The sequence below is a fragment of the Bradyrhizobium sp. Pha-3 genome (assembly GCF_042258325.1).
Taxonomy (GTDB): domain Bacteria; phylum Pseudomonadota; class Alphaproteobacteria; order Rhizobiales; family Xanthobacteraceae; genus Bradyrhizobium; species Bradyrhizobium elkanii.
Map to the genome: position 1 here is coordinate 1,978,547 of NZ_CP170151.1, position 57,671 is coordinate 2,036,217.

A 57,671-nucleotide genomic window follows, 5' to 3' on the forward strand; every position below is an offset into this window, starting at 1 on the left:
ACCGGCTGCAGACCGGCGAGCCTTACTTGTTGTTTATTGACACCGTGAACCGGTCGCTCCCCAAGCACCAGCGCGAGCTCGGCCTCAAGGTCTCTACCTCCAACCTGTGCAGCGAAATTACCCTGCCGACCGGCATCGATCATCGCGGCGAGGAGCGCACCGCGGTGTGCTGCCTGTCGTCGCTCAACCTCGAGACCTGGGATCAGTGGAATGAGAAGCCAGGCTTCATCGAGGACGTCATGCGCTTCCTCGACAACGTGCTGACCCACTTCATCACGGTGGCGCCGGACGGCATGAAGCGTGCCCGCTACGCCGCCTTGCGTGAGCGCTCCGTCGGCCTCGGCGTCATGGGCTTCCATTCGTTCCTGCAGGCCAAGGGCATTCCGATGGAAAGTGTCGTGGCCAAGTCGTTCAATCTGAACATGTTCCGGAAAATCCGTCGCGATGCCGACGCGGCATCCGTGACGCTCGCGCGCGAGCGTGGGCCGTGCCCGGATGCACTGGAACGCGGTGTGATGGCGCGCTTCAGCCATAAGATCGCGATCGCGCCAACCGCCTCGATCAGCATCATCTGCGGCGGGACTAGCGCTTGCGTCGAGCCGATCCCGGCCAACATCTACACCCATAAGACCTTGTCCGGTGCCATCTCGGTGCGTAATCCGCATCTCGCCAAGCTGCTGGCCGCCAAGGGCGCAGATACTTCGGCGACCTGGCAGTCGATCATCGCGCACGAGGGTTCAGTCGCCCATCTCGACACCCTGTCGGAACACGAAAAAGCGGTCTTTCGCACCGCCTTCGAAATCGACCAGCGCTGGATCGTCGAGCTTGCCGCCGACCGCGCCGCGTTCATTTGCCAGAGCCAGTCGATTAACCTCTATCTGCCGGCCGACGTCGATAAGTGGGACCTTCACATGCTGCATTGGACGGCATGGAAGCGCGGGGTGAAGAGCCTCTACTACTGCCGTTCAAAATCGATCTCGCGCGCGGCGTTCGCCGGCAACATCGCTGACGGCGACAACGCGGCGCCGCCGCAGCCGCAGCGGCACACTGACTATGAGGAGTGCCTCGCATGTCAGTGATCGATCTCTCATCCGTCGATCCGCGCACACTGATCGGCAAACGGTGCGTCGGCCTCCTCGACTCGACCGGCAGCTATGACGTCGATCGCTACGCCTGGGCTTACGAGTTCTGGAAGCGCCAGCAGCAGACCCATTGGATGGGCGAGGAGGTGCCGCTTGGTGCCGACCTCAAGGATTGGGCATCGGACCGCGTTACCGACAGTGAGCGCGCGCTGCTCACTCAGATCTTCCGTTTCTTCACCCAATCGGACATCGAAGTCGGCGATAACTATCTTAAGCGCTACATCCCGATCTTCCAGCCGCTCACCGTCCAGATGATGATGGCGGCCTTCACTAATATGGAGACGGTCCACATCGACGCCTATGCGCTGCTGCTCAAAACGCTCGGCATGCCCAAGACCGAGTTCGAGGCATTTCGCGGCTATTCCGAGATGCGTGCCAAGGCGGACTACATGCACGAGTTCGGCGTCGACACAGTAGCCGATGTCGCCAGGACCTTGGCGATGTTCGGCGCCTTCACCGAAGGCATGGCGTTGTTCGCGAGCTTCGCGATGCTGCTCAATTTCCCCCGCCACAACAAGATGAACGGCATGGGACAGATCGTAAGCTGGTCGGTTCGCGACGAGAGCCTGCATTGTGAGGGCATTATCAAGCTGTTTCACGAATGGAACCGAGAAACCGGCGCGGTGACGCGCTCCGTCCGTGACGATATCGTCGACGTCGCCAAAACCATGGTGAAGCTGGAGGAGAATTTCGTCGACCTCGCCTTCGGCCTCGGCAAGATCGAGGGCATGAGGCCTGAGCAGATCCACACTTACGTCCGCTATGTCGCCGACTGGCGACTGACCCAGTTGCGGATTGCCCCGGTCTTCGGCTTCTTCGAAGCCAAGGAGGGCGGGTTCACCCAGCTCAAGGCGCATCCGCTGCCTTGGCTCGTCGAGATTCTCAATGGCGTCGAGCACGCTAATTTCTTCGAGCAGCGCGCCACCGAGTACTCCAAGGCGGCGAGCCGCGGCAGCTGGGACGGCGAAGACGGGGTGTGGGCAGCTTTCGGCCGGACGTAGCCAGACGGAACGGCGCTTTGGAGCGCCCCCGCATTTTCGGACGTTTGCGAAAGTCGGCTCTGCCGCTGCTTGCGGGGCCGCAGCGGACCTTGATCTATGCCGCTCGAAATCATGGTCGCGGGCCTTTGGGATGGACGTGCCAAAGTGGAGGTGTTGAGCACACCTAAGGTGTCCGCCAGTATCGGAGTTCATCAAAAACGCTCCGGCTGGGATGAGCAGAGGCAGCGCGGTATCGGGCAACCGATCGAAGAAAACTGCGCCCGTTGATGTGCCGATGCGCAAATGAACTCAATCCCGGTTTCACGAGGCGCGCGACGTAACCGATGTCCACGCGGTTTGCGCTAAGGCCGCCTGCAATGCGGCTTAAGAAGAATTGGTTGCACGCTAGCCGTCCTTTTGGGAAGGGCGGACGGAAACTGTTTTACGCACCTTAGCCAAAGGGACGCGGAAAAACCTGACTTGAATGCTGCGGGCCGGCGGCTGTGTACGTGACAATCACGCGTGATGGTCAAGGTGGCCGACTCCGCGGCGTCGGTTCATATAAAGTGCAGGGCGGAGAAGGCAAAAGTGAGAAGAGGGCGCACTGGTGATCGTTTGTCTCTCGCCGTGCATCTATCTTGACGTGACCAGGTCTCTGCACTGATCGATTGGGCCTTAAAGTGGGAGCTTGGCAATTTTTCGCCGGCCGGGGGCCGTCACCGACTGCCGTTGCCGTCCGCAATTTCAATCTGTCGGCGCCAGAGACATGGCCCTGCCGAGGCGCGAGCCATGGTTGCTAGTGGGGAGGCCGATCTTCCCCAGAGTCCGCAGGCCGATCTTCAGCCGGCTTCGGGCCAAGGGATCGAGTCCAGCGATGGCGTGAGACGAATGAAGCCCTCTGCTCTGCGTTCGGCTGTGTGGGCACCCCGAGAAGAGTGAAAACCTTTGTGGCGGTCCTTGCTCGGTCTCACTCCGCTGCACTCCAGCATATCGATCTGAGCGCCTGTGGCTGTTTGGCCAATGAAAACCCAGTAATCCTTGGCGAGACGTCCGTCCAACATATGGAACTCGGACAGTTCTGGTGGTGCGGCTTCGGAAGGACCTGGCTGAGACGGTCCGGCTGCAAGGGGCGAGCGTGGGGTCCGGCCTGCAATGGCCCTGCAAGCGATAGCCCGGCATGCGACGGCTAGGCATGCCACGGTCCAGCGAAGGGCCGGCATCCTCATCCTGGCATATCAGATCCTGATCGACACCAGGATGAGCCTCGACCGCCTGCTGGAGAGATACTGCAGGGGACGCGCCGCGTCAGGACAGCATCGTGCGCAAGTCTGCGCCAAGCAGAGATGAATTGAAAATGCGAAGCAGCTTGTGGCGAAGGTCAATGCCTTCTCCATTGGCTCATTGCGAATCCTCTTGACGCTCGTCAGCTTCTCGAAAGCTAACTCTCTTAGCATGAGAGAGCGGATGTCTAGAGGGCGATGCCGCCTATCCATCTTAATGGAGATGCACATCGAACACCCGATGCTCTGCCGGCGGCTCGGAGGGTGCACTCCACACGAGCCTTCGAAACAGTTCTCTGGAGGTCGCAATGCAAATTGCCGCGCGGCGAACAGGATGGAAGTGGAGCGTCGACCATGATGAGAGGGCTACGCCGGGCTCGTGACGCAGGGAGGGCGTAGCCCGACCGGAGTTACGAGCCCGGCGTCGGCGCGATCCACAGCGGACCGCGCCGACTGGTGATCGCGGCCGGCTGGTTATGCAAGTGGTTCTTCCGCCAAGAGGAATCACTCGCGTGCCAGGCCGACACATTACCGATCACCAAATGAGGCTCTACATGAAGTACCGTCAGACCGATAGCCCGCCCGTGGCCGCCGCCAAGGCGTCGTTCAGCACCTCGACCGCTTACCGGATCGAGCAGGATCGACGCCTTCCGTCGCAGAAGAAGGCTCCTCGCGGCCGTCGCCGGCCAGATCCCTTGGCCCGCGTATTTGAGACAGAGATCGTGCCGATGCTGAAGGCCGCCCCCGGTGTGCGGCCGGTCACGATCTTCGAGGAGTTGCTCCGACGCCATCCTGAGCTCGGCGCCGGCATCCGTCGCACGCTGGAGCGCCGGATCCGGGCCTGGCGGGCGATCCACGGCGAGGAGCAGGAGGTCATCTTCCGGCAGACCCACGAACCCGGTCAGCGCGGCCTGTCCGACTTCACCGACATGGGCGAATTGGGTGTCACGATCGCGGGCGTGCCGCTCGACCATCGTCTCTATCACTTCCGGCTGGCCTATTCCGGGTTTGAGCACGCCCATGTCGTGCTCGGCGGTGAGAGCTTCATCGCTCTGGCCGAAGGCCTGCAGAATGCCTTGTGGTCACTCGGTGGAGCGCCACGGGAGCATCGCACCGACAGCCTGTCGGCCGCCTTTTGCAATCTCGACCGCGACGCCAAAGACGATCTGACGCGGCGATACGAAGACCTCTGTGCCCATTACGGCATGCGCCCCTCCCGCAACAATCGTGGCATCGCCCACGAGAACGGGGCGATCGAGAGTTCGCATGGCCATCTCAAGCGGGCGGTCGGCGACGCGCTGTTGCTGCGTGGCACCGCCGACTTCGACGATCTCGCTGCCTATCGTGGCTTCATCGATGAGATCGTCAGCCGCCGCAATGCCCGCAACGCCAAGCGGATCGACAGCGAACGTACCGCACTTCAGGATCTGCCGGACCGCCGCACGTCGGACTATGAAGAGGTGATCGTCCACGTGACATCGTCCGGCGGCTTCACCTTGCGCAAGGTGTTCTACACGGTGCCGTCGCGCTTGATCGGCCATCGGCTGCGGGTGCGCCTGTATGACGATCACCTCGACGTGTTTGTCGGCGGCACGCATCTCCTCACCTTGCCGCGCGGGCGGCCGCATCCCAATGGCAAGCACGATCAGGTCGTCGATTATCGGCACGTGATCCATTCCTTGCGGCGCAAGCCGATGGCGCTCCTCAACCTGGTCTACCGCGACCAGCTGTTCCCCCGGGAAGCTTACCGCCGAGCCTTCGACGTCTTGCGCAAACGCTTACCGGACAAGAAGGCCTGCCGGATCATGGTCGATCTCCTCGCACTCGCCCATGAGCGCGGTTGCGAGGCCGAACTCGCCGATCAGCTCACGGCCGACCTGAACGACGGCCGGCTGCCCGACCTCAACCGGCTACGTACTCACTTCGCCCCGGATCCCGCCCAGATGCCGAACGTCGTGGTGCGCCTCGCACCGCTCGCCACCTATGAATGCCTCATCGGTACTGCCGAGATCGGAGGTGCCGCATGAGCACAACCAACGTAGTCGACACCGCGCGCCTCAATCTGTTGCTCAACGAGCTGCGGCTGCCCGCCATCAAGGTGCTGTGGCCGCAATTTGCCGAGCAGTCCGATAAGGAAGGCTGGCCGGCGGCGCGCTTCCTCGCCACCATTGCAGAGCACGAGATCGCTGAACGCAGCCGTCGCCGCATCGAGCGCCATCTCGTCGAGGCGCGGCTGCCCACCGGAAAGACCTTTGACAGCTTCGACTTCGAAGCCGTACCGATGATCTCCAAGGCGCAAATGACCGCGCTCGCCGCCGGCGACGGCTGGTTGAACAAGGGCGCCAATCTGCTGCTGTTTGGTCCGCCCGGTGGCGGCAAGAGTCACTTGGCAGCAGCAATCGGCTTGGCTCTCATCGAGAACGGATGGCGCGTCCTCTTCACCCGCACCACCGATCTCGTGCAGAAGCTCCAGGTGGCGCGCCGCGAACTCAACCTCGAGGGTGCCATCAACCGCCTCGATCGCTTCGATCTCGTTATCCTTGACGATCTTGCCTATGTCACCAAGGACCAGGCCGAGACCAGTGTGCTGTTCGAGCTCATCAGCGCACGCTACGAGCGACGCTCTTTGCTGATCACCGCCAATCAGCCCTTTGGAGAATGGAACAAGGTCTTTCCGGACCCAGCTATGACCCTCGCGGCGATCGATCGCCTTGTTCACCACGCCACCATCGTCGAGATGAACGTCGAGAGCTATCGCAGGCGGACTGCCCTCGAGCGAAAGCGTGGTCCAGGGCGGCCACCGGAGCACGCGACACAAAAAACGCTCGCTTGATTGACGCTCCGCGACAATCAAAGCAAACAAAACTCTTGCGCGCGACAATCATCGCGGCGATCATCATCGCGCCGCGACACTGACTCGCCATCCTGATCGCCGCGCTCTTCCGCATTGCCTCGCCTTAATTGTTACCGGATCCTAAGCCGTTGCCTCACGTAAATTGCTCCCCTGGACCGGGAACGAGCGAGGGGCGGAGATGGGGTGGCTAAGCATGGCAACGCGGAAGGAACTGACGGCGGCGGCAGGCGTGCGCTATCGGCGGTCGGATCGCGCGAAGAAGGCGCGGATATTGGACGAGTTCGTCGACATCACCGGATTCCATCGGAAGCATGCGATGCGTCTACTTCGAAACCAGGAAGGCGTACATCCGGGCCGACGGGCGCGACGTCGGATATATAATGAAGCAGAACACACCGCACTCGTGCTGCTTTGGGAGGCGTCAGACCGCATCTGCGGGAAGCGACTGAAAGCATTAATGCCCGCGCTGATTGAGGCGATGGAACGGTACGGGCACCTCGACCTTGCCCCTGAGATTCGCACCAAACTTTTGGCGATGAGCGCTGCGACGATCGACCGCGCCTTGGTGCGGGTTCGAGAAAAATTGGGTCGCAAGCGCCGGCGGCACGCGGGGCATTCCCTGCGTCGCAGTATTCCAATACGGACTTCGGCAGATTGGAATGATCCGGCGCCGGGATTCGTCGAGGCCGACCTTGTAGCGCATAGCGGTCCATCTGCGCGCGGCAGCTTCATCCAGACCCTCGTGCTCACCGACATTGCTACCGGCTGGACAGAGTGCGCACCTCTGATCGTGCGCGAACAGACGCTGGTGAGCACGGTGCTGACGGAATTGCGCAAGCAATTGCCTTTTGCGCTGCTCGGCTTCGACACGGACAATGACACCGTGTTCATGAATGAGACGTTGAAGGCCTACTGCGAGGCGGCCAACATTGTCTTCACGCGTTGCCGTCCCTACCGGAAGAATGACCAGGCGTTCGTCGAGCAAAAGAACGGCGCCGTCGTGCGCAGGATGGTCGGCTATCGTAGGTTCGAAGGCCTGGAGGCGGCCAAGCTACTGGCGGAACTCTATCGGTCAGCGCGGCTGTTCGTAAACTTCTTCCAACCTTCGTTCAAACTGTTAGCCAAGCAGCGCGACGGTGCTCGTGTACGTAAGACATACAGCGCGCCGGCAACACCCCACCAGCGCCTGTCAGCGGACGCCCGCACGCCTGATGCGGTCCGCCACCATCTCCAGGAAATCTATACCGCTCTCGATCCGGTCACGTTGTTGCGCGACATCCGCGACGTGCAGGAGCGCCTCGCGGCGCTCGCGGATATCCAACCATCCGCCCATCCTGCTGCGGCATCACAATCGATTGATCGCTTCCTGGCAAGCCTGCGAACGGCCTGGAAGGACGGCGCCACGCGCCCGACGGATCGGCCAATCGTGAAGGCTAAAAGGGGCCGGCGTCGTCCCGATCCGCTTATCCGGGCAACGTCAGATTTGAGAAAATGGTTTGAAGCCGAGCCTTGGCGGACCGGCAGCGAACTGCTCTCGCGCCTGCAGGTGGAATATCCTGGAGACTATCCGAACAAGCTTCTTCGAACCCTTCAACGTCGGTTGAAATCCTGGCGCAGCGAGCAAGCGAATGCGCTGCTGTTTGCTTCAGAAAAAATGCCGCCAGGGCATGAGGTCACAACACCCCAATGACGTGCGAGGTGCCAGCGGAGGAGGCCGGGCGCTCCGAAACCCCGGCCATCTCCGCACCCGGCCTCCTCCTCAACTCAGGCCAGGAGCAAAATAAATGAGGCAACTGATCGCGCCCGGGAGCATCGATATGTGAGGCAATACGTCTTCCGACCCAGATCGTCGCGCTATAGCAAATGGCCTTCGTCGAACTATGGCTCGAGCCAAACTTTCAAAGGAGGAGCAGGATGGATTTCAACTCAATCAGCCCAACGAACACAAGCCCGCAGCCCGATTCACCATCAGCGCCCGCGGGTCCAGCGGGCTTTGAGCACCAGCTGCGCGAGGTCGAAGATAGTGCTCTGCCACCTGCTGCGGGATCTCCCGTGCAGCAGGGCAAAGCCTACTCGCCATATCTGGACGCCCGGCATCCCTATTCGCAATATTTGGAGTCGGGGCATCCCTATTCATCACTGTTGGATCGGGAGGATGATCTATATGCGCCGGCTGCGCCCTCCCCCGGGCCATTGGTGGCCGCCAGAGAAAGCTCTCCACAGCCAGGCTCGCAGCAGCCGATCGCTCAAGCCATCGCGGAACTCCCAGAGTTTGATCCTGATCTAATTTGGCAGAATGTGGAAGCCGGGTCATCGCAGGCTGGACCGTCTCAGGCCGGACCTTCGCAAGCCGGGCCATCCTCGTCCGCCGGGGCTGCGCTGTCGGAGCTCACAAATTTCATTCCCGAGGACGAGCGTTTCATAGCCGACCACTGGGTCTTCTGTCCCCATACGGCCTCGGATGCCCAGATCAACATACTAAGGAGGGCCGGCCTCTTGCCTAGCAATAACTCCCGGACCACAAGTTTCACCATGCTGGGTATGCCCCACACAGCCGAATTTCGACAAGAGGGGTTCGTTCGTATCAAACCGTCGATGGACGCGGGCCTCTGATCTGGACAATTACACGGCGAGCGCCCACTGGGTAAGCATTCCATAGCAGCCCGCGGAGCGCGGACATAGTCCGCCGCCAGCAGACCTTCGCGACGTCGCCAACGGCAGGAGCACCTGGCAACGTCCTTTCTGGCAGGCTGTCGACTATCTTGGCCATCTTGGCCTCCCGCCAAGATGAATATACTAAATCATTAGTTACGCGTCCTTTCAGAAAATTGGTCAGGCATTGGCGGCTCAGCGAAATACCAAGAGTCCACACGGCCTGGCATGCGCGCCACTGAGCCGCTGCTGAAAGCCGATCGCGTCCGTAGGCGGTTCTGGTGAGTCGGGCTCTCGGCTCGTATTCATGCCTGCGGCTCCGACGCAGTTGGTTCGGAAGCTCGTGTCGACCTTTAAGCCCTCGAGCCCCCGTCAAAACTGGCGCTTACCAACTTCCGCTCGCGCCTAGCGTGGCTGGTTGCCCACGTCCGTTGCGGTCGGGAGCAGGCGCCGCCGTCCAGACATCCGCACGCTCATGCTGGGCGCATTAGCGTTCGAAAAGCTGACGATCGGACGGATTTGAGCCAATACAGATCGGATCGACTTCGGCTGAAGGTGTTTTCGCATCGGTTAGTCACTTCTGGCCCGTGCCAGCCTCCCGCACGGTGCCGTCCTGATGCGGCGCGTCGGGCGAATAATGCCCTTCCGGGCGTCCGTCCCGAATAACCACGCTCGAGGAGCCGCGAAACAACATCAAAACCGAATCCCGCGGCGGCCCTTCGGCGGCGGCAGGATTGCGCCGCGCCTGCGCCTCCGCCACAAGGCCCTTCAACGTCTGGTCCACCAGCGCGATGAAGCGTGGCGGGCCCGAAGCCAGGACGAGGCCATCGCCGGGGGCCGGTTTCACGATATAGCGTTCATCGGAGATGTTGAGCGCATCGAGCGCGGTCTTGAACGCATCGAAGCTGATCGGGCTCAACACCATCAGTCGGCTTTGCGCCTCGTGGGCCGCGGATATGTAAAGAACGAGGCCGTCGTAATACCATTGAAGATTGTAAAGGTTGGTCAAACGCTCGAGGAATTCGCGCGGTGGCAGGTCCGGCATTCGTCCGCGAATCCGGCCCTTCACTTCAGTGCTGACATTGACCCTGATATTGAGATTGTTGCCAAACTCCTGCAGCGCGGCAGAAAGGTCCTGGTCCAAAACCGTGTAGCTATAAGGGGCCGACGGCAGCGAGAGGGGGGCGCCAAGCGCGCTGACCATTCCAAGACAGATGAAACCTCCGGCGTAAAGAATTCTCTTCAATACCATCGTGGATCGGACAAACATTCCTGAAGGCCTTCTGAGAATTAAACTTGGAATTTCGGTCCAGCCTGGACGCCAAACGTGATCTTTAGATGACGCAAGGCGGCGCATCCTCGTCAGGTTTTCGTCAGCTCACCGTACTACGATCTTGATCCGTTCAGTGTCAGACAACGCCTGGTTTCATCAACGAGCGCAATGACTCCTTATATGATGTTAGGCGCAACGCCGATCTCACCCAATTCAGCCGACTGTCTTGCCAATGCCTGCTCGCCGGCAGCCGCCGGCGAGCAGGCGCACTTTGAGCAGTCTCTTGCGCAAGCGGCCTCCGACCAGAGTGCCACCTCATCGGTCGCAGATAGAGCCGCAGTCGTTCCGCCGGTATCGGAAGTGCAGCGCACGAACACGCTAGCGAATCCGCCGGGCGATCGCATCCTTCAAGCGCTTTCTACCATGTACCACAGTCATGTCGGTGCTCCGGCGGTCGGTAGTGTGTCGTCTGCGCCGAGCGTCATCCAGCCCGGACCTGCCGCGCAGCCGCTATTGCAGCCGCTCGACATCGGCGCGCATGAGACAGTTAAACCGGTAGCGGCAGATTTCGATTCGATGGTGGTGAATCTGCGGGATGTCTACCGGGACGTCGTTCAGGTGTCCCTTGTCTCTAAGAGCACCAGCGCCGTGAGTTCGTCGCTGAACAAGCTGCTTTCGGCGGGCTGAATGAAGCTGATGCCTGGTGTGATGTGCAGTGCGGGTAGCGGCAGCCGTCAATCGTGGCGACGGCTTCGCGTTTGCCTTGCTCTGCCCCTTCTTGTTCCGTTGCTCGGCTGCAAAGCTGATCTCTACAGTAAGATTCAGGAGCGTGAAGCCAATGAGATGCTAGCGCTTCTTCTTGGCAAGGGTGTCGATGCAGCTCGTGTTGTCGCCAAGGATGGGACCAGCACGATCCAGGTCGAGGAAAGGCAGCTCGCCTATTCGATTGACTTGCTGAATGTTGAGGGGCTGCCGCGCCAATCTTTCAAGAATCTTGGCGAGGTGTTCAAGGGATCGGGCCTCGTTGCTTCCCCGATCGAGGAGCGGGCCCGTTACGTTTATGCCCTCAGCGAAGAATTGTCGCGCACCATTAGCGATATCGACGGCGTCCTTTCCGCCCGGGTCCACGTGGTCCTTCCTAAAAACGATCTGTTGCGGCAAGATGCGACCCCCTCCTCAGCGTCGGTTTTCATCCGGCATGGCTCCAACGCAAAGCTCTCGGCGCTGTTGCCTCAGATCAAGATGCTCGTAGCCAACAGCATCGAAGGGCTGTCCTACGACAAGGTGGCTGTGGTCTTCGTGCCGGTTGAGCGAACTCCGCTTGAGCAGCCAGCGTCGCCGGCAGCCGCTTCAGCTCAACCCGCAAAATCTACTTCAACGCCGTGGCTTGCGCTTGGAGTTGGAGGCACCGGCGCCGTATTCGTCATTGCATCTTATGTGTTGCTCGGTGCGCGTCTTCGTCAGTTCGGGCAATCATCGCGCAAACTGACCATGTTCAGCAGGCGTTCGAATGTGCCCGCCGTTCAGGCTGCTGGTAAAAAGATCATGTCTGATGCGACATAGCCAGGACGCTCATGTCGGTATCAATGTCTCCCGTCGAACCCAATCGTTCGTTCACGCTGGCTTCCGATCGATTGCGTGAGCTTGTTGCCTCGATCCATCCGAGCCGTTCTGCTGCCTGTCTTGATCCGCTGCTGTCGCCGGCCACGTTGCTCCGACTACAGCAGAGTTTTAGGCTGCAGCCAAGACTGGCCGCACTGCTGGTCGGCCACGAAGTCGATGTGGGCGGAGCTGGCTGGAGCGAGGATCCTTTGCTCGGGCATGATCCGCGGCGGGCTGCCATGTTCGCCGGCAGTATCTGGCATGCACGCTCCGTCCTGAAGCTGGTTTCAAAGCACGATCTGTCAATTTTGGTCGAAATGATCGGTGCTGAAGCGCATGCTTTCGCCATCCGGCATTTATCCAGTGCGGTCGCAACAACGCCTATTGCCGATCCGGAGCGCCTGTCGCGACAGATCGAACACGATGGGCATGCCTGTCTTGGCGCCTGGCTCGACAAGGCTCCAGCGCTCGACCGTATCCGCGTGCTTCTACGCCTGCCCGTTGGGACCGCCGCGGACAATCCGGCGGCTGAGCACGGTTGTGCCGCAGGCCCGCTGCTCTCCTTGGTTATGACCCATTTGCGGGCGGAGGCTACCACGATATGACAGTCGACGTCCCAGCATTGCCTGTGACCCCGCAGTTCCGCCCGCTTGGACCTCTGATCCCGGCAGCCGAGCTCAAGATCTGGCATGACGCCCTAGACGCTCGGGCTGCTGCCGGACGGCACCTGCAGCGTGTTCGCAGCTGGGGACGCAAAGCTTATGAGCGGGAACGGGGGCGCGGCCATGCCGAGGGCGTCAAGGCGGGCGCAGAGGAAATGACGCAACTGATTGCGCAGGCTGCGTGTGAACTCGCGCAGCGAAAAGCCGTTCTGGAGCAGCAGTTGCCCGAACTGGTCATTGAGATCGTGCGCGATTTGCTTGGCTCCTTTGATCCGGGAGAGATGCTGGTACGCAGTATTCGTCACGCGATCGAGCAAAAGTACAAGAACACGGAAGTTTGCCTTCACGTATCGCCCTTAAAGGCCGATCTGCTTGCCAGCGAATTCGCAGCCTACAACGGACAGGATGGCCGGCCCAAGGTCAGGATCGAGCTGGATCCGGCGCTCGCGGCGGACCAATGCGTTTTGTGGAGCGAGTTTGGCAATGTCGACCTCGGACTCGCCGCGCAGCTCCGCGCGCTTCGTTTGGGGTTTGGCTTGCCTTCGCACGAAGGTGAGCCATGACCACGCAACGACCGACGCATAATGCTGCGGCTGAAGAAGGGGCAGTCCACGCCGCACTGTCATCCTTGAGATCTTCCGCTAAGCATATCGACACGCGTGCCGTCCGCGGTCGGGTCACGCGGGCGATCGGTACACTGCTCCATGCCGTCCTGCCGGAGGCCAGGGTTGGGGAACTATGCCTCTTGCAGGATCCCCGCAGCGGATGGTCGCTCGAGGCCGAGGTGATCGGTTTGTTGCCGGACGGGGTGTTACTTACGCCGATCGGTGACATGGTCGGCTTGTCCAACCGTGCGGAAGTCGTCACGACCGGGCGAATGCAGGAAGTGCCGGTCGGCCCCGATTTGCTCGGCCGCGTGATCGACAGTTTCGGTCGTCCGCTCGATGGTAAGGGCCCCATAAAGGCTGGCGAAGCGCGTCCGCTGCGTGGTAAGGCGCCTAACCCGATGAAACGGCGCGGTATCGAACAGTCTTTTCCGCTCGGCGTTCGTGTCCTGGATGGGCTCCTGACATGTGGAGAAGGCCAGCGGATCGGAATCTATGGAGACGCCGGTTGCGGCAAGTCGACACTGATGTCGCAGATCGTCAAGGGTGCAGCCGCCGACGTCACGATTGTCGCGTTGATCGGTGAACGCGGCCGAGAGGTGCGTGAATTCATCGAGCGCCATCTTGGCGAAGCGCTCCGCCGCTCGGTTGTCGTTGTGGAGACCTCCGACCGTTCGGCCATGGAGCGGGCGCAGTGCGCCCATATGGCGACGGCGCTGGCCGAATATTTTCGTGATCAGGGGCTGCGCGTCGTTCTGATGATGGATTCCTTGACACGCTTTAGCCGCGCGATGCGCGAAATGGGCCTTGCCGCAGGAGAGCCTCCGACCCGGCGCGGATTTCCGCCCTCCGTCTTTGCGCTGCTGCCGGGCTTGTTGGAGCGGGCCGGCATGGGCGAGCATGGCTCCATCACGGCCTTCTATACCGTGCTTGTCGAAGGTGACGGCATGGGCGACCCAATCGCCGAAGAATCACGCGGCATTCTTGACGGGCACATCATTCTCTCGCGCGCGTTAGCCTCGCGAGAGCATTTTCCGGCAATCGATGTGCTGTCGAGCCGAAGCCGCGTCATGGATGCCATCGTTTCTGTTCAGCATCGCAAGGCCGCTTCCTTGTTCCGTGATCTGCTCTCGCGCTACGCTGAGGCCGAGTTCTTGATCAAGGTCGGCGAATACAAGCAAGGCTCCGATCCGCTGACCGACCGGGCGATCGCCTCGATCGAGGAGTTGCGCACGTTCCTGCGTCAGGGCCAGGACGAAGCATGCAATTTTGAGGAGACGGTGGCATGGATGTCGCGTCTGACCGCATGAACTGTGTTCATGCCTCGAAATTGCGGCTGGTGAAGGACATGCGGGAGCGGAGTGCCCTTCGTGAGCTGTCTAACATGGAAGCCAAGCGCCGCATCGCAGATGAAGCTGTCGCACAGGCTTGCGAGCAGCTTGCAAATGCCGAAAGACACCGCGCAAGTATTGAAGCCGAGCTCTATCGGCAGATGTTATCGGACGATGCGATATCCGTCAGCGAACTCGAGCGCCGCCATCATCTTATCATCGGCCGACTCACAGAGGACATCGCGGCAGCCCAGCAGGTTCTTGACGAGGCGCGCTCCGCTCAAGATCAGGCCGAGACTGCAGTCCTTGAGGCGCGGACGCTTTGGGCCAAACGTTCGGCGGCGTGCCACAAATGGCAAGAGATCGAGCGTGACGTTGAGCGAAGCACCAATGCTCGTGTTGAAGCCGCGACGGAAATCGAAGCCGATGATGAGGTGTTGCTTCGCTACCGCAGAGGCGCGTCCGTCCAAAGGGGAGACGAGCCGAGCTGATGGCCGATACCCCTACCTTAGCGCCAGCGTGCCGTGAGGGGCAGGCGCCGCCTGCGACCCAGAGGCCGGATGGATCGGTGCCATTCAGCCCGCGGCTGACCCTCTCGCATGTTGTGGTCTCGTGGCTCAACGAGATCGCGGTTTTCCGCGGACCTCTGCAAAGCCGTCTCGGCGACAAGCTGCTATCGCTGCGTATAAACCGGCTTGTCTGGCAGGTCGAGCCGACTGAGACATCGATGCTTGATTGCGTCTTTGACGCCGGCGGCGAAATGCTCGTCTTGTCCTTGCCCGTCCCGCTTGCCGAAGCGCTGATTGCGACCGTACAGAACGGCCTGAGCTTACCTTCCGAGCCGACGCGTTCGCTGGTGCTTGAACTGGCGCTAGAGCCGTTGCTCGCTCCATTGGAGCGACTGATGCAGCGGCATTTGCAGCTTCTCCGCACCGATGAAGCGGCGAAATCAGGTCCATACCTGGAATTCGACGTCGCCTATGGTCAGCTCACGAGCAAGGCTCGCCTGGTTTTATTCTCGTCTCTTGACGCTCTGGTTCCGCCAGCGTTCAGCGTCCTGGGCGAACTGCTTGGCCGATTGCCGCGACAGACGCCCAAGCTTCGTTCTGAACTGCCTGTCATTGTCGCAGGCCAGGTTGGCTCGCTCCGCATCACGATCGGCCTTGTTCGTCAGGCACAGCAAGGCGATGCGCTGCTGCCGGACGCTATTCCGCTTGCTCGAGGGCAGGTCATCCTGACTGCGGGCGCATTGTGGGCCCCTGCGGAGATTGCCGGCGACAGGCTGGTCCTGCGGGGGCCATTCCGCTCGCAATCCCACCCCCTGAAAAATGGACACATGACGACACATCCCCAAGCGCAACAGCTCCCCTCCGAGGCCGATATCGACAGTCTCGAGATCACGCTCGTATTCGAATGCGGCCGCTGGCCGATGTCGATTGGAACCTTGCGAAGCATCAACGAAGGCCATGTGTTCGAACTCGGCCGGTCGCTTGAGGGCCCCATCGATATCCTTGCCAACGGGCAGCGTATCGGCCGCGGCGATATCGTGCGGGTCGGCGAGGAACTTGCCGTCAGGTTACGCGGCAGGTTGGCGGTCAATGACTGAGATTCAACCCAGCATCCTGGCGCTTCTTGCGATCACGGTCGGCCTCGGCCTGCTCGCCTTCGCAGTCGTTACAACGACCGCTTTCATAAAGGTCTCCGTTGTGCTCTTCCTGGTGCGCAACGCGCTCGGAACCCAATCGATACCGCCCAACATCGTCCTGTACGGGGCGGCACTGATCCTGACGGTCTTCATCAGTGCGCCGGTGTTTGAGCAGACCTATAACCGCCTGACGGATCCGCAACTCCGCTACCAAACGTTCGATGACTGGGTGACGGCCGCCAAGGAGGGGCAGGAGCCGCTGCGCGCCCATCTGAAGAAGTTCACCAATGAAGAGCAGCGCCGGTTTTTCCTGTCATCGACCGAACATGTCTGGTCGGAGGAGATGCGCGGCAGTGCCACGGCTGATGATTTTGTGATTCTTGTGCCGTCGTTCCTGATCTCGGAGCTCAAGCGCGGCTTCGAAATCGGTTTTCTTCTCTATCTTCCCTTTATCACCATCGACCTGATCGTCACGACGATTTTGATGGCCATGGGGATGTCGATGGTGTCGCCGACGGTGATATCTGTTCCCTTCAAGCTCTTTCTGTTCGTCACCATCGACGGCTGGTCACGTCTCATGCACGGGCTGGTATTAAGCTATACGACGCCCGGAGGTTGATAATGAACGAAGCCAGCATCCTCATGCACCTGAGCCAATCGCTCGTGCTTTTCATGATCTGGGTTCTGCCGCCGCTCCTCGCAGCTCTCATTTCGGGATTGATCATTGGCCTCATCCAGGCGGCAACCCAGCTCCAGGATCAAACCTTGCCCCTGACGGTGAAGCTTCTGGTCGTCGTCGCCGTGCTCGCCGGCTTTTCTCCTGTGCTCAGTGTTCCGCTCATCGAACAAGCCGAGCGCATTTTCAGCGAGTTTCCTGCACTCACCGCAAGATACTAGCGGGACCTGGATGGCTGGCCTGTCACCCACCGATGCGCACGCTCTCGTCCAGGGAGGAATCGAACTTGTCGCGGCAACCGGCCTAAGCGCGGCCCGCGCCTTGGGCATCATGCTTGTGCTTCCTGTTTTTACGCGGCCGCGTATCAGCGGCCTGATTCGGGGCAGCCTGACGATTGCGATCGGATTACCGTGCCTGGCGCAGATCAGGCTGGGCCTGGAGGCGCTAGACCCGAACACGCGTCTGGTCAGCGTCACCATGCTCGGTTTGAAGGAGGTCTTCGTCGGCCTTCTGCTCGGCATCCTGCTCAGCATTCCCCTATGGAGTATCCAGGCAGTCGGCGACATCATCGATACCCAGAGAGGAATCTCGAGCCAGGTCGCGGCGGAAGATCCTGCGACGCACAGCCAGGCGTCAGGAACCGGGCTTTTTCTCGGTGTCACTGCGGTCACGATCTTCGTTCTGGTCGGCGGCCTCCAGACCATGGTGAGCAGTCTTTATGGCAGCTATCTGATCTGGCCCGTGTATCAGTTCCTGCCTGCGGTCACGGCACAAGGGGCAATGGAATGCCTCACCCTTCTCGATCATATCATGCTGACGACGCTATTGGTCGCCGGGCCCGTGCTGGCCCTGCTGCTGTTGATCGACGTGTCGGTCATGATGCTCGGCCGCTTTGCATCGCAGCTCAAGCTGAACGATCTTTCGCCTACGATCAAGAATGTCGCCTTCGGCATCATCATGGTCAGCTACACCGTCTATCTCCTCGAATACGCGGGAGCCGAAATCCTGACGTCGAACAACGTGCTCGAGCATTTCAAGAAGCTCTTGAAATGAGCAGCACGAGCGAGGAGAAAAAGCTTCCTCCGACACCCAAGAAGCTGCGCGATGCACGCAAAAAGGGGCAGAGCGCGCGCAGTTCGGATTTGGTGAGCGGGGTCAGCGCCTGCGCTGGTTTTTCCTGCCTGTGGTGGAGAGCGGGAGCGATCGAAGACAAGTGGCATGAAACGGTCCGGCTGATCGACAAACTGCAGGACCAGCCTTTCACGAGCGCTGTTCCGCAGGCGCTCAGCGGATTATTGGAACTTTCGATTGCAACGGTCGGGCCTTTGCTCGCGGCTGCCGTGGCAGCTGCCCTTCTGGCCAATGTTCTGGCCAATGGCGGCTTCATGTTTGCTTTGGAGCCACTCAAACCGAAACTTGAGAAACTGGATCCCATCAAGGGCTTGACGCGGATCGCATCGAAACGATCGGCCATCGAGCTTGGCAAGACGCTGGTTAAGGTGGTGCTCCTCGGGACGTGCTTTTTCCTCACCGTGACCGCAAGCTGGAAAGCACTGGTGTACTTGCCGGTCTGCGGCATGGGCTGTCTCGGAATTGTCTTCACCGAAGTCAAGCTGCTGGCCGGGATTGCCGCCGGGGCGTTTCTCGTTGGCGGATTGATTGATCTTCTGATCCAGCGCTGGTTGTTCCTGCAGGAGATGCGCATGACCGAAACCGAGGCCAAGCGCGAGAACAAGGAACAACAAGGCAATCCGCAGGTGAAGCGTGAACACCGGCGTCTGCGCCAGGAGTCCGCGAACGAGGCTCCGCTTGGCGTTCATCGCGCCAACCTGATCCTAAGGGGGTCCACAACCCTGGTTGGGTTGAGGTATGTTCGCGGCGAAACCGGTGTGCCTGTCCTGGTCTGCCGTGGCGAGGGCGAAACTGCTTCCAAACTGCTTGGCGAGGCGCGCGCGCTGGTCCTCAAGATTGTGGATGACGACGTCCTGGCGCGACAGCTGCTCGGCACAGCAAAGCTCGGCAACCCGGTTCCTTCGCAATATTTCGAGGCGGTCGCAAAAGCGCTTCACGCTGGCGGGCTGGTCTAGAGTGCTTGCGGGCGAAGCGGGTCCCGATTCGCGTGAAGAAACGCGCCAGACCGAAAATTTAGAGCCCCGTTCCGCAATCAATCGGGACGGAAAAAACGCTGGATCATCTTGACGGTGGCGCTAGGTGGCAGCCCCTCATCGAGGGGGCTGTACGTCACTCGTCGCCGCCGCGGGGGCTTCCGTTGCCCTGTTGCTCGCTCCATCTTCCCCTTTGCTCTTGTTGGGCGGGGCAAAGCTGCCGTGGCTGGCAACAGGAATGGCGGCGCGATCGCCACTACTTATTATGACAGATCGATTGTCCAGCAAGTCGAGCGGATCGTTGACCATGACTGCCAGATTGTTTCTGGTCGAGCAGCCAAGGGTCGGATCGAATGAATTATCGTTTACTGCAGGCCCGACGATGGAAAGCGATGGACAGATAGGAGGATGGGCTTCAAAGGTGATGGCCTCGATCCGCACCCCGAACCGGGCGGGCAGATCGAGCGGGGAGGCAGCAAGGCGGATGTTATAGGGGGCAATGCCCATGGCACGGGCCTCGTGAGCCACTTGTGCAATGAGCCGGGGAGAGCCGGTGACATCGACATGGAGTGCATCCCGCCGGCCGCCACTGGCACTCGCAATGAAGCTCCGCAGCCGATGCCTTTCGGAGCCACGAAGGCTCTGCAGGAACAAGACGCTGCTCTTCTGCTCCACCTGGATCGCTTGCTCAGCCGGCTCGGAACGGACCGAAGCGCTATTTGCGCATCCACCTAATGTTGCCGCCATAACGATCAAATGGCACAGACGTCGCAAGGTCATTTGACGATCCTCATTCGATGATAAAGCCGGCGCTGCCGGTCAATCCTGGTGCGCTGGTGCGGGGCGCATCGCGGTCTTTTGGCGGTCGCGCCAGCGTATTCGTCAAAATGCGGCCCGCGTCCGACGGCGGTGCGATGCGATCGTTCGGCGCACTCATCCGGCTCGGGTTCGATCCGGGCCGCACGATGTAAGGCGTGACAATAATGACAAGCTCGGTTTCGCGCTTTTGAAACGATGAGGAGCGAAACAGCGCGCCGAGGATCGGCACGTCGCCGAGCCAGGGAAATTCGCCGATGTCGTTGTTGAAGTTGCGCCTGATCAGGCCGCCGATTGCAAAGCTCTGACCGCTGGCGAGCTCGACCACGGTGCTGGCCCGCCGCGTCGAGAGGGCAGGGACTTCCATGCCATTGATCTTGACTTGGCCCTCGCTCGACAGCTCGCTGACTTCGGGCTTCACACGGACATTGATCTGATTATTGTTGAGAACCGTCGGAACGAATTCGAGGCTCACGCCGAACTGGCGGAATTGGACCGAAACCTGCCGATTATCCTGCATCACAGGAATGGGGAATTCGCCGCCGGCCAGGAAGCTTGCGGACTCGCCGGACATCGCCGTCAGATTCGGCTCAGCCAGGATCGAGGCGAGGTGTTCGCTGGCGAGCGCGTCGAGAACAGCGCTGAGATTGGTATTGCCGGCGCTGAACCCGATACCGATCGTGCCGCCGCCGCCGGCGGCGCCAGACCCGCCATCTTTGCCGCTGATCAGAAAAGCGCCGTTCGGGCTGGATGCGGTGAAATGGATATTGAGATCCTTGACGGCGCTGCGGGAGACTTCTGCGACCCGTACGCTGAGATTCACCTGCAACGACCCGGCGACCTGGATCTTGTTGACGACCAGTGACCCGGCCCCAAGAAACTGCTCGGTAACTTTCTTGGCGGTCTCGACGACTTCGGCATTGGGCGCCGTACCGCTTAGGATAGCGCCGCGTGGGGTATAGCTCACGTGGATCGGATAGTCGCCAACCTCGGCTCGAAGCGTTGCTCGCAGGTCCTCGATCGGCTGTGTAACGACCACGCGCAGCTCGGCGAGAGCCTCGCCGTTTTCGTTCAGGGCAAAGAGGCTGGTCCGTCCGGATTTCTTGCCAAACACGAAGATCGTCGTGTTCGACGGTGCCTGATAATCCGCAATCGTCGGGTCAGCAACAAAGATGCTGGTCGCCGCAGCGGTCAGATGAACTGTCTTGCCCTGTGAAGAAGTCAGGTTCAGCGTGCCGGAGGTGCCGCCCGGCGCCGCGCGTGGCGGTTCTCCTTTGCCATCCCGCTTGATCTCGGCTGCCGCAGCAGATGAAAACAGCATAGCAAATCCGCACAGGACGTAGCAGAGGCGAGATAAACCGGCAGAGCGCGACGCGCTGGCGACCATCGACGGCTCATCGGTGCCGGCAGCATTGTAAATGACCTTCAAGGGATTGTTGCTTTCGAGTTCGATTTAATCAGGCAGCCGAGGCTGCCTCAATGAGTTCAAGGGTGTAACCGACGCCGCGCGCGGTCTTGATCCTGAGCGTCGCACCCGACTGGCTCAAATGCGTGCGCAGGCGATAGATCCCGACTTCCAGCGCATTGGTCGAGACCTCATCGTCGAACGCGTACAGGCTGTCCTCCAGTGATGCGCGCGGCACGGTGCGGCCGGCACGGTTGAGCAAATGTTCAAGAATGCACACTTCGCGGCGGGCAATCTTCAGTATCCGACCACCGACCGCGACTTGCCTCGCAATGGGGTCGAAGTGCAGATTGCCGAATGTCACGAGCGGCGCCGTCATTTGCGTCGACCGCCGCAGAATGGCCCGCATGCGTGCGATGAGTTCCTCGGTCGATACGGGTTTGGGGAGGAAATCGTCCGCGCCCGCATTGAAGATCGCAATCCGCCGGCCGAGATCGTTGAGACTGCTCATCATAATGGCCGGCATCGAGCGTCCCTCGCGCCGCAGCTGCTTCAGCCAATCCAAGCCGTCTCCATCGGGCAGAACCAATTCGAGCAAAAGAATGTGATAGTTGGCGCAATCCAGCGCGGCCGCCGCCTCATCCAGCGTGCGTGTCACGTCAACTGCGAACCCGCAATAGGGGAGCGCTTCCTTCACAGCACGGGCAAAGTCCGCATGATGATCAACCAGGAGAATTCGCATTTCATCGCCTCTCGTCCATACACGCCAAGACCTTAAGCGCGTCACGGTTGACCAAGAGGTTCGACGAAACTGACAGACGTCCGCCTTGGCGTGAGCGCCAAAGTGCGGCAGCGACGAAGCGGAGCGTGGTGGCGGGCGATCAATCCCGGTGACATACTTATCATGAGATTGAAAAATGCGATGACCCGACGGTGACTGCATACGTCGCCGGCGATGCCGAGCGGGCCCTTTATGCCGGGAAGAGATGCAAAATCATTCACGAGGCCGCAAGCGGTTGCAGCAGATTGGCGGATCTGAGCATTGATCGCAGAGATGTCTGCACGCACTGAGTAGCCGTCTTCGATCGTGATGGCGTTAGAGCGCGCAATCGAAGCCAATACCCAGGAGCGAGCCGATGGATTTGTGGCTGAACAGCCTGGCGAAACCGACATTGTTGGAACTCCCCACCACTTCCACCTTGCCCCGGCCCCGCGGTCAATCTTGCTATGCTGTCGAGCCTGTGGCGTCGCCAAGTCCCGATGAGGCAAGGTGTTCCGCGTGAATGACAATTTCAGGCCACGCATCTGGACGATGCCTCCGGCGCAGCGATGTACGACGAACAGATCGATGTGCCTTCCGACTACTGAGAAAACCGCTCCCTAGCCGGTGATAGACATGCAGGGCGCCAACGATCCCGATGTTTTGCCGCGTCCAATGCTGCGCCCCATCGACAAGTCGTGAATGAGGGGCAGATAGGGGCGCTGCTTGTCGGGGTTAGGACGCCTCTGATCGAGGTCATTGCGCCAGCTGCATCTCATCTTGGATGAGCGGCGGCGGAATGATCGAAGCTCGAGTTTTTGGTTGCGTGGTGCACGGACAGTGCGAGGTAAACAGAGCCTGCTTTCGGCCCGAATGCTAGATCCTGATCCGGCTGCAACAGGGGTCGCACTGATTCCTTCGCGCTGCACGTAAGCGGTGTTGAGAACACGCCGTCGACAGGAGTGATCGATCCGTGTGACCGAGCGAAGTGGTGTGGCGTTGAGTTTGAGAGACGTTCGCAATTCTTGCTACCTGTCGGGAAGTGTTCGCGCGAGCGCGGTTGTGTGTCGCGAGGTTGTCGGAAATCCTACAATCTGACGTTGGGTGAGATTCAAGTGTCTTTAACAATTGGTTACAACGTACCCTCAAACTTGTGCGCGTCTTGAGGCGACAGCGAGGCAGTCTGGACACGGTCACAGCTTTGAGGATCTCTGTCGGTCTTACTTTCTCCAACGTCGTGAGCATCTCGTCTCTCCAAATTCTATGACGCGCAGTCTGACCTGCAACGATGGCATGAGGCAGCCATACTTGCTGCGCGTTAAGGGCGAAGCCGTTGCGCGCGTAAGCGTGCGATTGCCGGATCGCCTCACACGTGGCGATTGGCAGGCTGACTTTGGCTGGCCGCAAGAAGCGTTGATCTGGCGCGTGATCTTCTGGATGCAGACGCGCGATTGCCGAAGTGGAATTGACCGGCAAGGGATTGGACAGAGAATCGATTGTCACACCACATTCCTGAATGCTGCCTCCAAAGATCGCAACCGACTATGGGGGCTTCATGCAGGATCGGCAAAATCAATTGTTTTGATGGAACGCATTCAAAAGGCGGATAGGCGTAGAGCGGCTGCGCGGCTTGCCGTGTTTGATGCGGCGTTTACTGCGCTTGACGGTCTTCAAAACGCGCGTCCCGTATTTCGCCGAAGGCGTTCTCCGGCTCACGACACGGGTTCGGTCTCGGGCACGAACGCGGCGACCGGATCGATGTCAGGCAATAGCCGAAGCCCGCCCGAATGAGTGACGTCAAAGATCAATTTGGAAGGGCAGGTCGAAATGGGCACCACGCGTCGGACCTCAAGTCATCTAGCTGCTGCTCAAAGCTTGCTTGATGCTAGGACCTGTGTGCCGGCGCGTCGGTGTGTGCGCTCAGCTCGTCTGGCTGCCGGTCCACGCGGTGAGGCTGCTTCAGGACGCCGTGAGCCTCAAAGGGAGTATCTGCGGGATTCCGTGGATCAACATTCATTCTTCTTCCATCTCCCCTCGAGTGCCGGCCGTTGGCATGGAGTTTTGCAGGTGCAGCTTTCGAGAAGCTGACGGACCAGGAAGGAAGCCAGTATCCGTTTGAGGGGTGCCGGATGAATTCAGTTCAGTGAGGTGAGCGGTCAGCCAGACAGAAGCCACGCAAAGCGATATATTTGAAGTCGACACTGCTTTGTGCCATCTGGCGTTCCTGTTTTCGACGAGGGCGAGATCGGGTGTCTTGACTGAGCTTGTTCGCCCAGCCACCCATTGTCGGCCATCCCCGCGGGCAGAGAGTCCTACCAGGTCTCAACGTGGACAAGCTGGCAGATGCGGTTGGTCGAAGTCTTCTTTCGGAAATCGCCCGCTTAGGCGCATTTGGGGCCGCTCGGTCATATCGGCCTCCGTTGGATTGGCGCGACCGGTTGCCGTTTGTAGTTCTAGGCGGCTGGCGGTCGATCGAATCGTTCCAGCGATGTCGTACGAGCTCAGGCCACTTTAGTAAACCTGACCTACGAGGTTGTGACGTCGGAATGGCCGTCACAACCACTTGTGCTTGGTCGCGACAGGTTGTTTTTGTCGCAGGGCGCGGCGTGCTTGATGTCTGGAATCCGCCAAACGGCTTGCGAGGACGACGTCTTGCAGCGTGCGATCTTTGGTACTTATCGAGGGAGATGAGCATATGAAGTGTACTGGCAAAGGGCTGACGATCCTGTTGTCCCTGCTTTCGGCCGCAAGCATGAGCACGATGGCGAGAGCCGACGAGCCTTCGCCAAAATACACGGAGGTGCTCAATGCCCTGCAGACCGGAAAGAACGTGAAGCTCATCCTGGACATGAGCCGCTGTGCCAACGCGGAGGGTAGCAAGCCTGCGTCGGCGACGCAGGCCGGTCTGGTCATCAATGCCTTCAGGGTGACGCCCCAGAACGGCATCAGCTTCGCCAATGCGCACCAAACGGTGGACAGCGCGGGACATGCCGTCACCGAGTACATCCGCCATAGCCTCAGCCGCGAAGGCAAGCTCACGGTGCGGGCCTCGAAGCTTGTCGTCGGGACCACCGAACTTGTGCACCAGGGCGAATTCATCTGCGACCTGCCTGATGGCGCGAAGTTCATCTGGTAAGAAGAGCACGGCGCAGGACCCCACTTCGAAGCTGTTTCCTTAACCGCGTGGATGCTTCACCGAGCATGGCACGATAATATAGATCGTGAAGACGGCCGGATTGTCTCTGACCGTCTTTCGTCTGGGCGTCCGAGTTGCACGAAGGTGCGCCAGTTCGCTCAAAGGCGCCATATGAGGGCTGACGATCCTCATCGGATCTTTGTGATCGGAGGATCGCCAGTGCCGGCTATGCTGGTATGATCAGGAGCCAAGGGCCCTCATCAAACCAAAAACCGGGTCGCCAAAGTACGTTCGCATCCTTGTCCGCGACCCTAGTGAGACATTCTTTCCAATCCGAATGGTCCACCGGCCGGTGATGATTCACGTTTGATCGTCGGCCAAGCCATGGTCTTGTAGCGCGTTCGCATCTTGTATCCCGATGGTTCTCGGGTCTGCTCGGCTGAAAGTGCCGTCGCTGCCGAATGCGACGACAACGTGATAGATACATCGCCGACGAGCCCCTTGTTTAGCCAAATAGCGGCCGATGGAAGAGAAGAACGCGGCCTCCAGGTAGGCTTTCGGCTGTGTACGGTTTGGCGCCAGCGCCGAAGGGGCGTCCTCGCGCCATTCGAAAGGTGCGGGTGCATCAAACCCTGGCGCAGGACCGACGTCGATACCCGGGGAAGCCCTCCCCACCGCACGCGTCGCTTCGCCCAGCAAAGCGGGCCGAGGGTGGTGAATGAGTTGAACGTCGTTGGGTCCTCCCGGTCCCAACATGGCCGTGTAGCGTTCGCCGCCGATCTCGTAGTTCATGACCGGATATTCCGCAACAGGCAAGAAGTCCCACTTGCCCAACGTGGATAGCATCATGTCAGGAGCCAGCTGGGTGCGATGCGAGAAGTCCTTGGGAACGGCAAACGACACATCGAACGTATCGCCGACAGCGGGAGACCGCAGATGGATGAGCTGAACATCATTGGGCCCTCGCGGTCCCAACACGCCCGTATAGCCTTCACCGCGAATATCGTAGGTCTTTACCCACTGTGCTGCATCGGGCAACAGACCCCATCGACCCAGCTTGGAGCGCATCATATCCGGCGCAGGCTGGGTGCCGTGGGAGAAGTCCTCGGGAACGGCCAAAGAAGCATCAAAGCTGTCGCTGGCTGGAAAGGACGTCCGCTCAAGTGGTCTGGGCCGCAGCGCCTTGGTCCATCATCCGTCCAAAATAGTTTTCAGGGACGAAATTCGGCCGCGGGCTGGGTCGCCAGGTCACGGCATCGAAAAGCTCTTCCTGGAGGAAACTTTGCACGGGCGATGAAGTCGCCGAGTGCATTCGTTGCCAACCGGTCACGGCATCGAAAAGTTCTTCCTGAGTGAAACTTGGCGCGGGCGATGAAGTCGCTGAACGCATTTGCTGCGAAAGCAATGGTGCATCGAAGCCAGGAGCTGAAAGCTCGCTGCTCTGCTCCGCGGTATCGAAAAGCTCATCCTGGGCCACACTATGTATCGGAGAATGAGGGGCTAAACTTGGCTCGTGCCAAACCTGCAGAGTATTGAAACCATCAGCCGGTAGTGAGGCGTCGCGATCCGCAGCGCTCCCCAAGCGCTGTTCATCGACCGGCCGCATGGGCAAAGGAGAGGGCGGTTGAATGACCTGCCGCGAACTGCCTCCTTCTGCGCCCAAATTACCCCGCCCGACGATCGCGCGATAGTCGCGGAGAGCGTTCAAGGCGGCGATGAGCGTCTTGTCATTTCGAAACAAACGGACTGCGTGGCCGAGCAGTTTGTCATCGCTGAGCTTGGCAATGGACGACGGGCGGAGCGCTACCGCCAACTTCCGCAGCCCGCTCGCATAGCCCCCGGCCTTTTTCTCGCCGATCTGTCGACCAAAACGTGCCTCGGCAGCCTCCCTGATGAGACGCTCATCTTCCCTGGAAGGACGATAATGTGTTCTGAGGGGGAGAGCGTCTGCGTCAGGCTCGCGGTACCGACTGACCATTGACAATGCGGGGCGATCACCTTGTCGTTCGGCAGCAGCTTTCTAGCGTGTCCGAGCAACGCATTGTCATCGAGGCCAGAAATTGATTTGCCATCCTGCTTCAGCGCTTCAGCCAATTTGCGAAGCCGACGATCATAAATACTGACGGTGGTAGGCCTCGGCGGTAAATCTCGCTTGAGAGCAGCGCCGGATGCCGCCTGGATGAGGCGATCGTCCTCCTCGGTGACATCATAAAGCTCTCTATGGGAATATATGGGGTCGGCCCCTGGCGCGTCCAGCAGGTGCTGCTCGAACTCCGCTTGCGGCTGTTGCGGTTGTTCCGCGGCCGCATTGGATGCAGCCGAATCATGATCAGCTTGGTTGATAGTGCTCAATCGGTCCATGATCTCGTCCGCCAGCATAGCTCTGTGGTTCCTCGCTACTGATGTTAACTTTCCAAAACCTGACGTGACTTCCCGTCAGGTAGAGTGAACGAGGTCCGGAAAGTGTCTGCTCCGAGGCGCTGCAGCGCGGATCGCAGACACAAAGAGGGGATTGTGATAAAAGTGGGCGCGGGTTGAGGAGTTGAGCTGCAACAAGGGTATGCCGCTCCATTGATGATCGCCTCCTTATCTCGATTCAGGCGATCGGCGCTATGATGGCGAAGGCCGGTATGGCGTCGGCGAGTTTTCGATCGTCGGAGGCAAGCGCAGGGTGAAATATCGCTTTTTCTTAAATCAGCTAGATAGCCATTGGGGCGGCATCAAATCGTGAATTGTGCGAAATCTTGTCTATTCCTGACGAGCTCTCGTCGAAGTTTCCAGGTCGCAACTTCTGATTTCCGGTCAACCTGCCGTGAGAATAGCTGCGAGAATAGCCGCAACACGAAGCCATTCGTACGCCAACTTGGTCATACGTGTTCGGAGTCCGACACCGCCGGAGACAATCGTCGGGGCGGCAGAACATCAGAGCTGCCGGCAGTCGTTCTCCAAGGAAAATCAGAAGCCGAGCGCTTTGAATTCCGATGGCACGGCCGTTGCTTATTGAGAGGCAATGACAGTCGGCGAAGGCGCAAAGCGCATTCAGACACGTTGGGACAAACCTGCCCGAAACTCTTTAAACCGGTAGGCCCTGTACAGTGCAACAGCAGGCGCACTTGCTCAATAGGGCGTTCCATCGATTGGATGGCAGGACGATGAGGCAAAGCGCGCGCCAGGGAACTGGAGATTTGAATGACTGCCCCCAAAGCCATATCGGCGCGGCGCCAAACGACCGATGTAGACGCTATGATCGCGGATCTGCGGTCATGCGAACACCCGCACGACGTGGAAGTGTGCGGTATGCTCTTGCACATTCTCCCCGGCGTTCTGTCGCCACGCCTAAGTCACGCTCCCGACGCCTTGATATCGAAGTGGCACATCCAATCTGGAGCAACAGTATGGGATTTGGGATGCGGATCAGGCGTCCTGGGGCTGGCGGCACCTCGCGCTGGGGCAGAACACCTGGTGGCTCTCGATATCAATCCGCAAGCCGTTCTCACCACAAAGTTAAACATCGAGCGGTTAGGTCATTCCAAGCAGGCAGAAGCGCGCCTCAGTGACATCTATTCTGCGCTGCAGCCTGAAGAAAAGTTCGACCGTATTTTGTTTGCCGCCCCGTACTGGAACCGAAAAGCAAGGGACGATTTGGAGCGCTCCTGCTTTGACGAAGATCACAGCGCCATGGCCTCAGCTCTCGGCGGAGCGCATAATTGGCTCAACGCCAACGGCCTGATGTATGTCGTCTTTTCTGATCAGGGAGATATTGGGCGCGTCTTGAACTTGATCGATAATAGTAACCTGCGTGTTAGAAATATGCATATTTTCCGACCATCGATTCATGGCGGGCATATCCGGATCATCTGGGAGCTCACGATTCGATGAAGCCTCTTCGGCTCCTGGATCCGCCAAGCGCTGCTGCTGGTCAAACTGCTAAAGTACCGGTTCACGACTCGTTCGGATCGGTAGTTCGATAGCGAAGACCGCCGGCCGAGTTTGATGCGTTGCAGAACGAGTTCGTCGGATGCAAGGCAATCGCAAGTCGCACGGCTTATGGGAGCTCACGGCGCCGGCGCCGCCGTATACCGGTCCTCTCGTGGGTGATTTGCAAGCCGATGTCGTTGTGATTGGCGGTGGATATACTGGACTCTCTGCGGCTATCCGCCTCGCGGAGGGCGGCGTGCGCGTCATTCTGCTGGAGGCATCCGAAATTGGATTCGGTGGTTCCGGGCGCAACGTCGGGCTCGTCAATGCGGGTATGTGGGTCATGCCCGACACGCTCTCAGACACGCTCGGCTCCCCGTTTGGAGAGCGGCTCATCGAATTACTGGGTGGAGGACCGCAGGAGGTTTTTGCACTGATCGAGAGATATGGGATCGACTGTGAAGTTGAGCGCGCGGGGACCCTGCATTGCGCGGTCGGCCGCAGGGGCTTGGAGGAAATCCAGATTCGTGCCGAACAGTGGCAGAAACGCGGCGCTCCGGTCGCGGTGCTTGATGCGAAGGAGACGCGCAGAAAGATTGGCGGTGGCAACTATACCGGCGCGCTGCTCGATACGCGCGCCGGTACAATACAGCCACTGGCCTATGCGCGCGGCTTGGCGCGCGTTGCGCTTGCGGCGGGCGCGAGGATATTCGCGCAGACTGAAGTCCTCACAGTCCACGAAATGGGGTTGCGCTGGAGGGTCGGCACGGCAATGGGATCTGTGTGTGCTGAGTGGGTAATCGTCGCTACCGACGCCTACGGCAAAAGACCTTGGTTGCGGATTCAGCGAGAGCAGATCCGTCTACCTTACTTCAATTTGGCAACGCGGCCCTTACCAGATCGTCTCAGGACCTCAATCTTGCCCGAACGACAAGGGGCATGGGACACCCACGAGGTCCTTTCCTCGTTTCGCTTCGATCAGTCCGGCCGTCTGGTGTTCGGCAGCGTTGGCGCTCTAGAGGGTATCGGCACCTTGGTTCACCGAGCCTGGGCGGTCAGGTCGCTACGTAGGCTGTTTCCGCAGCTCGGCGACGTCGAGTTCGAAGCCGGCTGGTTCGGGATGATCGGGATGACTTCCGACCACCTGCCGCGCTTTCACAAGCTCGACCGTAACCTCGTGTCCTTCGGCGGTTACAACGGGCGCGGGATTGCACCTGGGACCGTCCTCGGCCGGGTGTTGGCGTCCTACGTTCTCGGCCGCCTTGCGGAAGAGGACCTACCACTTCCAGCTGCGCCGGTTGAATATCGGCGGTTTCGTGCCGCCCGTGAGGCCCTCTACAGCGCAGGCTCTCAACTGGTTCACCTCACTGAGGCGCGGCTCTGATCCGCCTCGTGTCAATCGCATATCCGATCCGGCGGTTTCCATCGGTTTGGCCGTTCCCGGCACGTGGCGAGCGAATTGGCATCGGTCGCGTTCTTCAGAGAGAATCTTGACATCCACACTCGTGCAGGCCGGCCGTCACGTCTGTTGGTCGGCATCCATATAACATCCCGACGTCTGCGGGTGAGCAAACTCGCACATCCTGCAGAGCAGAAAGCCATCCATTCCGTTCATGCGATCGGCGATTTCGTGAAAAATTGGGCTTTCGAAGAGATATGCGTATTCGTCGCGCAAAAGATTGCCCAGGACATGACGCCGCTCAAAATCCATCCCGCACAGAGTAACGTCGCCGTTTGGTAGAAGGACATTCCGATGTTGTTGTTTGCCAATACACGTCAAGGGTCCGACGACGGGCTGTCGCGGTTTGATGATATTCGACTCTAGACGTCCTCGGCTGTTACTCAGCGGACGCAAGCGCTGCAGCGCTTTTGCGGGAATGGTGTCGGCGAGGTCCGGATGGACTTTGCCCAGGACAACGAATCGAATCGAGGGAATGTTCGCCTCGACGAGTCGGCGCATGACATTGAGATAGGACTTTCCGACGAGCCGGCTGTTCATATAAGTGCCGTCATCAGGAACGTGGACGATGAAAGCCCTGAACTGCAGCATTTGCAAGCGCCGAATGTCACTCCCGTTCATTCCGACGAGGGTCGTGAAAATTCGGATCTGATGCCCACGTGCGTAAGCATGCTCAACCATCCTGGTGCATTTCGGATGGAGCCAAGGCTCCGAGTAGCCGGCAAAACTGATCTCGGTAGTCCTCGGCACGCGTGCAAGACACCGCTCGAAATCCTGAAGACCTAGGTACTTCGCTTGAGACACGGGTCTTTGCCGATCAGCGAACTTGTCTTGGTGGCAATAAGTACACCGGACGATGCATCCTGCGGTCGTCGTTATCTCCAATACCCGGCGACCAGGATTGGCAGCGCGTAAGTTTTGTAACACCATGGGATATGCCGTCATTCTGTCTGGTCCTTTCAGGCGCCGGAGCAAGAAATTGCGAGAGGGAGCGCAGCGTTCGATGAGCAGCCGCTTGCTTTGCTCCTCACGGATTGCAAATACAGGATATGCAGGTTGGCGAAATGACCTAGACCAAGCTCCTATCTCGTCGCTAACAATGCTCCGAGCTCGGCCACGCCTACCGAAGCCTGGATAGGCCTGGCGTGCCAACTCGGCTCTCTATGCGTTGGCCGTCGCGTAGCACCGCTGGCTGTTACTTACATCTTCGTTCCGAGTCAGCGCCACGCCAGATGCTGGGCTCGGTGTTCTCGCTAGAATGGTCTGCGGAGATGCTTCCGCAGCCGTAGCGATGCGGAACCGGCGCCGGATCCGCCCAAGCGGCACATCCTAAGGCTTTCCGATGGCAGCGCAGGTTCTGAAACATCTTTCTATTTGTCGCGCAAGCGATTGCGCTCGCGAACTGTTTGGGCGCCATCAATGCGATGGACAAGCGGTCGAGCATCGCAAGCTCTTGGCGGCGATAGTTCCTATTCCCGTTAGATGGCAAGTTGCTGGTCAGGATGATGAATGAAGCACGCTTGTTGCCATGTTGAGAACCAAATTGGCCTTTCTCGGCGGAGCGGTGCTAACTGATTTCGTCGACGACGATCAGCGTGGGTCGTGGTCACCGCACGATCCCGCGGCCAATATGCGGCCGCGGGGAGCCGAAAACGTCGTATCTGGCACCTAAAGAAGCTGGAAGGTGGCTCACATTGCGCTGTTCGGTGGCGCGAGCAGCGATCTAGCTGGCATTGGGCGACGCCTGTGTAGCGAGGATTGTTCTCATCAATCCACTGGGGCAAATCGAGTTAGAAAGTCAACGCCATCCTTACCTGCCGGAACTGGTAGGGGTGACTGCCCGCGCTTTAGGATACTCTGTTGGGGCGACGATCCGCTCGCAACAAAACGTCACGGCAGCTCGAAACGATGGATCGCGACCTGTGGATCCGCAAGCTCTCAAGAGAGCAAAATCTGCGGAGGCGATCGTGATAACGCAATTGGTAGACTACAGAACCGACGGCGCGTTTAAGATCCCGCTGAGCAATCTGGACGTAAGCGAAGCCAAGCGCTTTCAAGATGATAGCATATGGGGTTATTTCGAGCGGCTGCGAAGGGAAGATCCCGTTCACTACTGCCAGGATAGCCCCTATGGTCCATATTGGTCCATAACGAAATACCGCGATATCGTAGAGGTAGATACTAATCACAAGATATTCTCGTCGGAGCAAGGCGTCACTATTGTCGACGTGCCTGACAGGCACTGGACGCAGAGTTTCATCAAGATGGGTCCGCCTAAGCATCGCGAGCAGCGTGATACTGTAAGTCCGATAGTCGCGCCGGAAAACTTGACGAAACTCGAGAGCTTGATCCGTCGTCGCGTCAGGACGATTCTGGACGGCTTGCCGCGCAACAATGACTTCAATTGGGTGGATAGGGTCTCCATCGAATTGACGACGCAGATGCTTGCCACGCTATTCGACTTTCCATTTGAGGATCGGCGTCTGCTGACCTATTGGTCGGACGTAGCTGTTGCAATGCCCAGAACTGGCCAGCCGATCGATAGCTGGGACAAGCGAAGTGCGATCTTGTCCGAGTGCCTGGATTATTTCACAGGCCTTTGGAACGAGCGCATCAATGCCGAGCCACGGATGGACCTGATTTCCATGATGGCGCACTCGCCTGCAACTCGACACGTGGAGCCGAGTGAGTTTCTTGGAAATCTGATTCTGCTGATCGTCGGTGGGAATGACACCACGCGCAATTCGATTACCGGCGGCCTCCTGTTCATGAACCAGCACCCCTCCGAGCTGCGAAAGCTACGCGATAATCCGAAACTTGTCTCGAGCGCCGTGTCCGAGATTATTCGTTATCAAACGCCCATCGCACATATGCGCCGCAACGCCGCGGCCGATAGCATCGTCGGTGGGAAACAAGTCAGGAAGGGCGACAAGGTCGTCATGTGGTACATCTCAGGAAACCGCGACGATGAAGTCATCGAGAACGCCGAGCGCTTCGTCATCGACCGCAGGAACGTGCGGCAACATCTTTCGTTCGGATTTGGGATCCATCGCTGCGTTGGTCGACATCTTGCGGAGCTGCAGCTGAAAATCCTCTGGGAGGAGATTTTGAAGGCACGACTGGAAGTCGAGGTTGTCGGCGAACCCGAGCGAATTGCGTCGAACTTTGTGCACGGTTATTCCGCTCTTCCTGTGCGGATTGCAGCCTAGGCTTCGATCCCTCGAATCTGGCGACCGGCCCCGGGGTGCGGCTTGGTCGGCGCGAAACAATCGCTGCATGTTGAGATCCGGTCTGCAATTGGGCAGGCTTTGAGACGCCTGCGAGCAGCGATAAGTAGCGACGCATAATCCACTGGCACCTCCAAGAGGCAAGATCACCGATACCTCCGAGTGTTCATCTGCGGCGCTGACTTGGATAGTTGGAATCAAGGGCCGATGAGCTTGACAGTGAAGATTGTAGCAGTGGCCGCGATTTTCGTTGGAGAAGCGCTTTCGATAATCGCGGAGTTGATTGCCTCAAGGCAGTTTGGCAAGGCCGGCGGGGATGTCACAATGCTCCTGCCGATGTTTGTGCTGATATCCGTCGGTGGCGTCCTGCTCGTCTTCGGATACGCGCTGGGCTACATGCATCTCAAGAATATCTGGATCATTGTCGCGATTTCAGTCGGAGCTATTCTGGTCGTGGAGCCAGTTCTCGCCTTTATACTTTTTCGTGATGTGCCGACGGCCGGTTCGCTGGTCGGGTTGACGCTCGGTGCGCTTGGCACGGTCGTTGCCATTTTTTTATGAGCGTTGCTCAACGGGCTCGGATGGGCGGGAGCTGCGAAGGAGTCCCTCAATATGGGTTCTGCTCGATCCGAAGGTGAATACAGATAATGCGATTTTGATCGAAGATTTAGACCTATTTAAATTGTGTGCGACCGTGGGTGTGCAGGTTCTTGGATTTAAGACTCGTATCTCCTCCTCGATGATGGGACGTACGGCGGCCGAAGGTCTCTCCCCCTCGACAAAGTCGGGGGATGCACCTCGCCGCAATGATCAAGCCGTTTCAAGATGCTGGCATTCTCGTGGCGGCTCTCCGCTATTCGAGATAGCCCGCCAAGTCCGTGCAGACGAACGCGACGCTGGATAGTGTCTTGCCCCGTCGCATCTGCCGCGGCTTGTCAGTATGGATTTTGGCGGGATCACGCCGAAGCAACGTTACGGTGCGGTCATGCACTGCAGCGGATGATCCCCGATTTGATGCGCTCATCCGCTGCATCGCTGCCTGTTGCAGCACTGGCAGCCTCGATGAACCGGAGCCCACGGTGATCCGGCCATTTTCTGTGTAGCCCGGAAAGAGCTGTTCGTCAGCTGCCCGTCAGCCAAGCTGTCTAATCAGACAGGCTGCGCATTCTCGATTCGATCGGAGATTGGATATGACGGGCATTGGCCGAGCTGGCAAATCGCACGTTGAGCCTGCAGAAGCTGATAGCATGTGGGGATCGGGCGGGGAGCCTGGACCGGTCTCCGGAGAAGCCAGGCAATCGTTCGATTCCGTCGTGGAGCGGATGCACTCCAGGTCTCAAGATGGAATGGCGCCGCTCGTCGGCGAGCCGCCGGCTTCGGATGTGGCTGTCCCGACGAGAGACGAGGTCAGAGCAGCGCAGAAAAAAATGCGCGGCCTACTTGTGGCCTTTGTTGGTGCTTCTAAAACGGCGGCCGGCCAAGCGCGGAACCGGTCGGAGGCGCAGGACCTGATTGATCAAGTCGTCAAGGCGGGCTCGGAAGTTCTGGACTATTATGCGAGCTTCCCTCCCGACGTGGCACGCAGCCTTCTTTCCGACGATCAGGCTTGCGGAGTCAGAGTCGAGACTCTTGCTGCGGGGGACCAATGCAACGCCGTGGCTACCTCGATTGTCTACGACCTGGAGGCCGGTAGAGAGAAAGCCGCAGCCGTGCTCGAGCAGCTGCGCAAAGCCAACGCTGCGCCCGCACAGCTAAGCCGAGCGGTGTCGACCGTGGCGAAGCACTACATGGCCTGCATGGAGTGGTGGGGAAAGAAGGCATTGCGCTCGGAACGGATGCAGTCCGTCTGCGTGGCCACCGCCAGCTTGCCGGGGTCCACGCCCGAGATGCTACGCCTGCATACCGGCTGGGCACTTTTTACGAAGTGCACGTATCTGCAATCGCGGATCGCTCTCGCGCGGCTCCTGATCGAATCGCGGGCGAGCACGCTCGAACCAGCGCTGAGTAACGCCCTCATCGGTGAGGACGGGCGGATGCGTCTGCTCGGGACCTTCATCAACGATGTTGTTCCGGCATTCGCGTCGACGGGCGAAGCCGTTCTGTACAACCGCGGAGCGGCGCTCGACGCGGAGCACAGCACCGTTTTGGAAGGGGTCATGGAACGGCTTTCTGAATTTGCGTCGGGGGTGCACGGCATCGTCGCTGGGCTGAGGGATGCTGGAATGGGGGCGGACACTCCATTGGACCTGTTGGACCAGATCGAGGAAGCTGCCTGGGTCACCGCAAACGACGTCACGCGGTTTTTGGCGGTGCAGCCAAAGACACCCGCCGTGATCGAGCCGCCCGCCAACTGGATACCGGAAAATACCGGCGCAGTGTCTGAGGGCCAGGCTGCGCGCAAGAAGGGAAAAAGCAAGCGCACACCGGCGGCAGGTGAGGGGAGTTCGGCGGCCGGTCTACGCGAGGCGCAGGTCGCCAGGCCCGACGCTGCTTCGGCTCCGACAGGTAAGGTCATCGTTCTCTCGGATCTGGGCACCAAGAAGCTTGCGACCCCGGAAGAGGCGGCACGCGCAAAGGAATCATCGTCAACGGCCGGCCAGGAAATGTGGCGTGCTCCGCCCTCCAGGAAAGCGCTGAACGGATTGCTCAATAGATTGGACGAGCTGCTGCAGTTCGATCTTCCAGCGCAGCAAAGCGCCGTCTCGCAAACGCGCCAAATGAAGCCCGAGGATGCCGGCCACATCGTGGATCTCGTCGTTAAGCGCCTTCAGACGCAAGCCGCCGAGATCGAGGCCTGTGTAGCGGCGCTAGAGGAACCTCGCCGACGTGGCCTGCTTACGCCTGCGCAGGTGCCTGAAGTGCACGAAAAAATAGTCCGGCTCAAGGCGATGTGGTCCGAGGTGCAGGGACAGGCAAATTCTTTGAACGCGCGGAAGGCTGCGATCACGATGGATTGCATGAAGACGTACGCCTTTCCGTCGCAGAAGTACCTTGAATACCTGCGGGCGGCCGATGAGTTGACGTCTGCCGATCCGCCGCGTGCGTTGAAGGGGGAGCCAGGCACGCTGTTCGAGATCAAGCTGCAGCCCAGGGCACTGAGCAATGGTGCGATGCCGGATCCGGTGTGGGTGCACATCCATACGAAGAGGCCGGTATATGTCTCGCAATTGGCGACGCTGGATGGCGCCGAGTTCGCTGCTTGCCACGTGAAGTCCAATGAACAGCGCGGCTACAATCGGCTCTGGCAGAATGCTCGAGCTGCAATGGGACACGAAGACGTGTTGATCCACCGCGGCAGGCTTGCGCCGGCGTTCTGCAAGTCCTTGTTCAGCAGAGGTGGCGGCCAGCCATGGTATCCCCGTCTTGAGGCGGAGTTCGGCTCGATGCAACTCGCTCGACACGGGATGTAGTGCGCGTATCTGGCGAGGAAGTGCCGCTTGGGCTGCGCTGAGTAGTGGTTCGGCTGGCTGAAGCCGGTGAATCTCAAGCGATTTCCGAGTGATCGGCGTTCCGCGAGAACGCACACCGTGGGCCGGTTTGACGAATCGAATTGACGATGCACAATAAGGTGGGCCTGTCCGTTTGCTACCCCCGGATGTGGCCACGACGGTCCCAGCATCGGCCTCCATGGCCCCCAGAAGGTGCTGGGACCTGTTCGTTCTGCACTCTCGATCGGGTGAATAGTTCGTTTCTCGCTTGCCGGATTCTCACGTAGGCCGCGCTCTCGTTTGTTCTTTGTCGCGCTGGCCGGGCTATCCCGCTCATTCTGGTTGGTAACCCGTCGAAGTTGAGGCAGAAACGACGGATCGCGCGCAGAGATTGACATGCAGATCTGCGCTGCAAGATCTGTACTCGGCGTCTGCCGCATCGCCTGGACCCGCTCCTCAAAGATTTTCCCACGGTTCGCAAATCGCACCTGATTCAATGGTCGAACGGCTGTTCCATCGTGGTCTCCTGCCGGATTCGGACCAGCCGACGATGACCTGTGAATCCAAGGTCACCGCTACACGGCCGGTTTCGATGGTTCCAATTGCGTTCGTCTTGTTCATAACCCTGCGGAGGACCAAGTGGGGTTGGGGCAGGCCGGGCGAGACTTCGGAGCCTTATTCACGGAGAACCGGCGCTTCGGAACGCCGCTACCACGCCAATGGGCGACACCTGCTCTCATGGATAAGTTGGGCGAAGAAGGTTTCATGCCGACCGCAAACACCCCCAAAACAATCCAGCTTAACGGAAGAACCTACCAAGCCGAGTTGGCCGAAGGAGGGTTCGTTAAGCTTACGCGGGTATGAGACGCAACCCGACTGTGACCGATCGCGCGCTGGGCTAGAACCCTGCGATCGCTTCGGTTGTTGTTGCCGACATAGGCAATTCATCGCTCTGCAGCGAGTTGCTCGCGCCGCCAGTGGGTACGCATCGTCGGACCCCTGGCAGGCAGCGAGACGCCGATCGAGGCGATTGCGGTAAGCTGCGTCGTTGCGCAAGGCCGGCGTCGAGCATCCCTCGACAATGCTTCAACATTGCTCTCAGCTGACGGCAAGACAGTCGCAACCGCGTCGCTCCCTAGGCGATGTGCGAATGACCAGCGCTATCGCCGAGCGAGCGGAATGCAGCACCAGTCTTGCCGATGCGCTCGATCAAGCTCATTTAGCTGGCGGGTGCTGCGGCCGAGCCGGTCCAGCCTCGTCACCAGCACCACGTCGCCGGGGTGGAGGCGCTACCATCAACGTGGTGAGTTGTGGCCGATCGGCGCGGCACCGCTGATCATCTCGCGGTAGATCGCGGTCGCCGGCTGCCTTTAGGAGTTGAACTAGCGGATGAGATGTCGATCCTGGATGCTAACGCGGCATATCCGAGAATGGTCATTTGGTGCTTCTACGTCTGCAGAAGCTATCGCCTCGGTGATAATTCGTTTGGGCCATGATTCTTCTCGTTGGCAGTGAGTACCGTGTGGATTTTGTAAGGGCAGCCGCGATCGGGACCTTCGAGCAAGTCTGAGGTGATGGTTGCAGTCAGTGCCGCCGTCGCTGCGCGACGAAGTCGGCCGCGCGCTCAGCAACAATATCGCCCTCGGTGGCAAGTTCTGGTCAGGAATGCAGTCTCGCTGAATTAGCAGTATGCCGCCGTACTTGAACGGGCCGAAGCCATGCGGTGTAGCCTCTAGCGCAGCCGAACAAACGAATGGAATTTCAGCGATCGCGCAGTCGTCGCATCCGTCATAATGAGTTCGCTTGTGCACTCATCAGGAATGTGACTCACCGCCTCGGGCAGCACGCGTCCAGCCTCCAAGCCGTGCAAGTCATTGGGCCGAGACGATGCAGTTACCGCGTTGTCCGATTGCTCAGATCAATGCGGACCGCTTAGAGGCCGGCGAGAAGCCGACCATAAACGGCTTCTCCGAGCAACTCATAACCGAGCCCGCAAAGATGTCCGAACTCATCCATCCCGTAGATAGGCCTGATCAAGAAAATCAATTTTACCACTTGTGGCAACGTCATATATCCATGAGGACGGCTTGGGGCCGATCTTAAGGGAGCGACTCTGGAATGAAAAAATTGCTGTTTGTGACTGCGAGCGCCGCCGCGCTTGCAACGGCGGCAGTGCCGGCCTGTGTTGCTGAAGCCGCCGCTCAACCCGTCGCTGCCAAGGTGCAGGTCGCCGACACGTCATATCCTCAATGCGCGGACGACCCGTTGAATGGTATCTGCGATCTGTTTTTTTGTTTGACCGATCCGGCGTGCGTACAGCACTAACCACCGGATACAAACCAAGCAGAAAATGAGGATCGAGGCCTCGCGGCGCGGCCGCTCGTGGGAACAGCGGCCGCGTCCTCTTGCGTAAAGAAATTTGCGCGCCGCCTCTGAAGCCGTTCCGGTTCCGCCGCTGGAGCATGATCGCAAGGAACGGATGAGGATGTTCCAGCACAGAGTGGCCATCAATGATCATGCAAAAGCACTCCGCGGAGCTGCACGTTATCATCCGAGCGCGGGACGAGAATCTAAAACGATAGCAATCGTTGATTAAATTGAGATCTCGGCTCTCGATATGGAAAGGCCTAGCGACCGCGCGGGGTATCGCAGCTCCGTCAACCGTTAGTAGTCATAGGTCCGACGAAAGCCATTCCAATGCGTTCACCAGGAGAGTTCTTCTGGTGATCTAACGGTAAGTGCAGGCCGAAGAGCCCTGTCCATATCCTTATGGCTTGCCGGGATGCGTGACAGAGTGCGCGCCAGACGGCGCCTCCCTTCGCGAGCGACCCGCCTCCAAAAGACGAATCTATCTAACGGAAAAAGGGCTAAACGGCATGCAACGACAGGGGTAAACGATAACGTCCAGTGTCGCGTTCTCTGCCGATAGCCCCGCGATACACGCCGACACAGTCTAGCTCCATCGTGCCGATGGGCGAGAACGTCCAATTCTCAACCTTTCTTTGATGTAGCAGGTGTTCTAACCGGTGGTTGTTGATGGTGAAGCTCTCAACATAGTTGCCGAACGAAGCGTTCCGCCCACAGGAAGCGAACCAAGGCGCTGGTTGCAGCAACTTGCGTTGTTAATACCCTATTCAAGAGCGCCATAACGGACTCTCGCGAAACCAAGCCGAAGTCGGCCAGGGCGCAAGAGGAAAGCTGCGATGAAATCGTGTCTGCACGAGCCGCAATCGCCTTTGGTAACACAAGCGCGAAAGTCTCCTTTGCATAACCGTGCGGAAACACATCGCAGCGCAGCCGATTACGCAGGTAGGAACGGAATATTTCCTTGCCCGCGCGAAGTGCAAGCGGAAGCTTCGCTGCAGTATTAATCAATCTCGGATCGCCTAGCGGGCGAACGGGCCAAAGTCCTCGCCTTGCGAGTGGACGAGCATGACAAAGGCTTGCGAGCAGAAATGTGGATACGGTCGCGCTAAGCGGCGCGCTGAAAAGGAAGGATGAATGAGCGGCGTCGAGCGCGCGATTTGTCAACAGGCCGTCTGCAAGTTCAACGGCGATCTCCAGGTGACGTGAAGACGAAGATCTTGAGCCGCCCTCCTCGGCGGTGGAGCAAGCGCAAAGCTTGTCGCCGCCTATGCCGGACCAGACGATTTCGTAGCCGTCCGCGCGAAAGCTGTCGCAGAGCGCCTCAAATGCCTCCAGGCAATACTCTGAAGTGAGTGGCAGGCGTCGTTCTGGGGCAAGATCCAGATCAATCGCCGGCATGTGGGTATGCATTTCAAGGGGGTGATCGCGGCAATTCAGTGCGCTCAGAATGCGCGCTCGCCGATCAGACTGCCTGGGGCTGCTCCCGTCGCCCAACAGGATGCCGCCACACCTTACGGTTTTCACGCTTTTGCCAACAGCAATCGCGACCGAAGCCGAATCCATACTTCCGCTCAGCTCCACAGCGCTTGCACAAATGCCCGTTGGCCGCGAGAGCACAACGTCCTGCAAAGTATCCGCAAACTCAAGGAGACCATTGCTCTGCTCCGGCCCAGAGAGCTCGTTAGGGCGTGCACTCATAACGCGCAGCCAGCCATAGGCGGATAGAGGCGAGTTGGACGAAGGCAAGGTAGTTTCCCGCAAGCCTGTCGTAACGCGTCGCCACACGACGACATTGGTTGATCCTGTTGAAGAGCCGTTCGACCTAGTCGCGAGCGCGGTAGAGATAGGAGCTGAAGCAGATCGGATCGCTGCGATTGCGTTTCGGCGGGATGTTGGCCCACGACCCCTTTTTCATGGCAAGCTCTCTTATCCAGTCGGCGTCATAGCCACGGTCGGCAAGCAACATTGACCCGAACTTCAGATGAGAGAGCAGTTGTCCTGCAAGTCGAACGTCGTGGGCCTCGCCGGGGCTCAACGTCAACCGTACCGGCAAACCATTGCTATCGACCACCGCGTGGATTTTGCTCGTCAAGCCGCCGCGCGACCTTCCCATCGATAGGCGCTCGTTCCTTGTGATGCAGGCCCCATGTTGATGCCGCGGACAATCGAGTTGTCGATCATTTGGACAGCGGCATCATGGGCAGCCGCAAGTGCGTCCATGATGCGGCTCCAGACGTCAGCTCGCCGCCACCTAACGAAGCGGTTGTAGCAAGTGGTGTAAGGACCGAACGCCGCCGGCAAATCGCGCCAAGGTGCTCCGGAACGCAAGACCCAGAAGATGCCATTGAGGACACGACGGTCGTTAACCCGAGGAACGCCGCGCGGCTTGTTCGGCAGCATCGGCTTGATGGCAATCCATTCATGATCGGCGAGTTCGTAGCGCATGATTCCAGCCCCCAGTTTGGGAGTTTGAATCACAGGGGGTCTGGCCTGACGCGACGCTTCCGGGCAGGCCCCGGTTGGACGCTTACGGGGAAGCGGACGTCAGCCAGCCGACTATCTCCGCAGAAACCGTCGAAAATGACCCATTGCAGAAGTCGCTGAACCAATCATTGCTCGCAACCGTCCATCGGCACTTCACGCGCATGTGTCCCCAGCAGGTCGCCACCCCGATTGAATTACGATTGTAATTTAATATTATGACCGTAATGGCATTGAGCTGGACCACCGTTAGGTGGCGGCCGGGTGCCGCCAAACAGCTCCTGGCGAGGATTTCGTGGACGACAAGACAACTGCCTCATCGCGACAAACCGCAGATGTCAGCTCGTTTGGGCTCGCAACCGCTGCAGCAGCGGTTCGCAACGGCGACATCACCTCCGAGGCCTACACGGCGGCTCTTTTACAGCGCGCCCGAGCGCTTGCCGAACTGAACGCCTTCATCACCATCGATGAGGCGGAGGTGCTGGCGGCCGCGAGGGCCGCAGACAAGTTGCGTGCGGCCGGATCGGCGGCCCCGCTCCTTGGCATGCCGCTTGGGGTGAAGGACAGTTATTTGACGAAAGGGCTACCCACCAGTCTGGGAATCGAAGGTCTGGCTCATTTTGTGCCGCGCGAAGATGCCGACGCTGTCCGGGCAATTAAGGAGGCGGGCGCGTTGATTTTCGGCAAGAACAACCTTGTCGAGATGTCTTACGGCTTGACCGGTCACAACGCACGTTATGGTCAGGTGAAGAATCCGCACGCGCGGGATCACATGTCAGGCGGCTCCTCAAGCGGCTCCGCCGCATCCGTGGCTGCTGGACTGGTTCCCGCGTCCTTGGGCGGTGACACCGTTGGGTCCATCCGGGTACCCGCATCGTTCTGTGGAGTCGTGGGCTTCAAGCCAACCACCGGGCGTTGGCCGCGCAACGGCGTTGCTCCGATCTCCCATACACTCGACACGACGGGCGTGTTTGCCCGAAGCGTTGAGGACTGCATTCTGGTTGACCACGTCGTGACTGGCGAACAGGCTGCGGAGTCCTCCGACGGCGACTACGGCTTAAAGGGAGCCCGGCTCGCCTTCGCCCCGCGACAGTTCCTGGATCTGGTTGACCCCGAAGTCGAGTCCCGATTCCGTGCGGTGGTGCGGCAACTGCAGGACGCCGGCGCCGAGGTCGTGGAAATGGACCTTGGCCGCGACTTCAATTCCCTCGTCCAAACGGCAACATGGGGCATCTTCGCTCATGAGACGATGGGCGCGATTTCGGAGTTTCTTCGGCGCCACGCGATTCCGACCGCGTTTGAGGCCATTTACGAAAGCCTTAAGCCTCAGCTTCGGCAGGCGTGGGAGCACATCGTATTGCCAGGTGGTGCAGGTGCTACCTCGGCAGAGGCCTATCAGATGGCGCTCAACGTGAGCCGGCCGGAAATCCAGCGTCGCCTCAACACGGCGTTCGTCGCTCATGGGGCGTGGGTCATTCTGCAACCGACCACGCCCTGCACGGCGCCTTCGATCGGGGAGCAGGCGACCGTCCACATCGCGGGGCAGGACGTCAGCTACCTCGCTCTGGCGAACCACACGGTGTCGGCAAGCAGCGTGGGACTGCCCGGTATCAGCCTTCCTGTCGGCCTGTCTCGCGCGGGGTTGCCGATCGGGCTCGAACTGGATGGCCCTCTAGGAAGTGATCAGCGGCTTCTAAACCTTGCCCGCGGTATCGAAGGCATCTTGGGTGCCAAGTCCGGTTCAACCTAGTGTCGTGGTTGCTTCGCGTCGCGAAGGGGGCCTGCAGACAGCGACAAAAGATTAGAGGATCACCAGATGTCCAATGCACTGCACTCAACGCGTGCCATTCCGGTCGAGTACGTTACCATCCGCTCAACACAGCCCTTCGAGGACGTTCGAGCCAAGCTCGCGACCTTGGCGCGGCGCATCGATGACGGGATATTCACTCTCCTGCGATACGGCGAAAGTGAGCGCGCCCTTCGAGAGTTGGAGGCATCTTCGCCGCTCACCATTTTCGGGCAGGGTGACCACGGCGCGCTCCTAGCTGTTGCTCAGCTGACACGACGATCCATCCAGTTTGATATCGGAAATCCGCTCACCGCGTCCAAGATGACCCGCCATCGATTGTCGGCGGGGCTGTACGCACCCATCCGCGTCCTTCTGCGCGAGGATGAAGATGGCGGTGTCGCGTGTGGATATGATCGGCCGGCATCCCTGTTCAGTCAGTTTGGCAGCGAACATGTGAATGCAGTTGCCCAGCAACGTGATCGCGACCTCCAGGCCCTATTGGAAGCGGCCGCAGCTTAACGGATATCGAAGGAGTGGAGATGCGTTTCGAGAAAGGACACAAGGCCGCGACGCGACGACACATCATCGATGTAGCCTCGAAGTGCATACGCCAAGACGGTATCTCCGCCGCCGGGATCGCCGGGATCATGGGCGAGGCCGGTCTGACTAAGGGCGCATTCTCTCCGCACTTCGGGTCCAAAAACGCACTCGTTCGCGAGGCGCTGGCGAGCGCGCTTAGCGACCAACAACATCGCCTCGATGAGGAACAGCGGCCGGGCCTGTCCCTCGAGGGGGCGATCCGGAGATACCTCAACCGCGCTCACCTCGAAGACCCGGCGGACGGGTGCCCTTCGGCGGCGTTGCTCCCGGAAATCGCACGCCAGCCCCTGTCCACTCGGCAGGACTACGAGAAAGCGCTGCGAAGCTACGTTTCGTCGCTGGCTGCACTACTTCCGGGTGCCGACTCTGCAGCGAGCCGCCGCCGTGCGACCGCCATCTTCGGTCTCATGGTGGGCACTCTCCAGTTCGCGCGGGCCGTCCCCGACACCATCCAGGCAGAGCAGATCCTGGAAGGCGGCGTTGAGGCCGCGCTCCAGTTGGCGAGAGTTTGATCTTGCTAAGTTAGGAACAATGGAGCGGTGCGGGAAGATTTGTCACACAGCCGGAACGAGCCAACACTCCGGACGCCCACTAGTCTGACCGCCGGCAATGTCTCCTTCTGGCCATCGCGACATATTGTGCTGCCGCACGAACTTGGTCGCTATTGGAGCAAAGCGGACGTAGTCACCAGTCACATGAGCCGCCAAGTTTTATAGGTACACGGCCTAGTGAACGGATCTAATGAGCCGTACTCAAAAGAAGTTTCCGACCTGTCGACGTACAAGGTTGCGCCGGCAGTCGGTAAGTTAATCCCCGCGCAGGGCTGCCGCGCAGAGTAAAACGTTCTCATCGACAGGTGATGAGCTATGATCTCTGCATCAATCGCTCGCGATGTACCCAAAAAATCGACGAAATCCCAGGATAGTGTAACCGTACGGGTGCGTTCCTCCACGTGGAAGTAGATCGGCAGGCTGCCGATATGGCCAGCTCGTACCTGCAGGCGCGGACCTCGGCGGGCGGCCTCGATCACGACAAAATCGAGCGGCCAGTGCATGCATTGTTGGTAGCTCTGACGAAGCTGATCCGCAGAAGCGTTAGCTGTGGCGATGGGGTTGGTGCCGAACTCGTCTGCTACTCGTTGACGCTCCCGTATGACGAAGAACCATTGGTCGGAGTTCTTTAGCAACAAGCTCTCAAGGCTCTTATGCTGGAATGGCCGGATGTAGCTTTCACCAATTGCTATTGAGCAGTCTCTGACGGCAGGATCGAAGGTTTTCAGATCACCTATTCTCAGAGTAGCCTTGAGCATTGTTCTTGATACAAACTCGAGCCGCCCCTCGCGTGAGGGGCGGCAACAGAGCGTGAAGAATGATGCAATCAATCTTAAAGCCAGCCCTCCGTGGCACTATCGTTAGGTAGAGGTTCCTTTGGTGTCTTAAATAGTAGGGGGCGGCAGAACCGGTAGAGGAAGTTCAGTTGCATCGGACGCGGGCCGTTTGCGTGTGTCTGCAGTTGCACACTTCATGTCGTGTTCCTTACGGAGCGGGTTCTTGTCGTCTCGGCATCCTATGCTTCAGTAAGAAGCCGGGTAGTGTGGCGCGTCAGTTGTCGGCCACAACACGACGTATTTCATGTGAGACGCCGGGCGACAACCTACCAAGACTGGCGGGGTTGCATGACAGCGCTGGACAGAGCTCATTTGAAGTCCACTGGCGGTTAGCGATAGCAAATTTCGGTGAGCCAGCCATCGAGCATCTTTACGCGAGTTCGTTTGAAATCTAGACCGTGCGACAAGGCCATGCCGCTCTCTGCGCAAAGCAAAGCGCGCCGTTCCCTCGATGTGTCGCAGATATGTCAAAGTACACAGCGTTGTCGCCGATTTCCGAAATCTTGCATGCGTACTGGCGGTCCGATCGGTGCCTGCTTCTCGTCGTTGCCACGGTGGTGCTGATCTCAAGCGCGAGCAGCGTCGTAGCCCCCTATGTATTTTCGTCTCTGATTGATCGTCTGCCGCGCAGTGAAGGCGCGTCGGTGCTCGCCTGGGGACTCGCTGGCTATGCGGTCCTGCTTGGCATTGCTTCCGCATTTCAGCGTATGCTGCAGTATCTTTCCTTTATGACAGCAGAAAACCTAGGCTTCATCGCTGCAACTCGCTTTTTCGATCGAATCCTGAGAAAAACCGCAGCCTTTTTCCTTGAGCACAATCCCGTGGAAATACAGAGTGCGGCCGCGCGCGGCCGCAGCGCGTTGATCACGATGGTCCAGCTTGGAACTACGATCTTCTTCCCTGCTGCAACGCAGCTTTTGCTTACGATCGCTACTCTAGGTGCGCTCGTCAATATTCAGATCGCCGCAATCGTCGTCGCCTATGGGGCTGCCGCGATTACATTGACCTGGAGTTCGACGCGTCGGGCGCGCGTATTTCTGGACCGGGCCGTCGACGCCGGACAAGAGAATGCGCGTTTCGTCGGCAACGTCATGAATGCCATGGACACGTTGCGCCATTTTGGCAGTCATGCCTGGATGAGCCAGCGCTTTACGGTGAAAGCGCGGGAGGTGCGGGATAACTGTCGAGCCTACGTGCTTCAACGACTGCCCTACATCGCCGTGCTCGGCTTAGCCGTCGCGTTACAATTTGCCGTCACTCTTCTCCTTCTGGTTCCCGACTACCAGGCTGGCATGGTCACGATCGGCGACATTGTGCTGTTCAACACGCTTATACTCCAACTCAGTATGCCCTTCGAGATGGTCGCGCGCGCGATCTCGGACGCATCGAGGTCGCGCGCCGACCTCATTCCTCTCACCAGACTGTGGGGCGCACCAGAAGAGCGGCGAACGTCCCATACTCATGATTTCACGCCCTCCGCCGGCCAACTATCTTTCGAGGACGTTGGTTATGCCTACGAAAACGGTCGTGGCGTTACGAACGTCTCGTTTTTGGCTGGACGCGGCGGGATTACTTTTTTGGTCGGCGAAACGGGATCGGGGAAGTCGACAATCTTTAGGCTCGTCCTGAAATCAATCGAGCCGGACTGCGGCCGTATTCTGGTCGATGGAACCGATATAACGGGTATCGATCGCACGGATTGGTATGCTGCAGTTGCTGTCGTGCCGCAGGACGTGACGTTGCTCAATGTGTCGCTGGCCGACAACATTCTGCTAGGTCGGCCCCGCGATGAGGGACGCCTTCGCACCGCGTCGGAAAAAGCCGCTATTCTCCCGTTCATCGAGGCGCAGCCGGAAGGATTTGAAACAACCGTTGGAGAACGCGGTTTGAAGCTTTCAGGCGGGGAGCGCCAGCGTATTGCTATTGCCCGTGCGCTCTATGGCGAGCCGGCGATCCTTCTTCTCGACGAGGCCAGCTCCGCCCTTGACGAGCGAACCGAGCGGGACATCATGGACCATATTCGCAGCCTAGCGGAAGATGTGACCGTGCTGGCGATTACGCATCGCAGAGGCGTCATCTCTACAACCGACGTCGTGGTCGATCTGACCCCCTGCGCTTGTCAGACATAGGCAAGGCGGATGCTCAGCCCGCGCGTCTGCCGGTCTAAGAATGCCGGTTGCGGAATGTCTGCAAGTGAGACGAACCAAGCCATTGCCAACCCGGCCAGCGAATCTGGTGGCCAAAGCTGGACAGAACGGGACGTTCGAGCCGTCACGTCGTCTCGGGAATTCCCTGCCAAGGCTCATGTCAGCCGACCTGCGATTCAAACGCCGCGACACCCGGCCTGGAATAGGCAACAGCCGAACAGCCGGTCCAGTCGAGCTCAATTCGATCTGAGTCAGCCGAGTGATGCATCTGACCCAATATTACCCCACGCTCGTTTGAAAGTAATCGGCATGAGCCCCCCACCTGGGCATCGCGCGAATGAGCTGCGATACAGCCTGGTATGACCTGTTTTTTTGGAGGTGGGCTATGGCAGATGCCATGCATGAAGCCATGCTTGATGCCAGGCAGGAAGGCGGCTCCTATCGTCGGATCGAGGTGATCACGGGGCAGCGTCGGCGACGGCACTGGACGGCGGAAGAGAAGGCCCAGATCGTGGCGGAGAGCTTCGAGGAAGGGGCCAATATTTCCGAGGTCGCTCGGCGCCATGGCGTTGTCCGTGGGCTGCTGACGGTGTGGCGGCGCAAGTTCGCGACGGCAGCGAGCTTTCAGGCGCCAGGCTTCGTGCCGGTCCGGATCGCTTCCGAGAGCGGTCCGGCGACGGCAGACGAACCGGACCGGTTCGCGTCCGCGCATAAGGTGCTGCCGCAGATGGCATCGCCCCCAGGCAAGCTTGGCGGGATGATTGAGATCGAGGTGGGCGGGGCACGCATCCGGGTCGAGCCCGGAGTGGAGCTGGCGACGCTTTCGACAGTGCTATCGGCGCTTCGGGGCATCCGTTGATTGCATTACGGTCTGACCTCAAGGTGGTGCTGGCGGCACAGCCGGTCGACTTTCGCAAGTCGGTGCACACGCTGTCGGCGCTGGTTAGCGAAGCGCTGCGTGCGAACCCGTATTGCGGCGACGTCTTTGTGTTCCGCAGCAAGCGCATGGACCGAGTGAAGCTTCTGGCGTGGGACGGCAGCGGCATGGTGCTGGTGACGAAGTGGCTGCACCAGGGGCGCTTCACCTGGCCGCCGATCCGCGATGGCGTGGTGCATCTCAGTGCGACGCAGCTCGCGATGCTGCTCGATTACGCATGTTGATGCCCCTCCTCGTGAGGCTCAGTGATTCTGAGATCGAGATGATTGAGCTCATGATTGCGTAGTTTTCGAACAGCCTCAATCACGCGCGACGTGTTGGAGAACAGATGTGCGCCGGAAGGATGACGATCGATCAAAAGGCGCCCTTGCCTGATCTGAACGTAGAGCCAATTCACGGGAATGTTCAATACGCCGGCAAGTTGCTGTGCGCTGAGCAAGTCGGTTGAATGGCGCCATCGTGTACGTTGCTCGGTAAGCCCCTTGAGGCCGGCGTGCAAGCGAATGCGCTGGACGGTGATAGGCAGCACCTTGTCGGGGCAACTTGGTGACCGTTGTCCTTCGCTCGTCAATATGGCAGCGATCTCGTCGTCGTGCATCTTGGCGCGGGCGAGCTCAAGCACGCGTTCTCGCATCTCCGCGCCTTGGGCGAGATCCGCTACTGAGTTGACGCGCATCTTTACCTCGATGTCGGTGACGGCTCCGCCGCGCCAAGACGATCCTCATCCTGACGGCGTCGTGCTCGCCGCGGTCGAGGATCACCTTGTCAATGAGACAGCGCAGCAGCGCCTTGCGTTTCCCGTCGGTCGTGCTCGGGGCCGTCCAGATCTCAGGCAGACGGCCGGAGAGGCGGACGACTTTGTCGTTCAGCGCCTTGTTGCCGACGGTGATCTGAGCGATAGCCTGGGGAGACTTCAAACGGGCCAGGGCCTCCTCTGCCGCTCGAGCATCCTTCAGAGCCGCCTCCCAACGGCGCTCGAGCTCGGCGGCGACGAGCCGGTTGTCGGGATCGACGCGGTTGAACTGACGTTCGGCGAGTGCTGCTTCGTAGCGTCGCCGCTCGAGCTGCTGCTCGGCATTGCTTCGTATTGCTTTGTACGTCTGTTGCTGAGCGCGACGAGCGCACGACAACGCGTCGATCTCGGCCGGCGCCAGCGCTGTAAGGAAGGCTTGCGCCACGGCGGCGTCGACGCGGGGAGCACGGATGTATTGGCACGTCGGCAACCCCTGATGTGAACGCAGGTGATTGCAGACGTACTCGGCGCGTCTCTTGTAGCGCGCGTACATCTTGTGACCGCATCTTCCGCACCATGCGATGCCTTGCAGCAGTAGTTCGCCCTCACGTGGAGCCCCCCTGGTCTTGTTGCGCATGTATTCTGCTCGGTTGTCGATGACGATGCCCCTGATCTTCTCGTAGCTTTGCCAAGCAATATAGGGAGGATAGCGGTCCTTGACGATGATCCGCCACTGCTCGATCGGCTTCGGCACCTTCGTCGGTAATCTTCCGTCCGACGGTTTGCGCAGTCGTGTCCGTCCGTAAACGAAGGCGCCCGCATAGGCAGGATTCTTCAGAATCGCCGCGACCGCGGATGTCGTCGCCCGCGCCCAATGCAGATCCCCGTGGCGATTGCGGCGCGGCAGCTCCAGACCACGGTGGTTGAACTCACGCATGACCTTGGCAACGGTGCGCAGTTTCAGGAAGGTCTCGAACAGCAGCTCGAGCCGTTCCTGCACCTCCAGGTTCGGGTCCTTGACGACGACGCCAGAGGGATCGCGGACAAGGCCGATCGGTAAGGTGAGCGCAAGCTCACCGCGCTCCGCCTTGGCAAGAAGACCAGCCGTCAATCGACTACGTATCGTATGGAGCTCGAGCTCCGATATCGTCCCCTTTAGGCCGAGCAGCAGTCGGCCATTGGCGCTGCCAGGGTCATAGACGCCATCACGGTCGGCGATGAGGCAGCCGTGCAGCCCGCAGATATCGAGCAGCGGATACCAATCCGAGCAGTTGCGGGCGAGACGCGTCACGTCGATCGACAGGATCAGACCAACCTCGTTAAGACCAACACGTCCGACCAACTCCTTGAAGCCGCTGCGCTGAGCCGCCGACGCCCCACTGATGCCAAGATCAGCGTCGATGACGTCGATGCCAGCTTCGTGCCAGCCGAGCTCGATGGCGCGTTGGCGAAGCGCGTATTGCAATCGTAGGCTCTCTTGGTTGGTCACAACCTGGTGGGTCGTCGACTGCCGGATGTACACGACCGCGCGTCGCGCCAGGTGTATCGGCTTGACCAGCTCGGATTTCATGACTTGCCTCCGCCAGCACTGCGGCGACCTCGTTGACGATTTGGCGCTGCAGTGCCGTTGACAGCGTGGCCCAAAGGTCTTTCGGATCGATCGGCATCGTGTTCGAGCTGCTCAACCAGAGAGATCAGATCGTGTAGTGCCTCGACGCTCAGCTTCGTTCGATTCTCCATCGACATCTGTGGTTCGGTCGCCACGACCGGAATCAAAAGGCTGGCACCGTCTCGATATTCGACCTCGTACGAAAGCGGGAAGCCCCCGCCACGATGAACCGAGCGGCGAATGACGCGGAACGTGCGGCCGAACAGCGGATGCGTCGGTTCGCACACTGTAACTTCGATGGCAGGTGATTCGTCAGACTCCCCAGAGGGGATATTTCGATGTGCCCTCGCTCGACGGGCTGGAGTGGACGCGTGTCTCACCCAAGCCTGTGAAGCAGCCGGCCGTTGTCGGCTGAGAGGCGAAGATTTTGCTGGAGCCTGTGATGCGCGGATATATCGTTCGATCATGGCGATTCGCCCCGAAGCTCTTCCGACCGACGCAGCGGCTCTGACCGAGATGGTGCTCGCGCTTGACGCCGAGAACGAGAAGCTGCGTGTGGCGATGCAGACGCTGAAGGAGATGATCTTCGGCAAGCGCTCGGAGCGGCTGGTGGCGATCGTGGCCGAGCAGCTCGCGCTCGAACTGGACGATCTCGCGACCGGCGTCACACCACCTGCGTCAGCCAACGACGATCTACCTGCGACGAAGCCGGCTGGGAAGCCGCGCAAGAAGGCGAGGCGCAACATCGGTGCGTTGCCCAAGCATTTGCCGCGCTGCGAGCAGGTGCTCGAGCCGGACACGACAGCGTGCCCGTGCTGTCAGGGCGCTCTGCACAGGATCGGCGAGGATGTGAGCGAGGTGCTGGACGTGATCCCGGCGATCCTGCGGGTACTACGCACGGTTCGTCCCAAATACGCCTGCCGCGGTTGCACCGACGGCGTGGTCCAGGCGAAGGTGCTGCCGCGTTTGGTTGAAGGCGGAATGGCATCGACGGCACTCGTGGCTCACGTGGTGGTCTCGAAGTTCGCCTGGTATCTGCCGCTGTACCGCCAAGTGCAGATCCTGGCTGGCCAGGGCATTCATCTCGACCGCGCAACGCTCGCCGGCTGGGTGAAGCGTGCGGCATGGTGGCTCAAGAGCCTTTATGAGCTTCAGCTGCGGACGATCCAGGCTTCGCCGCGGCTGTTCTGCGACGAGACGCCGATGCCGGTGCTCGATCCCGGACGACATCGCACTCGTATCTGCCAGTTCTGGGCGCATGCGATGGATGATCGCCCATGGGGCGGCCCATCGCCGCCGGCGGTCGCCTATGTGTTTGCCGATGGCCGCGGCACCGAGGAGATCGCCGGGCAATTGACCGGCTTCTCCGGCATTCTGCAGGTGGATGGCTATGCCGCCTACAAAGCGCTTGCCCGCGGTCATGGCGGCGCGATCCAGCTCGCTTTTTGTCTCGCCCATGCCCGACGCAAATTCGTCGAAGTGTACAAGACGATGCAGTCGCCGTTCGCTCACGAAGTGATCGAGCGCCTGCAAGCGGTCTACGCCATCGAGGCCGAGATCCGCGGCTCGAGCGCCGAACAGCGGCTTGCCGCCCGCCGCACCAGGGCCGCACCGCTGATGGAGGTGCTGAAGGCGCGACTGAGCTCGATGCTCGACCAGCTGTTCTCCCAGTCGAAGCTGGCGGAGGCTATCAACTATACGCTCAATCACTGGGATGGGCTGACGCTGTTTCTCCGCGACGGCCGCGTTGAGGTCGACAGCAACACTGTCGAGCGTTCAATGCGCCCGATTGCGATGGGAAGGCGGAACTCATTATTCAGCGGCAGCGAGAGCGGTGCTGAGAGCTGGGCAATCCTCGCATCGCTGGTCAATACGGCAAAGCTCCATGAACTCGATCCGCAGGTCTATCTGGCCGATGTGCTGGAGCGCATCATCTCCGGCCAGACCAAGAGCCACCAGTTGCGCGAACTTCTCGCCTGGAACTGGAAGGCCCGCGAGCTCAGCGCACGGGAGGCTGCATGAGCCGGCGCCGCCATTCATCATCATCTTCATCATCGATGGCGGCAGCCGCGATGCCGCTCGACGAACTTGAGCCTTGGCTGCAGGCTCGCGCCGCGCAGCATCCCATCGCCACGAGTCTTCCTATGCTCGACGGCTATGTCGCCGCGATCGTGGCCGGGCCGGTGTCGATAAGTCCGCCCGACTGGATCTGTCCGTTACTCGCCATCGACGCCGATGCGTTCAACCATGGCGGCACGCCTGAGTTCGCTGCGATTTCGGCCGTCGCGCTGCGCCACAACGACATTAGTAACGTTCTTTCCACCGCGCCACATCGGTTCGCGCCCACCCATGCCCGCAAGCCGAATGGCGACGTTGATGCGCGGCCGTGGTGCCAGGGATTCCATGCCGCCATGCGGCTGAGACTATCGGCATGGACCCCGCTGCTCGACATCCGCAACATAAACCACGGCTTGCTCCTGCCCATCCTGCTGCATTGCGTCGACGATCAGGGGCGTCCACTGCTTGGACCACCAAGGAAAGGCCGCGAGACCGAGGAATTCCTGCGCAACGCCCATACCGACATTCCGGACGTCGTCGAGGCCATGCGCCAGTACTGGATGCCGACCCGCTACGCTCGCGCGCGCTGATCACTGCAGACGTGGGAGTTCATGCCGGTTACGTTTGAAAAGCCGCTCAAGAGGGGAAAATGAGGGATTAGTACAAGTGGAAAGAGATCGACTTCAATGGACTGCGGATGCTGTTAGGCCGCCCAGCTTCCGGAAGAGGAAATCCCATTCCAGTTCGCGGCACGGTGGTCGTCCCTACTGGATCTAGTGGGTTTGTAGTTGCCCGGCATGAGCTACTGGTAAGGCCGTTTTGACGGCATGTCTCGCGTACCAAGGTGCGCGCCGGACCAGGAAAACCCGATGCAGCTGATCGCACTGTACCGTACTTCTCTTGCACTGATCCTGTTTGCCTGCGGGGTAATTGGGAGCGCGCAAGCCGACGATCCACAGCGGCCCGCCCAGGTCACGATGCGGTCCGGCCAAAAGAGTGGCGCTGGCCAAACGAGTATGCCGTCTGCTGCTGAGCCGCATCGCCTGCCGCCGGACTCCAGCACCGGACACACGCTTGAGCTCCCTGGACGGACGCTTGCCTTCGTCGCGACCGCCGGCTCCATCCGGTTGTTCGACGACAAGGGCGAGCCGCAGGCTGACATCGTCTATACCTCCTATCAGCTCGACGGCACCGATCGCGGCATGCGCCCGGTAACATTCTTTTTCAACGGCGGACCGGGCTCATCATCGGCCTGGCTGCAGCTCGGCAATGCGGGACCGTGGCGGCTGCCGATCAATGCTGACGAGGTCACGCCATCGACATTTCCGGAGGCGAGGCCAAACGCGGAAACGTGGCTCGATTTCACCGATCTGGTGTTTCTCGACCCGGTCGGCACCGGCTACAGCCGTTTCGTGGGGACCAGCGATGACGCGCGCAAGCGGTTCTTCTCCGTTGAGGGCGACGTCAACTCGCTCGCGCTGGTGGTCCGCCGTTGGCTCGAAAAGCATGACCGGCTGTTGTCGCCGAAATACATCGTAGGTGAAAGCTATGGGGGCATTCGCGGGCCAAAGGTTGTGCACCAGTTGCAGATGCGGCAGGGCATAGGTGTCAAGGGGCTGATCATGGTCTCGCCAAGATTCGACTCCAGCCAGTTTGCCCACACGAGCCTGCTGCAGTACGTCGCAAGACTGCCGAGCTATGTCGCTACCCTGCGTGAAGCAGAAGGTCCGGTAAAGCGAGCCGATCTCGCCGACGTGGAAGCTTATGCACGCGGGGAGTATCTGGTCGACCTCATCAAGGGCCAGGCGGACAAGGAAGCAACCATGCGTCTGGCCGATAAGGCTGCGGCGCTGACCGGCATCGACCAAGCGGTGAGTCGCCGGCTCGCGGGCCGCCTCGACCTAGCCGAATTCCGCCGTGAATTCGATCGTAAGAACGGCAAGCTCATCGGCAATTATGACGCCTCGGTGCATGGCATAGATCCATATCCGGAGTCGGATCTTCACCTTTCCGGGGATCCCTCGAGCGATACACTACTGGCGCCTCTGACCAGCGCCACTGTCGATCTCCTGACGCGCAAGCTTAACTGGCGGCCCGACGGCTCCTATGAGCTATTGAACGGCACCGTCGTCCAATCTTGGGACTTCGGCCGCACCCCACCCGAGTCGCTCTCGGAGCTACGCCAAATCCTGGCAACGGATCGGAGCATGAAATTGCTGGTCGGGCACGGCCTGTTTGACCTCGTCACGCCGTATTTCGAATCACAAATCCTGCTCGATCAATTGCCGCCATTTGCCTCGGCTCCGCGCGTCAAACTTGTCGTTTTTCCCGGCGGCCACATGTTCTATTCGCGGGACAGTTCGCGTCAAGCGTTTCGTACAGAGGTCGAAGCGATGATGAAGTAGTGCCGGCGACGAACTTGATCACAAGCAAGCTCGTGTTCCGGCGCGCGCAGTCACATTCTCTCAGCGAGTGCAGAAGAAGTCCTAGCGCCCGCTTCGAGGCGCGAGACGCCGGCTACGATTCGTCGTGTGCGCCGTCACTTACGATGGGGCAAACACAACGAGACGAGACGGTATTTCGGACAACAGGCTCTGGACAGGAGATTGCACTTTGGGCTTCTATCGCCAGCATTCTCGCAGCCGCAATCGGTTTTTCCTGGAATGCAAATCCGCTCGCGCAAGCGTTCGCGGCGATCTTCATCGCCTGCGCGCTGATCCGCCGCTCTTGCCTATGGTCCGCGCCGAGCCTCAATCCTGTTTGCATCGTGCAGCTCGATTGCGCTCACGATGGAAAGCCTTGGCATCGCTACGGGCTTTCCCTTCGGCAGCTATCATTTCGAGCTGGGCGCGGATTTCCCCCATATCGGCCTCGTTCCACTCATCATCGGACCGTTCTGGTTCGGGCTGGCTATTTTTCGTGGACAGTGACGCCGATCCTACTTGATGGCGCCGATCGTCAGCTCGATCGGCCTTTCAACTGATCGCTCTGGCCAGTCGTCGCTGGGTTCGTCGTGAGCCAATTGGACAAATTGACCATCGCGCTCGCGGAAAAGTTCGGGCCCGGGGTTTTGTTTTGGCGCCGTCAAGCGACGGGATGGCTAACGGGATCCCCCCGGGGCCGGGACTCGGGCGGACACGGCCTGCGAGCTTGTTCCAAGCAGGATTGGACATGAGGCGCACTTCTGTCCCTGCAGGTTTTTGGAAGACACCCAGATCGATATTCTCGGCAAATGCCTTCCTTGAAGAAAATGCGGCTGCTGTGCGAGCAATGCGAAATGGCCCAGTTCAGGCGGCGGCCCTATTGGCTTGTCGGATGCGGTGCAAGCTGGCTTCAACGCTTCCGCGTCGCGAGGATTCGAGCCATGAAGAAAATTCTCGATCTGGCGTCCATTCACCCAGCATCGCTCCAGAGCGAGATGAGAACCGTCTTGCACAGCACTTTCTTACATCACGGCGGCTCCGTGTCGTAAATGACACCTACTAGGCGTCGCCATTGATATCAGGTCAGCTTGAGTCGCGCGGTTCGCAGGATGCGGCCAATGCGGATTTTACGACTCCTCCCTGCCTTCAGGCGTCCTGGCGAATCCTGCTGTGTGCGAATACGAACTCGTCCGTGCATCGAGCGAGCGTCGTAAGCATTGCGGCGATAGCGGCTGTGAAGATCCTGTCTCTTCGGGCTGGGTGCAGAGCTAGATGTTTGTGCCAGTCAGTTTTCTTCTTCATTGGCTGGCCGGGCCTCCAGGTCCTTCGCGGGAGAGTCTTCAGCAGGCCGCGCTTTCTTGTGCCGCTTTTTGGCGCTCGGGGATTTTGGCGGCTCGCTGGATCCGGACACATCTTCTTTTGCTTGCACTGCGTGGCGTCGCTCGGGACCTCGGCGCCGGACTATGCCGATGAGGCCGACAAGCACCAGCGCGAGGCCGGCAGCGATCACGAGAACCGGGACTGCGTTTGCCCAATCGAGGCTCAAGGATTTGACCCTTACTGGATTGCGGGCGCCAACCGAGCACCATGGACGAAGGACTAAGTTTGGTCGTTGCCCTGAGTATTCGTCAGGCTCTCTTTTATGTGTTCAGCCTGTTCCCTCGTCAGTTTCTCGGCCAGGTGGCTGTCCTTTATCAGCGCTGGTCCCTTGCGTTCTCGATCATAAACCATCCAGCCAGAGGTCCCCATTCGAACGATAAATCTGGCCTGCGCAGGCGTTCCAAAATTCACTGGTTCTCTCTGTAAGCCTTGCAACCCATCAATTAGGCTCGCCATCGGCATGCAAGTCAATTGTACTATGTGAATCTGCGCATTCGGATTGAGCGAGCAGTCTCCAGACGTTCGTTGCATCCGTCATTCCTTGAAATTCCGCGCCGGCTTGGAACGTCCTGCCGATCGATCCAATGAACGAGAATGGTCAAAGGACTTAGATTGCACGTGGCGTTCGCGGTCGATGCGGCAAGAGCCGCGCGGGTTACCCATGAATTCACCAGCCATAGTGCCATAGTGACGAAGAGGCCAAGAAGCGGGCCGAGGGGTATTTAGATGCCCACGATGTCCTCGAGACTAGGATCGACCATAGGTTGGTCGGCAGCCTGAAGTGTGGCTAGGTGGCCGGTCAAT

51 protein-coding genes and 1 pseudogene (1 of these 52 cut by a window edge) are annotated in these 57,671 nt (G+C 59.6%); 35 read left to right on the top strand and 17 right to left on the bottom strand.

What is annotated here, in order from left to right:
- From ACE10X_RS09460 to ACE10X_RS09485, 6 genes are all read left to right on the top strand, one after another.
- A protein-coding gene (locus ACE10X_RS09460; RefSeq protein WP_225161267.1) for a ribonucleoside-diphosphate reductase subunit alpha crosses the window boundary here: on the top strand, positions 1-1,079 show its 3' portion. 751 nt of this gene lie to the left of the window's left edge; the window shows 1,079 of its 1,830 coding nt (coding positions 752-1,830); the start codon falls outside the window, past its left edge; its stop codon occupies positions 1,077-1,079.
- Positions 1,070-2,143, top strand: a complete 1,074-nt coding sequence (locus ACE10X_RS09465) for a ribonucleotide-diphosphate reductase subunit beta (RefSeq protein ID WP_162136766.1) — start codon at positions 1,070-1,072, stop codon at positions 2,141-2,143. The genes ACE10X_RS09460 and ACE10X_RS09465 overlap by 10 nt, the downstream gene beginning before the upstream one ends.
- Before the next feature lie 96 nt (positions 2,144-2,239).
- A complete protein-coding gene (locus ACE10X_RS09470) occupies positions 2,240-2,410 on the top strand; it encodes a hypothetical protein (RefSeq protein WP_155258801.1) in 171 nt (56 codons plus the stop codon).
- A 1,468-nt stretch (positions 2,411-3,878) separates the two neighbouring features.
- Complete coding sequence (gene istA / locus ACE10X_RS09475; RefSeq protein WP_080586188.1) at positions 3,879-5,429, top strand: IS21-like element ISBj11 family transposase; 1,551 nt, start codon at positions 3,879-3,881, stop codon at positions 5,427-5,429.
- Entirely contained in the window at positions 5,426-6,235 is an 810-nt protein-coding gene (gene istB / locus ACE10X_RS09480) for an IS21-like element ISBj11 family helper ATPase IstB (protein WP_016842034.1), read from the top strand. The genes istA and istB overlap by 4 nt, the downstream gene beginning before the upstream one ends.
- 199 nt (positions 6,236-6,434) lie before the next feature.
- On the top strand, positions 6,435-7,946 hold the full coding sequence (locus ACE10X_RS09485; RefSeq protein ID WP_011084703.1) for an ISNCY-like element ISBj12 family transposase: 1,512 nt from the start codon (positions 6,435-6,437) through the stop codon (positions 7,944-7,946).
- 1,536 nt (positions 7,947-9,482) lie between these two features.
- Here the strand turns inward: ACE10X_RS09485 and ACE10X_RS09490 are convergent.
- Positions 9,483-10,178, bottom strand: a complete 696-nt coding sequence (locus ACE10X_RS09490; protein ID WP_026192322.1) for a hypothetical protein — start codon at positions 10,176-10,178, stop codon at positions 9,483-9,485.
- A gap of 171 nt (positions 10,179-10,349) precedes the next feature.
- On the opposite strand from ACE10X_RS09490, the gene ACE10X_RS09495 reads away from it, so the two are divergent.
- The 11 genes from ACE10X_RS09495 to ACE10X_RS09545 all read left to right on the top strand — a co-directional run bounded on the left by ACE10X_RS09495 (position 10,350) and on the right by ACE10X_RS09545 (position 18,789).
- Positions 10,350-10,868: a nodulation protein NolB gene (locus ACE10X_RS09495; RefSeq protein ID WP_233475196.1), complete on the top strand. Its 519-nt coding sequence runs from the start codon at positions 10,350-10,352 to the stop codon at positions 10,866-10,868.
- Positions 10,869-11,744: a type III secretion system inner membrane ring lipoprotein SctJ gene (gene sctJ, locus ACE10X_RS09500; protein WP_080583567.1), complete on the top strand. Its 876-nt coding sequence runs from the start codon at positions 10,869-10,871 to the stop codon at positions 11,742-11,744.
- Positions 11,745-11,767: 23 nt separating this feature from the next.
- A complete protein-coding gene (locus ACE10X_RS09505; RefSeq protein ID WP_244436014.1) occupies positions 11,768-12,388 on the top strand; it encodes a nodulation protein NolU in 621 nt (206 codons plus the stop codon).
- On the top strand, positions 12,385-13,008 hold the full coding sequence (gene sctL / locus ACE10X_RS09510; protein WP_028343886.1) for a type III secretion system stator protein SctL: 624 nt from the start codon (positions 12,385-12,387) through the stop codon (positions 13,006-13,008). The genes ACE10X_RS09505 and sctL overlap by 4 nt, the downstream gene beginning before the upstream one ends.
- On the top strand, positions 13,005-14,360 hold the full coding sequence (sctN, locus tag ACE10X_RS09515) for a type III secretion system ATPase SctN (RefSeq protein WP_304498897.1): 1,356 nt from the start codon (positions 13,005-13,007) through the stop codon (positions 14,358-14,360). The genes sctL and sctN overlap by 4 nt, the downstream gene beginning before the upstream one ends.
- The gene (locus tag ACE10X_RS09520) at positions 14,336-14,872 is read left to right on the top strand and encodes a hypothetical protein (RefSeq protein ID WP_028343884.1); all 537 of its coding nucleotides are present in this window, start codon (positions 14,336-14,338) and stop codon (positions 14,870-14,872) included. The genes sctN and ACE10X_RS09520 overlap by 25 nt, the downstream gene beginning before the upstream one ends.
- Positions 14,873-14,985: 113 nt before the next feature.
- Positions 14,986-15,987: a type III secretion system cytoplasmic ring protein SctQ gene (sctQ, locus tag ACE10X_RS09525; protein WP_028343883.1), complete on the top strand. Its 1,002-nt coding sequence runs from the start codon at positions 14,986-14,988 to the stop codon at positions 15,985-15,987.
- On the top strand, positions 15,980-16,645 hold the full coding sequence (gene sctR, locus ACE10X_RS09530; RefSeq protein WP_028343882.1) for a type III secretion system export apparatus subunit SctR: 666 nt from the start codon (positions 15,980-15,982) through the stop codon (positions 16,643-16,645). The genes sctQ and sctR overlap by 8 nt, the downstream gene beginning before the upstream one ends.
- Positions 16,646-16,647: 2 nt before the next feature.
- Complete coding sequence (locus ACE10X_RS09535) at positions 16,648-16,923, top strand: EscS/YscS/HrcS family type III secretion system export apparatus protein (RefSeq protein ID WP_028343881.1); 276 nt, start codon at positions 16,648-16,650, stop codon at positions 16,921-16,923.
- A gap of 10 nt (positions 16,924-16,933) precedes the next feature.
- Entirely contained in the window at positions 16,934-17,755 is an 822-nt protein-coding gene (sctT, locus tag ACE10X_RS09540; protein WP_028343880.1) for a type III secretion system export apparatus subunit SctT, read from the top strand.
- The gene (locus ACE10X_RS09545; RefSeq protein WP_028343879.1) at positions 17,752-18,789 is read left to right on the top strand and encodes an EscU/YscU/HrcU family type III secretion system export apparatus switch protein; all 1,038 of its coding nucleotides are present in this window, start codon (positions 17,752-17,754) and stop codon (positions 18,787-18,789) included. Before sctT ends, ACE10X_RS09545 begins: the two co-directional genes overlap by 4 nt.
- 135 nt (positions 18,790-18,924) lie before the next feature.
- Here ACE10X_RS09545 and ACE10X_RS09550 read toward each other — a convergent pair whose 3' ends face one another.
- From ACE10X_RS09550 to ACE10X_RS09565, 4 genes are read right to left on the bottom strand one after another with little or no spacing between them, the layout of a single operon-like run.
- Positions 18,925-19,587, bottom strand: coding sequence for a CpaD family pilus assembly lipoprotein (locus ACE10X_RS09550; RefSeq protein WP_080583568.1), 663 nt, complete (start codon positions 19,585-19,587; stop codon positions 18,925-18,927).
- A 10-nt stretch (positions 19,588-19,597) separates the two neighbouring features.
- Positions 19,598-21,052, bottom strand: a complete 1,455-nt coding sequence (locus ACE10X_RS09555) for a type II and III secretion system protein family protein (RefSeq protein ID WP_028343877.1) — start codon at positions 21,050-21,052, stop codon at positions 19,598-19,600.
- 28 nt (positions 21,053-21,080) lie between these two features.
- The gene (locus ACE10X_RS09560; protein WP_026192327.1) at positions 21,081-21,770 is read right to left on the bottom strand and encodes a response regulator transcription factor; all 690 of its coding nucleotides are present in this window, start codon (positions 21,768-21,770) and stop codon (positions 21,081-21,083) included.
- A gap of 41 nt (positions 21,771-21,811) precedes the next feature.
- Positions 21,812-22,201, bottom strand: a complete 390-nt coding sequence (locus tag ACE10X_RS09565; RefSeq protein ID WP_125459152.1) for a hypothetical protein — start codon at positions 22,199-22,201, stop codon at positions 21,812-21,814.
- An 895-nt stretch (positions 22,202-23,096) separates the two neighbouring features.
- On the opposite strand from ACE10X_RS09565, the gene ACE10X_RS09570 reads away from it, so the two are divergent.
- Entirely contained in the window at positions 23,097-23,579 is a 483-nt protein-coding gene (locus ACE10X_RS09570) for a hypothetical protein (protein ID WP_155258733.1), read from the top strand.
- 961 nt (positions 23,580-24,540) lie between these two features.
- Entirely contained in the window at positions 24,541-24,924 is a 384-nt protein-coding gene (locus ACE10X_RS09575) for a VirK family protein (protein WP_225161277.1), read from the top strand.
- Between the two features lie 360 nt (positions 24,925-25,284).
- Here ACE10X_RS09575 and ACE10X_RS09580 read toward each other — a convergent pair whose 3' ends face one another.
- From ACE10X_RS09580 to ACE10X_RS09590, 3 genes are read right to left on the bottom strand one after another with little or no spacing between them, the layout of a single operon-like run.
- On the bottom strand, positions 25,285-26,043 hold the full coding sequence (locus ACE10X_RS09580) for a hypothetical protein (RefSeq protein WP_016844741.1): 759 nt from the start codon (positions 26,041-26,043) through the stop codon (positions 25,285-25,287).
- Positions 26,044-26,083: 40 nt separating this feature from the next.
- The gene (locus ACE10X_RS09585) at positions 26,084-26,737 is read right to left on the bottom strand and encodes a hypothetical protein (protein WP_016844740.1); all 654 of its coding nucleotides are present in this window, start codon (positions 26,735-26,737) and stop codon (positions 26,084-26,086) included.
- Complete coding sequence (locus tag ACE10X_RS09590; RefSeq protein ID WP_016844739.1) at positions 26,728-27,303, bottom strand: hypothetical protein; 576 nt, start codon at positions 27,301-27,303, stop codon at positions 26,728-26,730. Before ACE10X_RS09590 ends, ACE10X_RS09585 begins: the two co-directional genes overlap by 10 nt.
- A gap of 810 nt (positions 27,304-28,113) precedes the next feature.
- On the opposite strand from ACE10X_RS09590, the gene ACE10X_RS09595 reads away from it, so the two are divergent.
- The gene (locus ACE10X_RS09595; protein ID WP_375764169.1) at positions 28,114-28,803 is read left to right on the top strand and encodes a methyltransferase; all 690 of its coding nucleotides are present in this window, start codon (positions 28,114-28,116) and stop codon (positions 28,801-28,803) included.
- Between the two features lie 139 nt (positions 28,804-28,942).
- Positions 28,943-30,226: an FAD-binding oxidoreductase gene (locus ACE10X_RS09600; protein WP_016844737.1), complete on the top strand. Its 1,284-nt coding sequence runs from the start codon at positions 28,943-28,945 to the stop codon at positions 30,224-30,226.
- 135 nt (positions 30,227-30,361) lie between these two features.
- Here ACE10X_RS09600 and ACE10X_RS09605 read toward each other — a convergent pair whose 3' ends face one another.
- Complete coding sequence (locus ACE10X_RS09605; protein ID WP_225161279.1) at positions 30,362-30,892, bottom strand: SPASM domain-containing protein; 531 nt, start codon at positions 30,890-30,892, stop codon at positions 30,362-30,364.
- Between the two features lie 1,379 nt (positions 30,893-32,271).
- Here ACE10X_RS09605 and ACE10X_RS09610 point away from each other — a divergent pair.
- The 3 genes from ACE10X_RS09610 to ACE10X_RS09620 all read left to right on the top strand — a co-directional run bounded on the left by ACE10X_RS09610 (position 32,272) and on the right by ACE10X_RS09620 (position 36,938).
- On the top strand, positions 32,272-33,510 hold the full coding sequence (locus ACE10X_RS09610; RefSeq protein WP_026192328.1) for a cytochrome P450: 1,239 nt from the start codon (positions 32,272-32,274) through the stop codon (positions 33,508-33,510).
- 237 nt (positions 33,511-33,747) lie between these two features.
- On the top strand, positions 33,748-34,089 hold the full coding sequence (locus tag ACE10X_RS09615) for a hypothetical protein (RefSeq protein ID WP_240537172.1): 342 nt from the start codon (positions 33,748-33,750) through the stop codon (positions 34,087-34,089).
- A gap of 629 nt (positions 34,090-34,718) precedes the next feature.
- The gene (locus tag ACE10X_RS09620) at positions 34,719-36,938 is read left to right on the top strand and encodes a hypothetical protein (RefSeq protein WP_026192329.1); all 2,220 of its coding nucleotides are present in this window, start codon (positions 34,719-34,721) and stop codon (positions 36,936-36,938) included.
- Positions 36,939-38,116: 1,178 nt separating this feature from the next.
- Here ACE10X_RS09620 and ACE10X_RS09625 read toward each other — a convergent pair.
- The gene (locus ACE10X_RS09625) at positions 38,117-38,227 is read right to left on the bottom strand and encodes a hypothetical protein (protein WP_077230994.1); all 111 of its coding nucleotides are present in this window, start codon (positions 38,225-38,227) and stop codon (positions 38,117-38,119) included.
- Positions 38,228-39,074: 847 nt separating this feature from the next.
- On the opposite strand from ACE10X_RS09625, the gene ACE10X_RS09630 reads away from it, so the two are divergent.
- Positions 39,075-39,281 carry a hypothetical protein gene (locus ACE10X_RS09630; RefSeq protein ID WP_018269959.1) on the top strand — a complete coding sequence of 69 codons (207 nt, stop codon included), beginning with the start codon at positions 39,075-39,077 and terminating at the stop codon, positions 39,279-39,281.
- A 723-nt stretch (positions 39,282-40,004) separates the two neighbouring features.
- On the opposite strand, the gene ACE10X_RS09635 is transcribed toward ACE10X_RS09630, so the two are convergent.
- Complete coding sequence (locus tag ACE10X_RS09635; protein WP_157788144.1) at positions 40,005-40,721, bottom strand: hypothetical protein; 717 nt, start codon at positions 40,719-40,721, stop codon at positions 40,005-40,007.
- A 283-nt stretch (positions 40,722-41,004) separates the two neighbouring features.
- A pseudogene (locus tag ACE10X_RS09640) lies at positions 41,005-41,768 on the bottom strand (IS5 family transposase).
- 331 nt (positions 41,769-42,099) lie between these two features.
- Between ACE10X_RS09640 and ACE10X_RS09645 the strand changes: the two are divergent.
- The 3 genes from ACE10X_RS09645 to ACE10X_RS09655 all read left to right on the top strand — a co-directional run bounded on the left by ACE10X_RS09645 (position 42,100) and on the right by ACE10X_RS09655 (position 44,705).
- On the top strand, positions 42,100-43,554 hold the full coding sequence (locus tag ACE10X_RS09645; protein WP_028343876.1) for an amidase family protein: 1,455 nt from the start codon (positions 42,100-42,102) through the stop codon (positions 43,552-43,554).
- Between the two features lie 66 nt (positions 43,555-43,620).
- On the top strand, positions 43,621-44,112 hold the full coding sequence (locus ACE10X_RS09650) for a DUF302 domain-containing protein (protein ID WP_016842784.1): 492 nt from the start codon (positions 43,621-43,623) through the stop codon (positions 44,110-44,112).
- Between the two features lie 20 nt (positions 44,113-44,132).
- Positions 44,133-44,705, top strand: a complete 573-nt coding sequence (locus ACE10X_RS09655; RefSeq protein ID WP_026192331.1) for a TetR/AcrR family transcriptional regulator — start codon at positions 44,133-44,135, stop codon at positions 44,703-44,705.
- 179 nt (positions 44,706-44,884) lie between these two features.
- On the opposite strand, the gene ACE10X_RS09660 is transcribed toward ACE10X_RS09655, so the two are convergent.
- Complete coding sequence (locus ACE10X_RS09660) at positions 44,885-45,574, bottom strand: hypothetical protein (protein WP_233475740.1); 690 nt, start codon at positions 45,572-45,574, stop codon at positions 44,885-44,887.
- 470 nt (positions 45,575-46,044) lie between these two features.
- Here ACE10X_RS09660 and ACE10X_RS09665 point away from each other — a divergent pair, with 470 nt between their 5' ends.
- The 3 genes from ACE10X_RS09665 to tnpB all read left to right on the top strand — a co-directional run bounded on the left by ACE10X_RS09665 (position 46,045) and on the right by tnpB (position 48,888).
- Positions 46,045-47,709, top strand: a complete 1,665-nt coding sequence (locus ACE10X_RS09665) for an ABC transporter ATP-binding protein (protein WP_018269964.1) — start codon at positions 46,045-46,047, stop codon at positions 47,707-47,709.
- A 403-nt stretch (positions 47,710-48,112) separates the two neighbouring features.
- Entirely contained in the window at positions 48,113-48,586 is a 474-nt protein-coding gene (locus ACE10X_RS09670; protein WP_026192332.1) for a transposase, read from the top strand.
- The gene (gene tnpB, locus ACE10X_RS09675) at positions 48,583-48,888 is read left to right on the top strand and encodes an IS66 family insertion sequence element accessory protein TnpB (RefSeq protein ID WP_051448103.1); all 306 of its coding nucleotides are present in this window, start codon (positions 48,583-48,585) and stop codon (positions 48,886-48,888) included. The genes ACE10X_RS09670 and tnpB overlap by 4 nt, the downstream gene beginning before the upstream one ends.
- On the opposite strand, the gene ACE10X_RS09680 is transcribed toward tnpB, so the two are convergent.
- The 3 genes from ACE10X_RS09680 to ACE10X_RS09690 are packed head-to-tail and all read right to left on the bottom strand — an operon-like array spanning position 48,876 to position 51,293.
- Positions 48,876-49,286: a hypothetical protein gene (locus ACE10X_RS09680; RefSeq protein WP_233475739.1), complete on the bottom strand. Its 411-nt coding sequence runs from the start codon at positions 49,284-49,286 to the stop codon at positions 48,876-48,878. The two genes, tnpB and ACE10X_RS09680, sit on opposite strands and share 13 nt — an antisense overlap.
- Entirely contained in the window at positions 49,279-50,967 is a 1,689-nt protein-coding gene (locus ACE10X_RS09685) for a recombinase family protein (RefSeq protein ID WP_063709711.1), read from the bottom strand. The genes ACE10X_RS09680 and ACE10X_RS09685 overlap by 8 nt, the downstream gene beginning before the upstream one ends.
- A complete protein-coding gene (locus ACE10X_RS09690) occupies positions 50,964-51,293 on the bottom strand; it encodes a hypothetical protein (protein WP_157183414.1) in 330 nt (109 codons plus the stop codon). Before ACE10X_RS09690 ends, ACE10X_RS09685 begins: the two co-directional genes overlap by 4 nt.
- 178 nt (positions 51,294-51,471) lie before the next feature.
- On the opposite strand from ACE10X_RS09690, the gene ACE10X_RS09695 reads away from it, so the two are divergent.
- From ACE10X_RS09695 to ACE10X_RS09710, 4 genes are all read left to right on the top strand, one after another.
- Positions 51,472-53,028 (top strand): IS66 family transposase, encoded by a 1,557-nt coding sequence (locus tag ACE10X_RS09695; RefSeq protein WP_018269968.1) that lies wholly within the window; start codon positions 51,472-51,474, stop codon positions 53,026-53,028.
- The gene (locus ACE10X_RS09700; protein ID WP_233475738.1) at positions 53,025-53,654 is read left to right on the top strand and encodes a UPF0149 family protein; all 630 of its coding nucleotides are present in this window, start codon (positions 53,025-53,027) and stop codon (positions 53,652-53,654) included. Before ACE10X_RS09695 ends, ACE10X_RS09700 begins: the two co-directional genes overlap by 4 nt.
- A gap of 279 nt (positions 53,655-53,933) precedes the next feature.
- Entirely contained in the window at positions 53,934-55,469 is a 1,536-nt protein-coding gene (locus ACE10X_RS09705; protein WP_026192333.1) for a S10 family peptidase, read from the top strand.
- Between the two features lie 384 nt (positions 55,470-55,853).
- Positions 55,854-55,994, top strand: coding sequence for a carotenoid biosynthesis protein (locus ACE10X_RS09710; protein WP_233475737.1), 141 nt, complete (start codon positions 55,854-55,856; stop codon positions 55,992-55,994).
- Between the two features lie 778 nt (positions 55,995-56,772).
- On the opposite strand, the gene ACE10X_RS09715 is transcribed toward ACE10X_RS09710, so the two are convergent.
- Complete coding sequence (locus ACE10X_RS09715; RefSeq protein WP_125459168.1) at positions 56,773-57,033, bottom strand: hypothetical protein; 261 nt, start codon at positions 57,031-57,033, stop codon at positions 56,773-56,775.
- Positions 57,034-57,671: the final 638 nt, after the last annotated feature.

Bases quoted from the DNA above. Each gene is read 5' to 3' on its own strand.
- ACE10X_RS09465 (WP_162136766.1), top strand. From the start codon at position 1,070: ATGTCAGTGATCGATCTCTCATCCGTCGATCCGCGCACACTGATCGGC.
- ACE10X_RS09470 (WP_155258801.1), top strand. From the start codon at position 2,240: ATGCCGCTCGAAATCATGGTCGCGGGCCTTTGGGATGGACGTGCCAAA.
- istA (WP_080586188.1), top strand. From the start codon at position 3,879: ATGCAAGTGGTTCTTCCGCCAAGAGGAATCACTCGCGTGCCAGGCCGA.
- istB (WP_016842034.1), top strand. From the start codon at position 5,426: ATGAGCACAACCAACGTAGTCGACACCGCGCGCCTCAATCTGTTGCTC.
- ACE10X_RS09485 (WP_011084703.1), top strand. From the start codon at position 6,435: ATGGGGTGGCTAAGCATGGCAACGCGGAAGGAACTGACGGCGGCGGCA.
- ACE10X_RS09490 (WP_026192322.1), bottom strand. From the start codon at position 10,178: ATGTTTGTCCGATCCACGATGGTATTGAAGAGAATTCTTTACGCCGGA.
- ACE10X_RS09495 (WP_233475196.1), top strand. From the start codon at position 10,350: ATGACTCCTTATATGATGTTAGGCGCAACGCCGATCTCACCCAATTCA.
- sctJ (WP_080583567.1), top strand. From the start codon at position 10,869: ATGAAGCTGATGCCTGGTGTGATGTGCAGTGCGGGTAGCGGCAGCCGT.
- ACE10X_RS09505 (WP_244436014.1), top strand. From the start codon at position 11,768: ATGTCTCCCGTCGAACCCAATCGTTCGTTCACGCTGGCTTCCGATCGA.
- sctL (WP_028343886.1), top strand. From the start codon at position 12,385: ATGACAGTCGACGTCCCAGCATTGCCTGTGACCCCGCAGTTCCGCCCG.
- sctN (WP_304498897.1), top strand. From the start codon at position 13,005: ATGACCACGCAACGACCGACGCATAATGCTGCGGCTGAAGAAGGGGCA.
- ACE10X_RS09520 (WP_028343884.1), top strand. From the start codon at position 14,336: ATGGATGTCGCGTCTGACCGCATGAACTGTGTTCATGCCTCGAAATTG.
- sctR (WP_028343882.1), top strand. From the start codon at position 15,980: ATGACTGAGATTCAACCCAGCATCCTGGCGCTTCTTGCGATCACGGTC.
- ACE10X_RS09535 (WP_028343881.1), top strand. From the start codon at position 16,648: ATGAACGAAGCCAGCATCCTCATGCACCTGAGCCAATCGCTCGTGCTT.
- sctT (WP_028343880.1), top strand. From the start codon at position 16,934: ATGGCTGGCCTGTCACCCACCGATGCGCACGCTCTCGTCCAGGGAGGA.
- ACE10X_RS09545 (WP_028343879.1), top strand. From the start codon at position 17,752: ATGAGCAGCACGAGCGAGGAGAAAAAGCTTCCTCCGACACCCAAGAAG.
- ACE10X_RS09550 (WP_080583568.1), bottom strand. From the start codon at position 19,587: ATGACCTTGCGACGTCTGTGCCATTTGATCGTTATGGCGGCAACATTA.
- ACE10X_RS09560 (WP_026192327.1), bottom strand. From the start codon at position 21,770: ATGCGAATTCTCCTGGTTGATCATCATGCGGACTTTGCCCGTGCTGTG.
- ACE10X_RS09565 (WP_125459152.1), bottom strand. From the start codon at position 22,201: ATGTCGGTTTCGCCAGGCTGTTCAGCCACAAATCCATCGGCTCGCTCC.
- ACE10X_RS09575 (WP_225161277.1), top strand. From the start codon at position 24,541: ATGAGCACGATGGCGAGAGCCGACGAGCCTTCGCCAAAATACACGGAG.
- ACE10X_RS09590 (WP_016844739.1), bottom strand. From the start codon at position 27,303: ATGCTGGCGGACGAGATCATGGACCGATTGAGCACTATCAACCAAGCT.
- ACE10X_RS09595 (WP_375764169.1), top strand. From the start codon at position 28,114: ATGACTGCCCCCAAAGCCATATCGGCGCGGCGCCAAACGACCGATGTA.
- ACE10X_RS09600 (WP_016844737.1), top strand. From the start codon at position 28,943: ATGCAAGGCAATCGCAAGTCGCACGGCTTATGGGAGCTCACGGCGCCG.
- ACE10X_RS09605 (WP_225161279.1), bottom strand. From the start codon at position 30,892: ATGCTGCAGTTCAGGGCTTTCATCGTCCACGTTCCTGATGACGGCACT.
- ACE10X_RS09620 (WP_026192329.1), top strand. From the start codon at position 34,719: ATGACGGGCATTGGCCGAGCTGGCAAATCGCACGTTGAGCCTGCAGAA.
- ACE10X_RS09630 (WP_018269959.1), top strand. From the start codon at position 39,075: ATGAAAAAATTGCTGTTTGTGACTGCGAGCGCCGCCGCGCTTGCAACG.
- ACE10X_RS09635 (WP_157788144.1), bottom strand. From the start codon at position 40,721: ATGCCGGCGATTGATCTGGATCTTGCCCCAGAACGACGCCTGCCACTC.
- ACE10X_RS09650 (WP_016842784.1), top strand. From the start codon at position 43,621: ATGTCCAATGCACTGCACTCAACGCGTGCCATTCCGGTCGAGTACGTT.
- ACE10X_RS09655 (WP_026192331.1), top strand. From the start codon at position 44,133: ATGCGTTTCGAGAAAGGACACAAGGCCGCGACGCGACGACACATCATC.
- ACE10X_RS09665 (WP_018269964.1), top strand. From the start codon at position 46,045: ATGTCAAAGTACACAGCGTTGTCGCCGATTTCCGAAATCTTGCATGCG.
- ACE10X_RS09670 (WP_026192332.1), top strand. From the start codon at position 48,113: ATGGCAGATGCCATGCATGAAGCCATGCTTGATGCCAGGCAGGAAGGC.
- ACE10X_RS09685 (WP_063709711.1), bottom strand. From the start codon at position 50,967: ATGAAATCCGAGCTGGTCAAGCCGATACACCTGGCGCGACGCGCGGTC.
- ACE10X_RS09695 (WP_018269968.1), top strand. From the start codon at position 51,472: ATGGCGATTCGCCCCGAAGCTCTTCCGACCGACGCAGCGGCTCTGACC.
- ACE10X_RS09700 (WP_233475738.1), top strand. From the start codon at position 53,025: ATGAGCCGGCGCCGCCATTCATCATCATCTTCATCATCGATGGCGGCA.
- ACE10X_RS09705 (WP_026192333.1), top strand. From the start codon at position 53,934: ATGCAGCTGATCGCACTGTACCGTACTTCTCTTGCACTGATCCTGTTT.
- ACE10X_RS09710 (WP_233475737.1), top strand. From the start codon at position 55,854: ATGGAAAGCCTTGGCATCGCTACGGGCTTTCCCTTCGGCAGCTATCAT.